Raw genomic sequence first — 57,671 nt, forward strand, 5'->3', positions numbered from 1 at the left:
ACGACGCGGCGGTAAGGGCATAACAGGTGCTCGTAGCATTATTCCCCCCCCCTTTTCACAGGCACCAACCAGTGAATCCAGCAGTTTGCGATCTTCATCGAAGTAAAAACCGCGTTGAGCGTATTTTTTCTTAACCTCTTCCGGAATATCCCAAACCGTAGGCGTCAAGCCGTACCATTGATAACCTCTGGCAGGCCGCTCCGGTGCAATTCCCGCTGCATGCAGCAACCGCAATACCGGCTGGATGCACTCCACCTTACACCCGGTACGTACACCTGTGCGCCGGGAGATCTCTTCCGGAGATTTCGCTCCCTTGAGTACCGCCGCCGCCACTTCCTCAGCCCTGGTAGCCGTGCAGTAGCAGATAATCTGTTTGGGGTGCAGGTGCGCCCTCCGGCAGAGATCAATGACAGCCGCCATATCTACCCCCGCCAGGCTCTCCTGTACTACCCGCGACTGTTCAAGGGGGACCATGGTGATGGCCATTTCCGGACAGCGTTGTTCGCAGTTGGCGCAGCCCAGGCAGTTTTCCGGGTCTACCACTGCTTTTTTGTTTTCCACTTTAATGGCCAGCACCGGACAAACCCGTTCACAGCGCGTGCAGCCCTTACATTTATCCACATCTACTACCGCGTACAAGGTTACTGCGCGCAAGGCCCATCCCTCCTTTGTTCGACATTGTCAAATATGATACGTCTTTGTAGAATAAATTCTCCCTCTACTTATAAATTCCTTCTTGAAATCATCAAAAAAATTGTATTCTAAAAGAGAACTGAAAACTCAACCTGCCCGGATCAACTCCCTGGGGTAAGCGGTAAGCAATTCTGCCCCCGACCGGTGACCAGCGAACAGTCCGTAAGCCGCGGCCCGCCAAACCCGGGGAGGTAAATTGTTGGGAGCAATAAGTACTGAAATAGACAACCTTATCGGCCCCCTCCTGGAAAGCGCAAAACCCCTCTCCAGCCCTTCGAAATCTAACTTTCAGGCCTAAATGTGAACGTAGCCATTAAGCTCGATACTTGCGCCCATCTGCCGGGAAATCTCACCGGCCACCTTTTTAAGGGACCCGGCGATACGGGACATTTTCTCCTCCGTCATTCGTGATGCCGGTCCGGAAACGCTGATTGCTCCCACCGGGTATTGACCATAACCGATAAGGGGTGCCGCCACGCAGCGCAGCCCCTCTTCAATTTCTTCCCGGTCGTAGGACACCCCTTCTTCCCGGATCCGTGCCAGCTCCACACTCAATTCTTCCCAGGTGGTGATAGTGTTGGCGGTAAATCTGGGCAGCCCCCGCTTTTTAACAATGGCCCGCACCTTTTCCTCGGGAAGATAGGCCAGAATGGCCTTCCCCACGCCGGTACAATGGGCAGGCAGCCGTCTTCCGATGCGGGAGACCATGCGGATGGATTGCGGGCTATCAATTTTATCCACGTAAACCACCTGGCCGTCGTCCATAATCACCAGGTGCACTGTTTCCCCATGTTCATCCACCAGTTGCTGTAAATAAGGAGAGGCAATTTCACGCAGGTCACAGTGCTCGAGAAAAGCCCCACCCAGGGCTAAAACTCGATAACCCAGCCGGTACCGGCCCGTTTTGATCTCCTGGTGTACATAGTTGTGTTTAACCAGAGTTTGCAGTAACCCAAAGGCAGTACTTTTATGAAGCCCCAGTTCCCGGCTGAGCTCAGAAAGGGAAACCGGTCCACGACACAGATACTCCAGGATCTTGATTGCCCTTTCTACTGATTGAATAGTGTTTATTTCCTGCGCGGTTCCACTTCTGTTCCTGGTTCTTGCCACAGATAAGTGCCTCCTTTGCTACTTCTTCTGAACTTTTTCTTAATTTTATAATGTCGAATTATGTTTATACATTAATCCCAAAATTGCCGCTCGGTTCAATCCAGGCGGCCAAAGTCCCAGATGAGGTGCTTTTTTCTGCAAGATTCAATTACTTAATGAATGATTATATCATAATCCAGCAAGCGCGAGCAACGACCAGCGTAGACCGGTTCGTGTCAATGCGGAAGCACCCGGGGCAACAATCTATACCCCTGCCATGAGTGAAACAAAAATTTGCAGGCTTTGCTTTCCGGTCTGCAACTTGTCACGGCGGATGATCTAAAGAAAAATTTAAACACCATTGTCTTCTGTATACTTTAGGGATATAATATTTAACGTTCTTAAGTAATTTATAAATACCGACAGGAAGGTGAATTTAAGGTGCTCAGAGTTTTGAAGAGCGATAAAAGGAGATTGCTCCTGGTAGCCCTCCTGATTACCATGCTGACGGCCGCCGTGAACCAGACGGTGGTAGCAACCGCCATGCCCCGGATAGTTGCCGATCTGGGTGGACTGGACTTCTATAGCTGGCTGGCCACCGCCTACATTCTTACCTCAAGCGTGGTGGTACCTCTGGCCGGAAAGTTCTCCGACCTGTGGGGGCGCAGGCCCTTTTTCCTGGCCGGAATAATGCTCTTTCTGGTGGGATCCTGGGCTTCCGGCCTGGCCCGCAGCATGGAGTGGCTGATTACCGCCAGGGCCGTACAGGGTCTGGGCGGCGGCATGCTCATGGCTATGAACACCATTACCATCGGGGACCTCTTCCCCCCGGCCAAAAGAGGGCGCTGGCAGGGGATCATGATGAGCGTATTTGCCCTGGCCACCCTCCTGGGCCCCACCATCGGCGGGTGGATTACGGACCACTGGAGCTGGCGCTGGGTTTTCTATGTCAGCACACCTTTCGGCCTTTTATCACTGATCCTGTTGTTTTACGCCCTGCCCTCCCACCGGGCAGCTGAAAAACCGCGGATAAATATCTGGAGCCCCCTGCTGCTGACCGTTTCCCTGGTCGGCCTGTTGCTGGCCCTGACCTTTGCCCAGCAGGATCTGAGCTGGACCACCCACCGGGTATTGACCGGCTTTGCCGTGGCGGTTTTATGCGGCCTCCTGTTCTCCCTGGCCGACAGCCGGTCGGATGAACCGCTGCTACCGGGGTGGCTATGGAAAAACAATATCTTTGTCGTTTCCACTGTTACCCTGTTCCTGGTTACCCTGGGTATGTTCGCCATTACCCTTTACCTGCCCATGTACCTGCAAATTGTAACGGGCGTCAGCGCAACCCATTCCGGCACCCTGCTCACACCCATGATGCTTTCGATCATGCTTGGCTCCATGGCCAGCGGGATGCTGATTTCCCGCCTGCGCCACTATAAAATTTTTGCCGTGGTGGGGCTAGCCGTTGCCTCCGCCGGCATGTTCTACCTGGGGCGCCTGCCCGTAGACGCCACCCATGCCATGGTGGTCGCCGGCATGATTATCGCGGGTACGGGCATGGGCATGGCCATGCCCACCTTTACCGTCGCCGTTCAGAATACGGTCCGCCGCACGGAACTGGGAACGGTTACGGCCGCCTCCCAGCTATTCCGCAGCATTGGCGGCGTTTTTGGCAGCGCCCTTACCGGCAATATCGTTATGACCGACCTGAGCCACCGCCTGGCAAAGCTGATGCCGCCCGGGGCACAGGCAAATATTGATCCCGGCCGGGTCATGGGCCGACTGATGCAGGTTCCCGGTGATCCCCGCCTGATGGCCTTTAAAAAAGCTTTTTCTTTGAGCATCACCCATGGCTTTTTCATCGGAGCCATCCTTCTGACGGGGGGACTGCTGGCTTCCCTGTTTCTCGAAGACCGGGAGCTAAAGGCGCGGTGGGATGACCAGCCGGTACTGGAATGAAAGTTGCCGGCAGGATTGCACTTGCTTTAGTGTAGGGAATAATCCGGCACTTTGCCGGAGCCAACAAGCCCATCGCCGCCATTTGCCACGGCATACAGGTACTGGCGGCGGCAGGTGTGCTCCGTGGGAAAACCTGCACGGCCTACCCGGCGGTAAAACCCGAGGTGGAAAATGCAGGAGGTAAATGGGTGGATGTAGAGGTAAGCGGGGCTTACGTTGAAAGCAACCTGGTTACCGCACCAGCCTGGCCCGCCCACCCCGAGTGGCTTGCGAAATTCCTCAAGCTTCTGGGAACAAAGATCGAACCGTGAGAAGCCCAAGGATGAGAGGAGCCCGGCCTGCAAAGGGACTCCTCTTTTTGTTACGGCCCGGGAAGGGTTTTTAAAACCTTTGCAGAAAATCTCCTTGTCTGGTTGCCGGACTGGAGAAGAGAGGAGTCCTGTGCGCATGAAGGTGGGTGTGGGGTACAGTTTACATCCGGACTCCCGGGAAGCCGCAAGGAAGGCGGCACGGTTCGCCGCGGCCCGATCGGGACCGCCCGCCCTCACATTTCTGTTTACCACCGAAGGGTACAATCAGGAAGAGATCCTCGAAACAGTGATGGCCGAAACGGGGACCCCAAAACTGGTCGGCGCGTCCGGAGCGGGAATCATCACGGCAGAAGGGATCAAAAAGCACGGTGTGGAAGTGGTGACGCTCGCCGGTGAAGGGATTACGGCCAGGACGGCCCTGGTGGAAATGCTGAGCGAACGGGCCGACGAAACGGGCAGGGAACTGGCCGAAAAGCTCTTAAGCGGGCAGACTCCGGGCGAAGGTACTGTATTTGTGTTTCCCGACGGCCTGGCGGGCAACATTGCACGGATGCTGCGCGGTATTTACGACGTGCTGGGCTCCCGGTTTACATATGCAGGCGGGGGAACCGGAGATAACATGCACTTTTTCAGGACATACCAGATGACCGAAACCGGCGTTGCCAGCGGCGCGGTAGCTGCGGCCCTGGTTGCCGGGTGTTCCTTTGCCACCGGGATGGGTCACGGCTGGGAACCTTTCGGCCCTCCGCTGCTCATCACCAGGACAAGGGGCAAGGTTGTCTTCGAAATTGATGAGCAACCGGCCTTTCAGGTCTATTCGCGCCGGCTCGGGGGGATAACGAGCGAAGAGTTTCCTGACTGCGCCGTCCGCTACCCGCTGGGGGTACCGGACCTCACCGGAAGATTCATTATCCGCGATCCTTTCAAACTGGGTGCAGACGATTCGATTGAATTTGTCACAGAAGTCCCTTACCGTGCCGTGGCCCACCTCATGCGCTACACCAGTCCCGAAAGCCTTACCCGGGCGGCCCTTGAGGCAACCGTGCAGGCCAGGAAGTCTGTGAACTTTCCCCGCTTCGCCCTGATCTTCGACTGCGTGTCCCGCTTTCTGTTAATGGGAGAACATGCAGACCGGGAACTGGAAGCGATCCGGAATACACTGGGCGGGGTGCCGGTGGCGGGTTTTCTGACTTTTGGGGAAGTTGGCAGTTGCGCCAGCGGCCCCCCCCTCTTTTACAACAAAACTTTTCTCATCGCCATGGGAGGGACGTCTTTGTGATGAACCCCGGCGCGCTGGAGCTGGCCTTTCTGTACGAGGTTTCCTCGCTTGCCTGGCCCGGTTCAGAAGCAGACCTTTTTGATGAAGTAGTAGAAAAAGCGGTGCGGCTTTTCGGGGTCCAGCGGGCAGCCCTCGTCCTCCACGACGACACAGGGCAGTCCACCTGCCATACCTGGGGCTTCGGGCGGAACAAAGTAAACGTTCTCAAGGAACAGCCCTGGCAGAACCGGGGTCCAGGGAGGGTCTATCTTAAGGAACTGGGGAGCCCTCCTCTCGGGAATCTTTACCTTGAAAGAAACGAAGACTTCCTGGAGAACGAACGCCGCCTGCTGGACGTGTTTTCCGGGCGGCTGGCAAATATCCTGCAGCTCCACATCTGGGAGAGGAAAACCAGAAAGCTGAGAGAGCGCTTCCGGCTGGTTTTCGAAAACATGCCCATGGTGGGTGCCCTATCCTTTGACCGGGAGGGAAGGATTTTACACTACAACCGGGAAGTGCAGAAAATCCTCGGCCAGGATGCGCTGCTAAAGGACGGGGACTGGCTCACCCGGATAAGGCCGGCGGCCGATTTTCAAAAGCTCCTGACCCGGACATGGGAAACCGGTCAGGTTGTCGAACCCGGGGAATGGCAGATTCAAACGCCGGAGGGAGACCTGCGGTGGGCGCTTTTAACCCTGGTCCCCGTGAAGCAGGACGAAAAAGTGGAAGAGGTTTTCTGCATGATCATAGACATAACCGGGCGAAAGCAAATGGAGGAAGAACTCAGGCGCCTGAGCGTTTTTGACAGCCTGACCGGCCTTTACAACCGCAATTACTTCGAGCAGAAAATCCGCCAGCTGGATGAAGAGGGCGTGCGGCCGGTAAGCGTCATTGTGTGTGACGTAGACGGGTTGAAGCCGGTCAACGACTGCCTGGGTCACAGGCAGGGGGACGAGTTGCTTCAAAAGGCTGCCGCCCTGATCCGCGAAGTGTTCCCCGGAGAAGAAGCCTTCCGGGTAGGCGGCGACGAGTTTGCCGTCATCCTGCCGGCAAGGGATAGGGAAGCTGCACAGAAAGCCTGCTCGATTTTAGTGGAAACCCGGGAGAAGTTCAACAGGGGTCACACTGTCATCCCGCTCAGCATTTCCGCCGGGGTGGGTGTCACGGAGAACCCCCGCAGGTCCGTTTACGACGCTTACAAGCAGGCAGACGATGAAATGTACCGTGACAAGTTACAGCGCTGTGCTGCAGAGAGGTACGATGTAGGCCGTTCCCTCCTGGCAGCGCTTTTCAAGAATTACCCCCACATTGATAAGCATGCCAGGCGGGTTAAGGAACTGGCGTGGCTACTGGGGAAGGCAGCAGGCCTTTCCACGGGGGAGATGGACAACCTGCTTCTGCTGGCCGAGGTGCACGACATTGGAAAGGTGGGCCTCCCGGATCACATCCTGCGTAAAAATGAACCACTCACAAAAGAAGAAGAGGAAGAAATGAAACGCCACTGCGAAGTAGGATACCGGATTGCAAGGTGCTCACCCAAACTGACCCCGGTGGCTGAGCTAATCCTGCAGCACCACGAGTGGTGGGACGGGCGGGGGTACCCGCAGGGTTTAAAAGGGGAAGAAATCCACCTCTTAAGCCGCATTCTTGCCATAGCTGACGCCTACGAGGCCATGACTGCCGGCCGGCCCGGCAAAAAAGTCATGCCCGGGGAGGAAGCCATGACAGAACTCAAGCAGCGGGCAGGAACCCGGTTCGACCCTCACCTGGTGGAAATTTTCCTTAAACTGCTGCAGGAAGAAAACGGTGAGATTCTCCCCTCAGAGGTTTTTCATCCGGAGCGCGCCGCGGCCGTCACCGCACCTGTTTGAACAAAAAGAGAATTTCTCCTAAAATAGCCAGAAGAGTTGCTACGTCAATATTTACCATTTCGTCCCCGGGGATTCGCAGGAATGCCTCCACTACCCGGGGGTCAAACTGGCTGCCCGCGCACCGCTTCAGTTCATTGAACGCCTGGTCCGGGGTAAGTGCTTTCCTGTAGGGCCTGGCGGAGGTCATGGCGTCGTATGCGTCGGCCACGCGGATTATGCGCGCCAGGAGCGGAATTTCTTCTCCTGAAAGCCCGTCCGGGTAGCCCCCGCCGCCGTAGTCTTCGTGGTGGTGCCGCACGGCTGCCGTAACTCCGCCGGGGAACCCGGCCGGTTCCAGAATCCTGGCCCCCACCTCGGGGTGACCCTGCATTTCTTTCCTTTCTTCCGGAGTGAGGGGACCCGGCTTGAGAAGAATATTCTCGCGGACGCCAATTTTGCCGATGTCGTGCAGGAGCCCGGCCATATACACCTGCTCCTGTTCTCCGGCACCGAGTCCCAGGAAGCGGGCGCACAAACGCGCCAGCTTTGCAACCCTCAAGGAGTGACCCCTGGTGTAAGCGTCCCTGGCCTCCAGGGCAGCCGCCAGTGCCTGCACGACATTCAGGTAATATTTCCGCAGCGAGGAATACAGGCGGGCATTTTCCAGCGCCAGGCCCAGTTGAGAGGCAATGATGACCAGATATTCGACTTCCTCTTCCGACCAGCGCCGCGGTACGGGAGAATAGATCTTTAAAGTGCCCAGGGTCTTTCCGCCCGCTTTCACCGGCACGACAACCAGCGCCCGCACCTCGGGCACGGAGTAGGGGAGGCGCGTACTCGTCACGGCATCGGCCAGGTCCTCCACGACCACAGGTTCCCCCTTCTGGAGCACCTCGCCCAGCAAATTGCCGTCCGGCCGGATACGGCCCGTCTCCGCCTGCAACCCCGGGCTCATGCCCACATTACCCCTGAGCACCAGATCGCCGGTACTCTCGTCAAGCAGCCGCAATACACACCACCGGGCGCCCAGCACATCCCGCACGCCACTCAGAGCGGCTTCGATGATCCGGTCTGCATCGAAACTGCCCGACACCACCTGTCCTACCTCGAGCAGCCGTTCCAGCATAGCCGCCCTTTCCTGAACCCTCCGGAAAAGCCGGGCGTTCTCCAGCGCCAGGCCCAGAGCGGTGCCCAGGGTGGTCAGGAAAACGGTTTCCTCCCCGGTGAAGTGCTGCCCTCCCGGCCTGCCCGCCAGGGTGAGCACCCCCGTCACCCTGCCTCCGACTGTAAGAGGTACCGCCACTGCCGGCCGCTTTCCTTCGGCTGCGTTTTTTTCATCGTCAAAGTGTGCGGCGGCAGCTTCCCGTCCAACTGCGGCTATTATTTCCCCTGCAGGAATAACTCCCGGCCCGTTGTCCGGCTCCAGGGCGGCCGCCACTTCGGCGGTTGCCGCCCCCGGCTCCGCCTCGTCCAGCATAAGCACCGAGCCGCCGGCGGCCCCGGTCAGCCTCAGCACCGCCTCCAGCCCCTGCCGGGCTGCTTCGGCCAACTTCAGGCTGCTGGAAACAGTTTTACTGAACTCAAAAAGGGCTGTAAGTTCGTTCACCTTCTTCTGGAGTTCCTGCTCGGTGTACAGGAGCCGGGCTACAGTCTCCGCCACTGCCTGCATCATCCCCGTGGCAGCTGAAAGCCGCTCTTCACTCCAGACGGGTACTTTAATGGCCGCCGCCAGAAGCTCTTCGTGGTCAATGCCCGTTTCCCGGGCCAGTTGCAGCACCGCTTCTTTTGCAAGCTCCTGCAGCGCCACACTGCCGCCCACCAGCACTGCCGCCAGCTCCCCCGCCACATTTAAAGGCGTTGCCAGGTGCACCAGCCCGGCATGGCAGGTGTGGGTAACCGCCTTCCCTGCGCTCGCGGCGGCTCTGACCGAGGCCGCCCGCGAAGCGGCGCACCTGGCCTTTCCTTCCGGATTGCTGTTTATTAAAGCACAGAATGAACACAGGTTGGTGATTTCGGTAAGCAGGCGCCCGTCCGGGTAAGCGATCAGGGCCGACAGTCCCAGAGCCCGGCTCATGGTTTCTTGAAGTTTTTGTAAATTTTTTAGTTCTCCGTAGAGCTGCATTAGCTTCCCCTTTCCACGAAACCGGCCAAATATCCTGCCATCACCTGCCGGAGAATGCCTGTTCGCCGTCCCCCGCTTATCTAATTGCCGGTTCTTCTACAACTTTTTAGCTAAACGGTTACGTACCATCGTCATTTTTGGATTTTCTTTCTACTTTCCGGCGTGGAATCCTTCTCTGAAACGAAAAAGTTACTTTCCTGTCGCAAATTTTTCCTGTTCCGAGGTCAGGCCCCGGGCGGCCTTCCTGAAGGCAAAAGAAAAGCCTTCCGTTCAGGAAGGCGAATGATGGGCTGACAACACCTTGATTTTCCTGGTGGGCGGGGTAGGAATTGAACCTACGACCTTCTGCGCGTCAAGCAGACGTTCTCCCACTGAACTACCCGCCCGCATATGGTTACAACACCTATATTATGACGTAAACCGGGGAGGATGTCAAGGGGTGACCCCCGGAAAGTTGTTCCCCGGCTAAGGGAACCTCCCCCAAGGATAGGATACATTACAGCTAAATAAGAGGGGCAACCTGAAGAAGGGATCACAGGTGGCATCCACCGCACCAGCACCAGATGCGTTTGCTCGGGCCATTGTTTTTCGCCACCGGGAGAAGAGGCCTTTTTTCGGAACGTCCTGGCCGGTCACCAGGCCCGCCCGGCCCAGTTCCTCATCTTTTAAACGAAAGACTGCTTCACCCACTTTTTGCCCGGCCTTAACGGGGGCAGCAAGTGACGGCACCATCCTGACTTCCCTTCGCACCTGGGAAAGCTGGTCCCGGGCCAGGTCAACCTCCACTGGAGCAGCAATAATAACGGGTACCCTACCGGTCAGGCCGTTGGCAACGGGTAGCTGGGCCACCTCTTCCCCTTCGGCACCGAGGGTCACCCGTGTCACTTCGCTAAAACCATAGTCCAGCAGGGTAACCGCGTCCCGGTAGCGGTTGGCACTGTGGAGCACCACGGCAATCAACCGGCGGCCGCCCCGGGTGGCCGAAGCAATCAGGCAGTTGCCCGCCCGGGGGGTGGAGCCGGTTTTCACCCCGTCAATGCCCGGGTAGCTGCCTTCACGCAAAAGGCGGTTGGTGTTGTAAATGGTTTCTTTCCGCTTGGAATCACAAAAGCTGATGGTTGTTTCCCGGGTGCGTACTATCTGGTTAAAAAGGGGATTTTGCAGGGCGTAACGGGCAATCACGGCCAGGTCGCGGGCGCAGGTGTAATGCCGGGGATCATGATAACCGTTGGTATTGGCAAAGCGGGTGTGCAGGGCCCCCAGGACCAGTGCCTTGGCATTCATCATCTCGATAAAGGCCTCCTCGGAGCCGCCCACATGTTCCGCAATAGCCACGGTGCTGTCGTTGGCCGACATGATCAGGGCCGCCTTGAGCAGGTCTTCCAGGGTAATTTTTTCACCGGCCCGCAGGTCCAGCACGGAACCCATGCCTATGGCGGCAGCATTGCGGCTTACGGTTACCACATCGTTTAAACGGCCGTACTCCAGCGCGATAATGGCTGTCATGATCTTGGTCAGGCTGGCCGGCTCACGCCTTTGCAGGCCATTTTTATCGTAGAAGATCTGCCCCGTGCGCGCATCCATGAGCACAGCAGCATCTGCAGTTACAGAGGGCGGAACAGCTCCTGCAGGCGCAGGGAAGCACAAAAGCAAAGCGCCAGAGAGGAACAATGTCAGGGTTAAAATATATGCAGAATACCGGATGACGGCTGGGGCTTTCAAAAGCAGCCTGTCGCCCGTTTTTTCACCTGTTTTCCGTTTCAAAGCAACCCCTTCCCTTCTCCCCCTTATTTTCCCTCGCCCGCCGGGTGCTTTATGAAAGCAAAAAAAACCAGCCGCAGGAAAAGGCTGGTTGTAAAAAAGACTCGTTCAATGCCCGTCAGCCGGGCAAAATCCGGCCTATCTTCTCCGTTTGCGCCACAGGTAAACCACCAGCGCAACCAGTGCCAGGACCACCACCAGGTCCAGGCGGTGAAACCAGTATTTCAGATCCTGCCAGTGCTGGCCCATTTTCACACCCAGATAGGTGAGGAAAAAGCACCAGGGCAGAGAACCCAAAAAGGTGTAAATGACAAAACGGGGAAAGTTCATGCCGGAAATTCCCGCCGGCAGGGAAATAAAGGTGCGCACTACCGGCATCAGCCGGGTGAAGAATACTGTTGCCTCACCATAGCGATGAAACCATCTCTCCGCCAGTTCGAAGTGCTTGTGGGAAATCCCAATGTAGCGCCCGTAACGCAGTAAAAAAGGGCGCCCACCCCAAAAACCGATCAAATAAGAAATGATCGACCCCACGGTACCGCCAATGGTACCGGCCATTGCCGCCCAGAAGAAATCCAACCGGCCTGTGGACACCAGGTAGCCGCCAAAGGGGAGAATGACCTCGCTGGGCAGGGGTATGTTGGCACTCTCAATGGCCATGCCGATGGCAATCCCCCAGTACCCCAGGTCGGAAATAAAACCAACCACCCATTCAACAACAATTTCCAGCAAAGAAGAAAGATAATCCAACTAATAATCCCTCCGCCTGAAAAAGGGCGGGTGCTTAACCCGCCCTTTTCCTTGCAATATCATTCAATATCATGTATCTCAACCGGGGTTACAGCTTCAGGTTCTCAAGTATCTGGGCCAGAAGCGGATCAGCTTCCTTCAGCCCGGCGAGCGGCGACTTCCGTGTGGAATAGCGCTTGTCGAAGGCCACCAGATCCAGCGCCCGGCACATAGCCCGGAAATTGGCTGAAATGCTCGAGGGAGCCACCCCGTATTGCCTGGCCAGCTCATGCTGGCTCACCCGGTGATCGCACTCCAGGCGGGCCATGGCATATACCACCGTAGCCACCCACAGGGCCGGCTTGCGAAAGGAGGGCCGGACCTTGGAGCAGTAGTCGTGCCACAGGTGTAAAGCTCCCTGAACTTGACCCGGCCCATAACCTCTTCCCCTGAGGTCTTCCATCACACCCCGGGCCACATCGGCATGGGTTACCGTCGGCCACTGGTAATCCTCGGGCTTTTTAAAATTCCCCTGTTCCCGTAGATCCTGATCTACATTGCCACCGGCCGGCAAAAGCCCCAACTTGCGACGCACCTTCTGAACGTCGTAATGGGGTTCCCCCTTTAATTCCCGGCTGGTTTCCATCAATTCCAGTTCGCGAAACATCTCTTCCAGCCTGGCCCTGCCTTCGGCTGTACGGCAAGCCTCCCGGGGAGTTTTCCCACCCAGGGCCGGAACGGGCTTATCGATCCAGCGGTCGTAATATTCATCTAAGATGGCCTCGGTAATTTGCTGGGCAATCCGGGCCGAAATCCTGTCAAACAAGTCATCGTTGACCGGCGGAAAATACTCGTCTCCCTCACTATCATCAACTAAATGGGGCAAGGTATAATTAAACCCCATTTCCACCACGATACCATTGATGATATGGGAACGTTCCCGCAGGTAGTCACTGAGCACCTGCTTGGTAGAAGCATTTCGTTTCCGGGCATAAAACCGCAGGTCCCGGCGCAACTTTTTCAACAGGACATCCTTGCAGAAACCCGGTAAAGCAAGACCACTGGTGGAAAACTCGTACTCGTCTCCCACCTTTAAAATCCGCATAAGCAGGATAGTCCCGGGTTGAAGTTCCACAGCTGCATTTATATCGTGCACCTTTAATTCTTTTTTCTGAAGGAGATCCCGTAATACAACCCCTTTACGAGGAAGAACCTGGAGCACTTCATAAAGGGAAATTCTCGCCGCGGCCCAGTCTGCCAGTAAGGTCTGCTCCCTTTCCGAGAGGTCAGGATTCTGCCGGAACATTTCAATGATGGTTGACCCGTTGGGGAGGACATAATCGAAGATAAACCATTCAAAGCATCTTTCCATGGTAAATTCGTCATCCCGGTCAACCAGTTCCGGATCAAGACAACTGAGATACTTCTCCTGGGCCTTAAGTGCTTCCTGAGCAAAACACTGGCTATCGGCAAATTCGCCCAGTTTACGGCGTAACTCCTGGCCGGCACGCCGCCACCTGTACTGTTCCAAAAAAATTACCTTTTCCCTGACACCACAACATTTGCGATAAGATTTCCCGCTCCCGCAAGGGCAAAGATATTCACCCATTTTAAAACACCCCCTTTGCCGGCAGAAAACCTGGCCCGCGGGTTATGCATGCATTCTTTTATTTTAGTTTATTCTAAGTGATTCAACACGGGCAGCATTATTCCTGCTTAACCGGTAATAATTCCAGTTTTAGTTGTTCCCCCTCCCGTTCGACTTTTACTCCCAACCGGGAAAAAAGGGAGACCGGCAGGTATATACTCCCTCCCCGGATCATGAGAGATCCCAATCCCACCTTTTGTCCCCCGATTATGGCCGTTTTCATGCCCACGTCCAGAATAAGCTCCCGGTCACCGGCACGGGCTAAAACCTTATGACCTTCGCGGTGCCAGTGGACGCTGAACCCCAGAGCCTCCAGGGTAAAACGCAGGGGAACATAAATTTCCCCGGCCTGAATCAGGGGTGATATAAAATCGCCTATCTTTTCCCCGCTAACTATAACACCGGTGCCCGAAAAATTAAATATTATACTGCGCGGTGAGTGGGGCTGCAATTCCTGCCGGGCAGCCACCAGCTGCAGGGATGGCGTGGAAACCCACCGGTCGGGCTCAATGCCCCGGCCGTCAATAGACCTGCCGGCCGGGGTTAGATAACGGGCAATGGTTAATTTCAGTGCGCCTCCTGTTTCCAGGGGAATGATGGCCTGGACAACCCCCTTGCCGTAGGTACGGTCACCCACCAGCACCGCCCGCCGGTAGTCCTGCAATGCTGCGGCCAGGACTTCGGCGGAACTGGCGCTTGTGTCGTTGACCAGAACCACCAGGGGCAGATCAAGGGTGGGGGTTTTACCGGCAGTATAATACACTTCTTTGTGATCATTCCTGTCCAGCGTAGTAACCACCACCTGACCGGCCGGCAAGAAATAACCGGCCAGATCAACGGCCGCCTGCAGGTAGCCCCCCGGATCATTGCGCAAATCCAGGATCATTCCCTTGATTCCCCTGGCCCGGAATTCCTGCATCAGGACACCAAATTCCTCAGCCGTCCTGGAACCAAAAACATGCACTCTCACGTAGCCGATATTCCCAGGAAGCATTTCCCCTTCAACCGGGGGACTGCTTACCTTTTCCCGTACAAGTTCCACCTCAAAATCAGGAACACCTCCGCGGCGAATGGTCAGTTGCACCCGGGATCCGGCCGGGCCGCGAATTTTTTCCACCACCTGGGAAAGGGTTAACCCGGCTGTATCTTCCCCATTCACCCGAATAATCAGGTCTTTTTCCCTGATTCCGGCCCGGTAAGCCGGTGAGTTGCGCAGTACCCTGGCCACCTGGGGGTAAGGGGGCCACCCTTCCAGTTCCACGCCAATTCCGGCGAAGTTACCTTCCAGAGAACCGGTAAAATTATCAAGATCTTCGGCTGTAAAATATTCCGTATAAGGGTCACCCACGCTGCTTAGAAGGCCGTTAATGGCCCCCTCCACAAGCTGGTCCACACCGGGACGGGCAATATGGTAATGGTAAACATAGTCCATCACTTCTGTCACCGCAGCAGCTGCCCGTTCCAGGTCGTCGCCCGCACCGGCAGGAAAAACAGGCAGAAAAAATAATAAAGCCATTACCAGAAGGATTAATCTTGTCCGCAAGCCGGCTCACCCCAAAGCTTTTAATCCATAAGCTGTAATTCGCCCTGCCAGGTTTAATCTCCTGCCGCCAAGCTCCGGAAGAAAACAGGGAGATGTTTAAATTTATCAACATTCTTATGCAGAAGGTATTGGAGATTTATATGGTGAAATAATTTAAAAAAGGCAGGTGTGTAGTTTTGCAGGAAAGCACGTTCTTAATCCTGGACGGCAACAGCCTGGCCCACCGGGCCTTTCATGCCATACCCCATCTGGCGACCAGTCAAGGGGTAACAACCAATGCCGTCTACGGTTTTACCAATATGCTCCTCAAGGTTCTCAAAGAACTCAAACCCGGCCTGGTAGCCGTTTGCTTTGATAAGGGAAAGATCACCTTTCGCCACGATCATTATGAGGATTACAAGGCCCACCGTCCGGGTACCCCCGATGAGCTGCGCCCCCAGTTCCTCCTGATCAAAGAAGTTTTAGCGGCCATGAACATCCCCGTGCTGGAACGTGAGGGATATGAGGCCGATGATCTAATCGGGACGCTGGTCAACCGGGCAGAGCAAGCGGGAATATCCAGCATTATCGTTACCGGTGACCAGGATACCCTGCAACTGGTCTCACCTCTGACCAGGGTGTTCCTCACCCGCAAGGGAATCAGTGAACTGGAGGAATACACTGAGGGCCGGGTATGGGAGCGCTTTGGCATTACCCCGGCCCAGTTTCCCGATTATAAAGGACTGGTGGGAGATCCTTCCGACAATATTCCCGGGGTACCGGGAATTGGTCCTAAAACAGCTAAAGCTTTGCTTAAAGAATATGGCTGCCTGGAAGAACTGGTGTCCCAAGTCGACACCCTGCCCGTCCGTTTCCGGGATAAAATACTCCCTTATCAGGAACAGGCCTTGTTGTCCAAACGACTGGCCACCATTGAGCGGGAGGTACCCCTGGAAATTGACGTGGACGCTTTTCGCTGGCCGGGGCCGGATTACAACCGGTTGCTGGCCCTCTTCAGCAGGCTGGAATTTAAAACTTTAATCCGGGCTATCAGGCAGGAGCTTGGGCAAAAAGAGGAAGATAAAGGCAGGCAGCCTGCCCGGGAGGTGGAAACCTACCGGGTAACCTTCCGGCACCTGGCAGATCAGGAAGAGTTATCCCGTTTGGTGGAACTGTGCCGGCGCGCGGGCCGGGTGGCTATAGCTTTGAGTGGGAGCCGCCAGGAAGGCATAGTGGCGGCGGCCCTGGGATTAAAAGCCCCCGGGGACAGTCCGGAAGCACCCTATCTATCAATCTTTTACCTGGAACCGGGGGACCCGGCCAGCAACCCGGCAGCCCTGGATGCCCTGGCCGGGATTTTCCGCGACCCCGATACAGAAAAGCTCCTCCATGACGGCAAGAGCGCCCTGTGGCTTTTACAAAAGCACGGCCTCGCCTTAAACAACCTGGCTTTTGATACCATGGTGGCTGCGTACCTGCTCAATCCCGCCTCGGCCAACCAGGAACTCGCGGACCTGGCCCTGGAACATTTAAAAGTTGTCCTGCCCGCCCGGGGTGAGGAAGCCCTGGCGGCCCGGGCCGACGTCATCTGGCGCCTGTCGGAACTGCTGGCCGAAAAGCTGCGCCTGGCGGAAATGGAAAGGTTGTATTACGAAGTAGAGCTGCCCCTGGTAGCCGTACTGGCCGACATGGAAATGACCGGGGTGGCCGTGGATAAACAATACCTGGAAGAAATGTCCCGGGAACTGGAGATAAAGCTCGCCGCTACAGCGGAGCAGATTTACCAGCTGGCCGGGGAACAATTTAACATCAACTCCACCCGCCAGCTGGGTTACATCCTTTTTGAAAAGCTGGAATTGCCCGTAATCAAAAAAACCAAAACAAGTTATTCCACCGATGCTTCCGTGCTGGAGGAACTGGCCGGCGCTCATCCCATTGTTCCTCTGGTACTGGAATACCGCCAGCTGATGAAATTAAAATCCACCTACGTTGACGGCCTGGCCGCCCTGATCAATCCCGAAACGGGCCGGTTGCATACCACCTTCCACCAGACGGTAACGGCTACCGGACGGCTATCCAGCTCCGATCCCAACTTGCAGAACATCCCCATCCGCATGGAGGAAGGACGCAAAATCAGAAGGGTTTTCATCCCCCGCCGGGAGGGAAACCTGATCCTTACCGCCGATTACTCCCAGATCGAATTGCGGATTCTGGCCCATATGGCCGGGGATCCCAACCTGCTGGAAGCCTTCCGCCAGGGCCAGGACATCCACACCCGCACGGCCGCCGAGGTTTTTGGCGTGGCCATCACCGAAGTAACGGCCGATATGCGGGGCCGGGCCAAGGCGGTCAACTTCGGTATTGTCTACGGCATCAGTGATTTTGGCCTGGCCCGGGACATTAACGTCTCCCGCCAGGAAGCCCGGCAATACATTGAAAATTACTTTGCCCGTTACGCAGGGGTAAAGGCTTTTATAGAGCGCACCATCCAGCAGGCCAGGGAGAAGGGCTACGTAACCACTCTTTTAAACCGGCGCCGCTACCTGCCGGATCTCTTTAGCGCCAACCGTAACGTGCGCATGTTTGGCGAGCGTACCGCCATCAATACACCCATTCAGGGCAGCGCCGCCGACATCATCAAGCTGGCCATGGTGCGTATCCACCGGGAATTAAAGGAGCGGGGACTGGCCACCAGGATGATCCTGCAGGTGCACGACGAATTGATTTTCGACATGCCCGCCGGGGAACTGCCGGAGGTTTCCGAACTGGTCCGGCGGCACATGGAAAACGCCCTGGTGCTGGATGTCCCGCTGGTGGTAGACATGAAGCTGGGGCCAAACTGGTACGAGGTGAAGAAAATTTAGGAGAGAAGCAGATGCCTGAATTACCGGAGGTAGAAACGGTCAAGCGCACCCTGAAGGAAAGATTACCCGGCTTCACCATCTGCGGCGTTGACATCTATCTTCCCAAAATCATCCAGACGCCTTCACCGGAGGAATTCTGCCGCCAGGTGGTGGACAAAAGGATCCTGGACGTAGGCCGCCGGGGCAAGTACCTTTTAATCTCCCTTTCCCGGGGGCTGATGCTGGTCGTCCACCTGCGCATGACGGGGCAGCTTGTTTACACCGTCACGGATGAACCCCGGTCCAAACACACCCACCTGGTTTTTCACCTGAACAACGGCCACCAGCTGCGCTTTACCGATATGCGCCAGTTCGGCCGCTTCTGGCTGGTGCCGGCAAAGGAGTTCAAGACCGTCAGCGGGTTGAAAGACCTGGGGGTGGAGCCCTTAAGCAAGGAATTTACCATAGATTTTCTCAAAAAGGAATTAAAAAAGCGGCGCACCCGTTTAAAAACCCTTTTACTGGACCAGACATTTATTTCCGGCCTGGGCAACATCTACGTAGATGAAGCCCTCCACCGGGCGGGGCTGCACCCCTCAAGACAGGCAAACACCCTCACTCCCGGGGAAGTGGAGGCCCTTTTCCAGGCCATCCGGGCGGTGCTGGAAGAGGGAATTGCCAGCCGGGGTACCAGCGTGAGGGACTATGTGGACGGCACGGGACAGGCCGGTACCTTTCAAGAAAAACTAAGGGTTTACGGCAGAAGCGGCCGGCCCTGCATGCGGTGCGGCAAAACTATCGAACGCCTGCGCCTGGGTGGCCGTAGCGCCTACTTTTGTCCCGGATGCCAGAAGTAACCGGGGCTTTTAAAATCACCATTCGGCCGTTCCTCCCATACAAATGGTTAGGAGACTTTAAAAACCACCCGGGAGGGACTGGTCAGTGGAATTATTCACCATCCTCATCTTTGCCCTCGCCCTGAATATGGACGCCTTCGCAACCGGGGTAGCCTACGGGGTAAGGGGTATCCGGCTGCCCTTTTCTTCCGTACTGATCATCAGCCTCATGTCGGTGACGGCCATCAGCCTTTCCATGATCGCCGGGAACCTGGTGGCCCAGGCCATCTCCATAAGCTTCGCCCGGCGCCTGGGCGGGATCATCTTAATACTCATCGGGCTCTGGATAATGTTCCAGGCTCTCAGGGAAGGCAAAAAAGGAGTTGGACCGTCTGCCTGTGAAGAGGAACCCCAAACGGTGGTCCAAATAAGGATCCGCACCCTGGGGGTAATGGTCCAGGTACTGCGGGAACCCCACCGGGCCGACCTGGACCGCTCGGGCGTGATCTCTGCCGGGGAGGCCATCCTGCTGGGCCTGGCCCTGGCCCTGGACGCCTTCGGCGCCGGCTTTGCCTTTTCCATGCTGGGTTTCGACCTGGTGCTCACCGCCCTTTTAGTTGGCGCCGGGCATATAATTACCACTTATGCGGGCCTGCTGGCCGGACGGGGGTTTGGTGCCACCGCTCTGGGCCGCCAGTTCTCCGCCCTGCCCGGGTACATATTAATCTTGCTGGGGCTATTCAAACTGCAGTGACAGCGTTTGGTTAGGCTTATTAGGCCCTGGGACTGCCAGCAGGCGTTGCCCAGGGCTCTATGCATTCATGGGTCACTTTAGCCCCAGCTTTTTCAGAGTGGATTCCGTCGGCACACCGGTTTCAGGGTCCCAGCCGCGGATCTGGTAATACTCGTCAAGCATGGTGTCAAGCTCCTCACGACTGACGTACATCCCTGCGCTGGGACCTCCGGGGATCCCTTCCTTCAGGAAGCGTTCGGGCAGGGTGTCGTCCTTGCGGCGGACTCCTTCCCGCACGTTAAACATCCTTTCCAGAGTGTATATCCGCTCGGCCGCCAGAGTCAGCTCCTCAAGGCTGAATTCCATGCCGGTGGCCAGGCTGGCCAGCTCAACATATCTTTCATTGAGGAACGCCCCGTGGAAACCCTCGGAGTGGCGGCGGCACACGATCAGGCAGTCGCCGATGGTGGTCATGTCCTGGTTTTTCTTGACCAGGGCGGCCTTGCCCTCGATGGTGGCCCGGTCAAACTTGCCGGACCTTTCGGGCCCCGGCCGGAAATCCTGGTGGCTGCCTCCCCTGGAAGAAGTGGCGTACCCCAGCCCCATGCCCTTCAGGCCCCGGGCGGTGTGGCCGGGCAACTCCAGACCCTTCACGTGAATGGCAAAGTACTCGGAGCCCTTGCCGATGCGCCGGCTTATTTCCCGCACGCCTTCTGCCAGCAGGTCACCGACCCCCTCCCTGGCGGCTATTTTGGGCAGCAGGTCAAGCATAGCCCGGCAGTTGCCAAATCTCACATCCATGCCGTCCAGTTCCTGCGCACTCAAAATTCCCTTTTCCACACACTCCATCACAAAGGCTATGACCACACCGGTGCTTATGGTGTCCAGCCCCAATTCGTCGCTCAGCCTGTCGGCCAGGATAATCGACTCCACATTGCCGTTGCCGATCAAGGACCCGTAAGAATACAGGGTTTCATACTCGGGTCCGCGGCTTGTGGCTCCCTTGAAGGGGCCCTCGCAGGCCCGCCAGATTATGGCGGAACGGGCGATGCAGCTGGCGCAGGCCTTGTGCCCCACCCTCAGCCCCCGGTTGACCATGTCATTGCCGCTGATCTTTTCGGCGTCGGCGAATACCTCCTGCTGCCAGTTGTAAGATCCCAGTATACCCAGGGCGTTGTTCCCGGCCACCGACACAGTACTACCAAATGTTGGTATATTCTTGGCAAAGGCTGGCTGGCGCAACATTTCGTCGTAGGTGCGCCGGGCGTACTCCAGTATTTTTTGTGTATTGGGGTGGGGAACCCCCCCGGTTCCCCGCACGGCAATTGCCTTTACCTTTTTGGATCCCAGAACCGCCCCCAGGCCGCCCCGGCCGAAGGCCCTGGTGGAATGGATAATAGTGGCGAATTTAACCAGGTTCTCCCCGGCAGGGCCGATGGCCGCCACCTGCACGCGCGGGTCACCCAGCTCTTCCTTGATAGCCCTTTCGGTTTCCGAGGTCTTCTTCCCCCACAGGTGGGCCGCCGGGCGTATTTCCACCCGGCCGTCGTCCACGAACAAGTAGACCGGATCGGCCGCCGCCCCCTGCAGGACCAGCGCCTCGCAGCCCGCCTCCTTCAGTTCCGTACCCCACTGCCCACCCATATAGCTGTCAATGAAAATTCCCGTCAAGGGCGACTTGGTGGCGGCGGCGGTAATGGCGGCGCCCGGAATAACCGTCCCGGTGGCCGGGCCTACTGCGAAAACCACGGCGTTTTCCGGCCCCAGGGGATCCACCCCCGCCCGCAAAAGGTCATATAAAATCTTAACGGCGAAGCCGTTGCCCCCGATGAATTTCCGGCGCATCTCGGGGCTGACGGCTTCCTGCCTGGTTTTCCCGGTACTCAGGTCAACGAACAGGATCATCTGCTGCGAGTTGTCTCTGGCCATTCCCTGTCCCTCCTATTCAACTCCTACGGCGTTTTCATGGACCAGGCGAAGGGCCCCGGCAACGCAGTATTTCACGCAGAGGGGATCGCCTTCGCAGAGGTCACACTTGCTTGGAAAATCAAGGTCGGGGTGAAGTATCACGGCCCCGAAGGGGCAGGCTTCAGCGCAGTTGCCGCAGCCTATGCAGCTGTTCCTGCTGATCCGTACAATCCCGTCCCCGCCCCGGGAAATACTCTCCGTGGGGCAGTTTTCGGCGCAAAGGGGCCGCCTGCACTGCCTGCACAAAACCGGCCTGATGTCCTCCTCCAGTTCGCCCCTGAAGAGCACCCTGATGGCCGCCATTTTACGGTTAAAGCCTTTATTATCCAAAATCCGGGTGGAACAAACGGCCTCGCATACGCGGCATCCCGTGCACTTTTCAGCGTCAACCAGTATCCTATACATAAAACTTGCACCCCCAAGAAGATTAGCCCCCCAGGGCGGGGGGTAAAAATAACACCTCGTCACCTGTCTTTAAGAGTAGAGAAAACTTTTCAACGCTGTTGAGTATTTTACCGTTCACGGCCAGGGCCATCAGGTTCCACACCTTCCCCGTGCCGGGATCAATCAACTGGTCCCGCAGGTCGCCGCCATAGCGGTCGGCCAGCCAGGCAATCAGGTCATTGACGCTGGATCCCTGGGGAAGTTGTATTTCCACCCTGCCCTGCCCGGTAAGCAGGCGGTAATTGCCCAGGAACACCACCGATATGGTCACCGTACCGCCTTTTCCTTCATTAAAGCCCATCCCGAACCACCCCCCGCGCGGCATTTTACAGGCCCAGCTCCCTGAGTTTCTCCTCCGTGGGAGCGCCGGTCCGCGGGTCCCAGCCCCGGGCGGTGTAGTACTCGTCCAGCATCTGGTCCAGGTCTGCCCTGAGTACGACCCGCCCCGCCGCGGGCCCCCCCCGGAATGGGTTCCTCCAGGAAGCGTTCCGGTAGCCGGTCGTCCTTGCGGGTTAACCCTTCGCGGACGTTGAAGAGCCTCTCCAGGGTGTAAACCCTTTCCCCTACCTTTCTTAAATCCTCCAGCGAGTAGCCGGCACCGGTGGTCAGGTTAGCCATTCTGACGTGATCCTCGCCCAGGAAGAAGCCGTAAATCCCCTCGGTGTAGCGGCAAATAATCAGTGAATCGCATACAGCGGTCATGTCCTGGTTGTCCTTGTTCATCCTCCCCTTGCCCTGCACCGCCAGGGGGTCGAACTGTCCCGAACGCTCCACGGTGGGCCGGGTGTCCTGGTGAGTGCCGCCCCGGGTGGAAACGGCATACCCCAGGGCCATCCCTTTTAGTCCCCGGGCCGAGTGGCCGGGCAGTTCCATGCCCTTGACATGCATGGCGTACTTTTCGCTGCCGCGCCCGATTATTTCCGCAGCCCGCTTCACACCTTCGGCCAGGGTGTCCCCCAGCCCCCTGCGGTAGGCTATATCCTGCAGGAGATCAATGGCCGCCCGGTGGTTGCCGAAATGCAGGTCAATCCCACCGGTGTCCCCGGGGGACAAAATTCCCCTTTCAAAGGCCTCCATGGCAAAAGCGATGGTCACCCCCGAGGAAATGGTGTCGATTCCCAATTCATCGCACATCCGGTCCGCATATATGATTGAATCCAGGTCGCTGTTGCCCAGCAGCGACCCAAAGGAATACAGGGTCTCGTATTCCGGCCCTTCTGTAATTACCGGCCCCCCGTCAACGCCGTAGGTGCTGGCAACTTTGCCGCAGCCGATGGGGCATCCGGGGCACGCCTTGCTGCGGATAAAGTATCCTTCATCCCTCAATCTTTCACCACTGATGTTCTCTGCGCCGGCAAAAACTTCTTCCTGCCAGTTTCTGGCGGGGAGCATGCCAAGCCTGTTAAAGGCGTTTACTCCCGCCCCCGTCCCCACCTCGGGCAATAACTTCCCGGTCCCCGGATGCTCCCTCAACCGCCTTAAGCTGTCGTGGAAAAACCGCCACATGCCCTCCTGATCGGGCACAAAAACGGGTTTCTGCCCTCGTACGGCAATGGCCTTTAATTTTTTGGCCCCCATCACTGCCCCCATGCCGCCCCTGCCGGCGGCCCGGGTGCCGGCGATAATGGAGGCGTACCGGACCAGGTTTTCTCCCGCCGGGCCGATGGCTGCCACCGCTAAACCGGGTATTTGACACTCGCCGGCAATGCGCCTCTGGGCGCCGGAGACCATGCGCCCCCACAGGTGGCCGGCGTCCCTTAACTCCACGTGGTCCCCGTCTATGAGCAGGTAAACCGGTGCCGGCGAGACCCCGGTCACAACCAGGGCGTCATAGCCGGCGCATTTTAGCTCCTCCCCCCAGCTACCGCCCGCGTAGCTGTCCACAAAAAGGCCCGTCAGGGGCGACTTTGACCCCACCACAAATCGTGAACTGCAGGGAATCAGGGTTCCCGCCGCCGGGCCCACGGCGAAGACCAGCACATTTTCCGGGCCTAACGGATCCGCACCCGGCCTTATCAAATCATAAGCCAGCTTCACGGCAAAGCCGTTCCCGCCCAGGAACTTCCTTTTCAGATCTTCCGGCGTGTTCTCCCGCCTCACCGTGCGGGAGGACAGATCAACGAAGAGAATGCTGCCGGCATAAGCGTCCTTGCCTGACAACGGAAAATATCCCTCCCCCCGGCCAAAAATTCAACGGCCGCTTTGATATCAACCTCAGGTCATTCAGGGGTAGCACTTTTTGTCAAATATCCTGGGATCGTGGCCGGGCAGCACAAAATCGGCCAGGCGCCGGATCTTTTCGAATGAGCGGTAGACCTGGCGCAGGTCCACGTATATCTGGCCAGGCACCGGCGGGTCGGCCTCCCAGTTTTCCCACAGCGCCACGGCGTCACTGGCTATAAAACAGGTGCCGGAAACCGTTTCCACGGCCACGCCCTGCATACCCGGGGTGTGTCCCGGGATATGAACGGCCCAGACTCCGGGGATGATCTCTACATCGCCCTCAATTTCCCTTATATTATCCGCGGCTTTCAGATAAGGCGGCGCCCCCAGATCGGTTTCGTAGTAGCGCCTGTCCCTGGGCAGCGGGTCGGCGGCGTATGCCAGTTCCTCCCTCTGCACGTAAATCACGGCGTTCTCGAAGAGGTGGTTGTTGAAGCAGTGATCCCAGTGCAAATGGGTGTTGATTACAATTCTGATCTCCTTCGGACTGATCCCCAGTGACTCCAGCGCTCTATCGATCCTCTGTTCCTCGGTGCGCACCATGGGATTGTGGTATTTCCTGCTCCACTCCGGGTCCCCGGCCCCGGTGTCCACCAGGACCCATTCCTTTCCGCCCTCGATAAGCCAGGCCACTACCGGGATGTCAATCTTTGTCCCGGCGTCCCTGACCGAAGTAAGCCCCGACTTGTCCACGGTCATAGACCCTAGATGCAGCGGTATAACCTTCAAAACAAGACCTCCTTTGCCGTTAAACTACATCCCTAAAGCACGCGGCACAAAAAGGGTAATCTCGGGAATGTAAGTAATCAGCAAAAGTATGGCGATTTCCACCAGAACAAAGGGCCAGATGGCCCGGCTTATCTTCTCCAGGGAAACTCCGGCCACGGGCGCTGCCACAAACAGGTTGATGCCCACCGGAGGAGTTGCCAGCCCGATGCAGAGGTTGATCACCATAATCACGGCAAAGTGGAGCGGATCAACGCCAACCTTGATGGCAATGGGCGCCAGGATGGGAGCCAGCAGCAATATGATGGCGTTGGTTTCCATCAGCATGCCCATGATCAGCAATAATACGTTGATTAAGAGCAGAATTACGTATTTGTTTTGCGTTATGCCCAGCATTAACCCGGCCACCTGCTGGGGCACCTGGTTTAAGGACAACAACCAGCCAAAGGGATTGGCCGCCGCCACAATGAGCATAATCACAGCCGCCATTACACCGCTGCTCAACAGCGACTCTACCAAATCCTTCAGCCGCAGGGAACGGTAAACGAAAATACCGATCAGCAGCGCATATACCACAGCAACGGCGCCGCCCTCGGTGGGGGTGAAAATGCCCCCCCCTGATTCCAAAAAGAATGATGAATGGCATCATCAGCGCCAGGGAAGCGTCTTTTAATCCTGAGAAGAACTGAGCCCAGGAAAATGGCTTATCACTTCTGGGATATTTATTTTTTTTGCTTATATAATAGGCGGTAACCATAAGCGACAGGCCGATCATGAGGCCGGGAACAATGCCCGCCATAAACATGGCGCCGATGGAAACATTCATCAAAGATCCATATACAATCATTACAATGCTGGGCGGGATAATGGGCCCCAATACCCCGGTGGCCGCGGCCACGGCGGCGCTGTAACTGACATCGTACCCTTCCCGCTTCATGCCGGGAACCAGAACCTTGGCCAGGGCCGCCGTGTCAGCAGCCCCGGATCCGCTGAGCCCGGCAAAAATGGTCCCCGAGAGAATCATCACCTGGGATAGGCCGCCGGTGACGCGACCCACCACAATTTTTATAAAGTTGATCAGTCTGGTGGTAATTCCGGTCCTATCCATCAGGTCACCGGCCAGGAGGAAGAGGGGTATGGCCATGAGGGGAAAGGAAGCCGATGCCTGGTACATCTGCTGCGCCATCACATCCAGGCTCACCTTGCTGGTCGCCAGCAGAAAGACCACCGTCCCCAGGGACAGGCTAAAGGCTATAGGTATTCCGCCAATTAAGGCAATGACAAAGGGAATCACCAGCCAGGCAATCATGCCGTTTCCTCCTTGGTTATAATTGCCCTCAGATCCCTCATCAACAGGAAAAGAGCCTGCACAAGCATCATCAAACCTCCCGCCACGAGGCTAAACCGCGGCCAGAACATGGAAATTCCCAGGGCGGAAGAAGAAACGCCGAGGTTCATCTGAGCCACAGTAAAGCCGTATTTAATCAGCAGGACCACGAAAAACAAAATGGCCACTTTGGTGCACAAGCCCACAACGCGGGTCAAAGGCGCGGGCAGCAGGTTAACAAACAGCTCAACGCCGATGTGGCCCATATTCCTCAGGGCGATGCTGGACCCGGTGAAAGTAATCCAGGCCATTAGGAAAACATTCAGTTCTTCAGGCCAGATAAGGGCCGCATTCAAAATATAGCGAAAAAATATCTGGGCCGCCGTGGTCAAGGTCATGGTGGCCAGAAAGGCAATGACCATGAATTGGGCCAGGGCGTTTACCGCCAGGCTGATTTTTTCCATGGCCGAATAGCAGCGGTTAAACCAAGACATCAGCATCCCCTTCCCCATTAATTCGGTGGAGGGGAGCCCCGAAGGGCCCCTCCGTTAAAGGCGACAGTAAACTGGGGAATAAAACAATACCTCTATTTCTGAGCAGCAATCACCCGGTCGATGAAATCCTTGGGAACCTTGTCGTAAAACTGGGGCCAGATGGCTACACCCGCGTCCTTCCACTGTTTCGCTTCCTCGGGGGTGGGCTTGTACAGCTTGAGACCCGCCTCCTGCAGCTTCTTCAGGGCCTCCTGGCCCTTCTCGGCGTCTACCTTGGCGCAGAATTCCTGCGTTTCCTTGCCGGCTTCCATGATTATCTTTTGCTCTTCGGGGGTCAGGCTGTCCCAGGCCTTTTTGCTCATCAGGGCTACGTGCACGTTGGACATGGCGTTAACCACAGTCATGTACTTGAGTGCCTCATAGTGCTTGGCCTGGTAAATCCACACCGGGTGCAGGTGTTCGCCTTCAACCACTTTCTGCTCGAGGGCAGTGTAAACCTCGGGCCAGGGTATGGGAGTGGGGTTGGCCCCCCCAGGCCTTCAGCAGCGCCACTTCAATGGGGGAGGCGGTGGCCCGGAGCTTCAGCCCCTTCAGGTCGGCCGGGGTTTTAACTTCCTTTTTATTGTTGGTGATTACCCTGAAGCCGCCGCCGGTGTCAAGATAAAACAGCACCTTGGCGTTGATGTCTTTTTCCACTTTCTGTTTTAGCTCTTCGCCTATCGGTCCCCACCATACTTTATGGGAGCTCTCAATGCTGTCGAATATATATGGGAGGTCGGCAAACAAAAAGGCGTTGGTGAATGGGGCCATATTGTTGCTGGCCGACGATCCGATGTCGATGGTGCCCATCTTTACCCCTTCCACCGCCGTCTGGTCGCCGGCCAGGCTGCCGCCGCCGTGGACTTCAATGATCAGCTTGCCGTTGGACTTGGCCTTGACCAATTCGGCAAATTTATCGTAGGCTATGGCCAGCGAGTTATCCGGAGTGGCGGAGTGGGCGAGCACCAGTTTTTTAACGGCGCCATTCTGGTCGGCCTGCTTGGCGGTATCCTTGCCGCCGCAGCCCACCGCAGAAAAGACAACCAATGCCAGAACCAATCCGAGGCCGGTTAATTTTTTCCAATTCATGGTTTGCCCTCCCTTTAATTTTTTAAATGGCCTCATTAAACAGCGCAACCAAGTCCTCATAAGTCGTACGCCTGGGGTTGGGTCCCGTGTTGGCGAGGGATAATTGAGCCAGGGTGGGGATAGCGTCACTGGTTACGCCAACGGCGGACAGTTTTTTCGGAATGCCGAGATCGGCCACCAGTTTTTCCACCGCATCCACCGCCCTGGCGGCGGCCTCCAGCACCGGCAGCCCCTCAACCTTTTCACCCAGGGCCGCGGCCACTTTGGCCATTTTTTCCGGGCTGCTGATCAGGTTAAAGCGCATCACCGGCGCGAACATAATGGCACAGGCCACACCGTGGGGAACGTCAAACTGCCCGCCTACCGGCCTGGCCATACCGTGCACGTTGCCGGTGCCGGTGTTGGTAATCACCATGCCGGCCAGGGCGCTGGCCAGGAGCATATTGGCGGCCGCTTCCTCGTTTTCCGGATTGGCCACGAACTTCCGTATGTTGCTTCCGATCATGCGGATGGCTTCCAGGGCCAGCACATCACTCATAGGCGAGGCCTTTTTGGACAGGTATCCCTCCACCGCGTGGGTGAGAGCGTCCATACCGGTGGCCGCCGCGATGGAAGCTGGAAGCGAGGCCAACAGGGTATGGTCCAGAATGGCCACCCTGGGGAAATTCAGGGGGCTGCGGCAGGACATCTTGTCCTTCTTGGTGAGGTCGGTGAAGGCTATGTTCCCGGTGACCTCGCTACCAGTGCCGGCAGTGGTGGGAACGGCGATGACCGGAGCCGGCCGGTTCTGCACCTTGTTTTGCCCCGCGTATTGGGCCATGGATCCGCCGTTGGTGGCCAGGACGGCAATCCCCTTGGCCGTGTCCATAGAGCTTCCCCCGCCGAAACCAACAATCACGTCAGCCCCGACCTGGCGGTAAAACTCATAGCCGCGGTCGATGGTTTCCACCCGCGGGTTCGCTTCCACCCGGTCATAAACCTCGAAAGCGAGGCCTTCCTTTTCCAGAGCCGCAGTCACCCTCTCCAGCAGTCCTGCCTTCACTATGCCCTGGTCGGTCACCACCACCACCTTCTTGCCGCCCAGGGCCAGGACTTCCTTCCCCAGCCCGTCCACCAGGTTGGCGCCGCACTTCACCCGGGTGGTTACCTGGAACTCGAATGCTTTAAACACTGTATGTACCTCCCCTTGCTTCCTCTTTTTCGTGATGTCAAATCCCCGCGGCGCTTATTCCACCGCGTACCTTTTGACCACATCCTCGTTGATTTCGATGCCCAGGCCCGGCTTGTCGTCGATTTCAATGTAACCGTCCTTAAAGGACTTGATGGGCAACTGAACCAGGTCCCAGCGCAGGGGGTTTTTCTGATCCTTGTTCCAGTCGCTTTGCATGTATTCGTAAATGAGGAAATTGGGCAGCGCAGCAGCAAGGTGCAGGGTAGCGGCCATGCAAACTGCCGACGAACTCCCGGTGTGGGGAGCGTACGGGATGTGGAAGGTGCTGCTCAGCGCGGCTATCTTGCGGCACTCGGTAAACCCGCCGGTGCGGCAGACGTTGGGCTGAATGATGTCAATGGCCTGGCGGGTGAAAAACTGGCGGTAGCCAAACCTGGTGAAGTCCGCCTCACCCAGGGCGATGCGCATATCCAAAGCCTTGCATATCTGCTCGTAACCCTCGATGTTGTCCGGCGAGATGGGCTCTTCAAACCAGAAGATGTCCAGCTCTTCCAGAGCCCGGCCCACCTGGATGGCCGTCTTGACATCATAAGCGCAGTTGGCGTCGACCATCAGGGTGATCTTGTCGCCTACAGCCCTGCGGACCTCCCGCACCACCTCGATATCCTTCTTGTAATTCCGGGGATCCTGCCCGATTTTTATCTTCATGGCGTTAAATCCCATGTCGATAAACCTCTGGGCGTCGGCAAGGATGGTTTCCATGTCCCTGAAGCGCAGGGATGAGGCGTAGGACCACATTTTTTTGTTGGTGTGACCCCCGAAAAGCTTGTAAACCGGCATGTTAAGCGCCTTGCCCATAATGTCCCACAGGGCCACGTCAATCCCGCTGATAGCCTCGATATAAAAGCCCTTGTAATGGCCCCGGTTCATCATGGCACCGTAAAGCTTGTCCCAGATCAGTTCAATGTCGAAAGGATCCGCCCCGATCAGAATGGGCTTCACATACTCTACAATTTTCTTGGTGGCCACGGGAGCAAGCCTGACCATGCACTCCCCTACGCCGGTTATGCCTTCGTCGGTGTATACCTTGACCAGTGTGGTCCTGTACTCACTGAAGACGACTTTGGCCAAATCGTCTGCATACGGGAGGCTGATGGGTGCTTTAATGGCTTTTTCCATGGGTACAACCAGCGAAACGGCTTCAACATTGGTTATTTTCAAGTTTCAGACCCCCATCTTCATCTGCTAGTTTTCGGTAATACCTGAAAATTGGATCCGATTCGTTTAGTTCCCTGGCATGAAGCCTCATCAGTAAACGCCTTCCGGCCATGGTCACATGATGCCGGACCAGTTGCTCGGCCCTGGAGCTATCACCCTCCACCAGGCATTTGATAATCTCGTCATGTTCCTGGAGAGATACATGAACACTGGCCTGGTTGCGCATAGAAGACAGGCGGCAGATAAAAGCTCTGTTCCTTATGGGCTCCAGCAAGGATACCAGGCTATCGCACCCACTGGCCGCAATCAGAAGATCATGAAACTCGGTGTTTTTTCTTGCCACCATGCCGGCGTCCTGATTTCGAGCGTATTGCTTGGCCTCCTCGCTTATTTGGGCCATTTTGTCGGTAAAGGACGACCGGTCCGGGCGAAGCGCCGCAAGCCCTGCGGCCAGTCCCTCCAGGCACGACCTGACCGCGTAAACTTCCGCGATATCCCTGGCATTAGGGGAAAACACGGTTACGCTGCGGTTAGGGGCGCCCACCAGGAGGCCTTCTTTGACCAACTGCCTGACCGCTTCCCTTACCGGAGTGCGGCTAATGCCCAGCAATTCAGCCAATCCCTGGTCGGTAAGCTTTTCACCGGCTTGCAGCCTGCCGCTCATGATATCTTCCTTCAGGGCCACGTAAGCCTGCATATACAAGGGAGACTTGTTCAACCTTTTTTGAACTTCCATCGCTATCCCCCCTTTCCCTAAAATCAGCCCCTTAAAACACAGGCCACAATGTGGGAGCGAATCAAAATGCATGCTACATGTTGTATGTTGCATTTTATTTAACACTTTCGACAATGCGGTTAAAACTCCTGCAAAAAAAATTAAAAAAACAAAAAAATTTTACCCGGAGCCTTCCGGGCAAAACTGACCGCGGCCAACTGTACTTTGCTAAAAAATAAGACCGGCTAACCCGGTCCAGCACCTTCTTCCCCGCCCGGCCCCAGCAACCTGCCTTTAAGTTTATACTTTTCATTCGTACGTTTTGGGGATATTTCTCCAGGGAAAAAATGAAAGAGGGCTGCGTGCAGGAACCCGGCCCTGCGGGAGCGAATTGCTTGTACATAATAAGGGAAGTCAGCGGATTATTTTTAATTTTTTACTTGCAGGAGTGATGACTGCTTGTCTTTACACCTGAAGAGGAGTAAAGGCTTCAAGGTACGGTTGTTTTTCTTCATCTTATCGTTGCTGGCCATCCTGAACATCGATCACCTGGGCCGGCTCATCTACCCCTTCCCTTACCGGGAAACGGTAATGGAGTATGCCGCCGGCCGCGGGCTGGATCCTTACCTGGTAGCGGCGGTAATTAAAACCGAGAGCAACTTTAATCCCCGGGCCACATCCCGCCGGGGTGCCCGGGGATTGATGCAGGTAATGCCGGAAACGGGAACCTGGGCGGCTAAAAAAATGGGCCTGTCCTGCTACCACCCGGACCTGCTGTATGATCCGGAATTCAATATTCGCATTGGCACCTGGTATTTAGCCGACCTGTACCGGACTTTTGACCGGGACACCATCCTGGTTCTGGCTGCCTATAACGGCGGGCAGGGAAACGTGCTAAAATGGCTGGAACAGCAGCACTGGACAGGCGAAAAAAGCAAACTGGACCAGATCCCTTTTGCCGAAACCAGGGAGTTTGTCCGTAAAGTGCTCTGGAACTACCAGGTTTACCGCTATCTTTACGGGAGGTGACCGCGGTGAAACACATAATTAAGGGAGCCTTTTACGGTGCCGCAGTGGGGGATGCCCTGGGCGGCCCCGTGGAACTTATGAGTGCCGGCGAAATCCGCGAAATGTACGGCGTCCTGAAGGATATGGTGGGCGGCGGTTGGCTGAATTTAGAACCCGGGGAATACACCGATGATACCCAGATGACCCTGGCGGTGGCCCGGGGCATCCTGGCCAACCCCGTCTCCCCCATTGAAGAAATCGGCCGCGGCTTCATCCGCTGGTACCAGTCCAGGCCCAAGGATATCGGCAACACCACTTTAATGTCTTTCCGCAATTTCCTGCGCACGGGCAACTGGCAGGAAGCCTCCCGCCTTACCGCCCAGACCCTGAACAAGCTGGACTCAAACGGCGGGCTTATGCGCACCCTGCCGGTGAGCTTTGGTTACTGGCACAACCTTCCGGCCATGGCCAAGTGGTCGGTGGAAATAGCTTACATGACCCATTACAGCCAGGAGGGCGCCGCCTGCTGCCTCTTTTACAACCTGCTGATCTACCTGCTGGGGTCCCAGCGGCATTTAAACCGGCGGGAAGCGGTAACCCGGGCCCTGCAGCTAACGGATCAACACTGCAAGCAGGTAGGCATCCAGCCGAGCAAATTTTTCTGGTATATTATCCGCCACATCCAGAAGGGTGCGCCGGAGGTTGTTCCCCAAGGCAGTGCCCTGGATACCCTGGCCGCAGCGCTGCAGTGCTTTTTGCATACCGAAAGTTTTGAAGATGCCCTTATTGCAGTAGTCAACCGGGGGGATGATACAGACACCGCCGGTACGGTAACCGGCGGCCTGGCCGGGACTTATTACGGCTTTGAGGCCATCCCCCAGAGGTGGCTAAAGTCGCTCAAAAATACCGAACCGCTGGATGAAGTGATAGAAGGATTTTATCAGCTGTTCAAAAGCCGTGAGCATAACCCGGACCCCGCCGCCCCGGCAGATCATTCCCGTGCCTGGCCCACCTGCTGGAGCTGAGTGGTGGCCCTTTGAAAAACTAACGATGTGACCGGATTAAAGTCAGCTCCACAGGCTCAAAGTCTCATTCATGCTCCCACTCCGGAAACCCTGTATATCCAGCGTTACATAGGTATATCCCAGTTGCTTTAATCTTTCACTAATTTCTTTGGATCGCTGGATAATGAAAGCAAGATAATCCTTTGGCACCTCTAGCCGGGCCAGGTTGCCGTGGTCCCTGACTCTCAGCTCCGAAATGCCCAGCTGCCGTAAAAACCTCTCCCCTTCTGCCACCCGTACCAGTCCTTCCCGGGTAACGGGGGTGCCGTAGGGAAACCTGGTGGCCAGGCAGGGAGAAGCCGGCTTGCCGGCAGTGGGCAGCCCCAGCTGGCGGGACAGGGCGCGGATCTCCCCTTTAGTCAAACCTGCTTCCTGCAGAGGGCTGCGAACCCCCATTTCCTTTGCGGCTTTTATGCCCGGCCGGTAATCGCCCGTGTCATCGGCATTCAGGCCGTCGAGCACGCAATTTAAGCCGTGGATGCGGGCCTCCTCCCATAGCCTGGCGTATATTTCTTTCTTGCAGTGGTAACACCGGTCCGGAGGGTTGGTGGCAAATACCGGGTTACCTGAACCCGCTGTTTCCATAACCAGGTGCCTGGCTCCAATTAAACGGGCCAGCGCTGTTGCCTCCTCAACCTCTTCCGGGGGATAAATATCGGAAGTGGCCGTAACCGCCAAAACTCTTTTCTCCCCCAGAACCATACGGGCTACTTTAAGCAGTAAGGTGCTATCCACCCCCCCGGAAAAGGCCACCAGACAACCATCCAGATTCTCCAGAATTTTCTTCAAATGATCAAATTTATTTAAGAGGCTCATGGTTGTCACCTGCCTTTATAGTCTTTCGCCGTAAAATGCGAACCTCCTCCAGATAAGGTAGGATCTATATTTTCTAATGCAGGAATTTTTTGTTTTGATGTAGAAAAAAGGCCCTACTATCTAATCTGGACTTACAGGAGTGAGACGGGGTGGGGTTTTTAAGCCGCAGCAAAGGATCGATACTTCTGGTGGAAGACTCTACATTAACCAGGTTTTATTCCAGAAGACTTCTAGAAAACAACGGTTATGAAGTAGCAGAGGCGGCCAGCGGGGAAGAAGCCCTGGTCAAAATAAGGGAAAGGCTTGATCCATTTGATCTTGTTATTGTAGACATTAACCTGCCCGGTATCGACGGCCTGACCACTATAGAAAAAATAAAGGCCATCCCGCATTACCGCTACGTTCCGGTGATGATCTTGACTGTTGAAGCAAAGATATCCACGGTTAAGCAGGCCATCCAGGTGGGCGCCATCGAATACCTTTGCAAGCCTTTCAGCTCCGAACAATTACTGCAGCGGGTTGAAAGGCTTATTGGACGCAGCGAAGACCCCCGCGAAATTTTAGAAAGGATGCTTAGGTTAGAAATTAACCGCGCCAAGAGAGGAAATTCAAAATTTTCCCTGGTGCTGGCGCAGAGAACAGCAGCCGGCAGGTTCAACACAGCAAGTATAAAGAGGCTTCTGCAGAAAAAGCTGCGTGAAATTGACGAGGTACTGATGCTTGATGATAACCTCCTGGCGCTGGTACTTCCCTTAACAGATAAGGAAGGAGCAGCCACAGTAATAAAAAAGCTGCAGGAGTGGGTGGCTGAAAAAGGGTGGCGCTTTGGCCTGGCGGTTTACCCGGAACACGGCGGGAATGGCAAAGAATTGTTGGGGTACGCCCAAAGCGCGATTTCAAGAAGCTAACAATTAAAACTTTTCCCTTCGCCATAAAAAGCAAACCTCCTTCGCTACCCAGGTTTTTACGTAACGGGTAACCGAAGGAGGCTGAATCCGGTGTGGTTTGCGTACCTTTTTAATACCACCGGACTAGACTTTTCCCGTAGCCGGTGGTATTTGATCCCAGGAACGCAGGCCCTTGATTTTTCTGTTTTTGGTGCGGGCGGGGAGACTTGAACTCCCACGGGTTGCCCCACCGGATCCTAAGTCCGGCGCGTCTGCCATTCCGCCACGCCCGCATAAAAACTGGTGAGCCATGGAGGACTCGAACCTCCGACTCCCTGATTAAAAGTCAGGTGCTCTACCAGCTGAGCTAATGGCCCACTTAATTCCATAAATATAAAATTATAGTTGGCCGCTGGCAGAAATAATTGCCTGATGCGACCAACTACTACTGTCTTGTTTGGCTGGGGCGGCTGGATTCGAACCAACGAATGGCGGGTCCAAAGCCCGCTGCCTTACCGCTTGGCTACGCCCCAGCGTGGGGTGGAAGATGGGACTCGAACCCACGACCCCCAGGGCCACAACCTGGTGCTCTAACCAACTGAGCTACATCCACCACATGCTGCTGCGCACAGGAACGACACCTCTTCCCGGTGTGCCCCTGCTCCGTCAGCATTTGTTATTATAACAATCCCGTTCCCAAAAGTCAAGGAGATTTTGGTGTAAATTTATGGTAGCGACGGATACTGACCAATTATACGCAGGCATAAACGGCCGGCGTATAGCAGGTTTTTTCTTTGAGCAAACGATTATTGTGATTTAATACTTTAAATAGTTGTACATCTCGAGCAAAGCCACAACGGGTGAAAAATTTCCTGCCTGTGTTAGTTACCTGTCTGACATACAGAATAGTGCCCTGTTCCAACGCCTGCTCCAGGTAACCCAGCAGTAACCTGCCCAATCCCCTTTCCCGCAATTCTTTTTTGATCAGTATAATATCAATCTGAACCAAGTCCAATCGTTCCGGGATAAATACGCAGAACCCCACCGGCTGGCCATCGCTGCCGAACATGGAGAGGACAAAATGCTCTGACATCTTCTTAAAACCGGGATAGTCGGGATTAATCTCTCCCAGGTCATCAAACAAACAGGAAAGAGTTTCACAAATAAACCACGGTACCTTTCCTACCCCCGGCAGGCGGCTGGCAAAATAGGCCCCCACTTGCTCTGCCCCTTCCGGAAAGTAAAGATAAAAATGATACTCCCCCCGCGATATCAAGGAACCCCCACCACCTCATAATCGCTCCGTGCAGGTTGCCGGCGCAACCGGGTGTTCTCCGGAGCTTTTCATCTCTTTTTAATTATACCACGGTACTGAGCTTTTGGAATCCCCACCCTATCCATTAAACAAGTTGGAACCAGTCTCCAACTTTATCTTAAGCCCTGCACCTTTTTCAGGCTTCGTTCATACCCTATTATTGAAACCAACAATATACAAAAAATAGAAAGGAGGCAACTATATGGCTCCTGATCCCGGCTACTACTACTACGGCCAATTCTCCTTCATTCTCTTCTTGATTCTGATCCTGCTGTTCTTCGGCAAGGGCTTCTTCCCCTATCAGGCCCAGTAAAAACAACCTTCAGGCCGGGCGCAAAAAAATGGCGCCCGGCTTTCTACTAATGGAGTCCATCAGAATCAGCGACGGTTTTGCGGCAGATCTGCAATTTCCCAAGCTGGAATTCCTCTGGACCTGAGGTTCCCTTCTTTATCCAACCAGAGGCGGATGCCTTTTTCCTCCCTATCAAAACGATAAACCAGGCCGCCCACCACTATAGAAGTGTTCTCAAAGGCATATCCTACGGTAACCACGGCTGCCGGGCCAGTCACCACCCTCGTGGTGGCCCCACCTCTGGACCCCAGCTCTCCCACATGCACATCCCCGCCAGCCTGTATCTCGCCACCGCGAAATACCCCGGATACAGTCACTCTCTTGCCAGCCTGGATCCGGGAATTATAACAACCACTCCCCACCACCCGGACATCGCCGGTAGCTACTACGGTGGAATTGTGGACACTTGACGCCACCACATCACTTTCTGCAGACGGCGGGGACGCAAAGGCCTGTTCCCATTCCCCGGCTCGCCGGGCCAATATTTCGAGTTCCCGGAGGTCACGCACGGCCAGAGGGGAACGAACCAGCGCCCGTTCGACTTCCCGGACAAACTCTTCCAGGCCTTCAGCGACCATTCCCGGAGGCATGTTTTTAACCTGTTTCTTGAAGGTATTGGCGGCAGCGGGAAGGTGGCTAAACTTCCCCTCCAGCAGTAGCTTTACCAGGGGGCCGATGCCGCGTTTAAGATCGCCCTGCTTGAACGCCGGGTGACCCAGTAACTGCCGGATAGCCATGGTCATCTCCTGCAAACCGGTCGCCAGGGTATGAACCTGTGGCAACATTCCTTGCAGGAAAGCAGGAACTCCTCCTGCGATTACCACCGATGACAGGATATTCATCCTGATCACGACGGACCCCGTGGCTTGAACCCTCGCGCCGGAGACCAACCCTCCCACCCTGACATTCCCGCCCGCTTCTACCACCATCCCTTCTGCCACATTTCCAGCAATCAGGATATCTCCTTTGAAGACAATGTTACCTGAAGCAAGGTCTACGTCACCAGCATGCACCAGTTCAGGCAATACGCTTACTCTCACCAGGTCGCGCCAGCGGGAAGCCACAGGACGTCCAGCCCGGGCCGCTACGGCCCGTTCACCATCCCTGGTAAGCACCGCTCCTTCGCCTACCGAAAGGATGAAGTCCCGGGGCGACGGCGGCACAATTACCTCACCCTTGACGCTGGTGCCGGGACGACCCGGCTCAGGCGGGTGTTTGACAGCCAGGACGTCTCCCGCCTCCACCGAAGTAAAAACATAGCGTTCCCGGAAATCCACCGCTTCGTCTTCCCCCGCCAGTACCGGCACCTTGGAAATAGAGGAAAAAAGCAATTCTACCCGGCCGTCTTTTCCCGATTCTGCAGGAATACCCCGGGCGATAACCACCTCCTCTTCAACACAGGATGCAACACCGCGAGAACATGCTTCCCAGTCTACGCCATAGTTAATCCCCAACCGGGACAACTCCCGCAATAGTTCGTCCTTAGTGAGTGGTGGAAAACGTTCTTCCCGTTCCACTACCTTCAGTTGCAGTACCCTGGCAGGCGGGAGATCCGGCAGTTCCCGATGAACTACCACCGCAGGGCGCGTTCGCAATATCGCTTGTAGACCATCGGAAGAAACGGATACAGACCAGCTCCCTTCTCTACGCTCTTCCACCGTTTCCACCCGCACCGTATCCTTCATGGATACGGGGGTGGGTTGAGTGCACTCCCGGCCGTTAACAATCAGCCTTACCCCCGGACAAGGTACCACCACCGGGTAAGGTCCCTCCGGCCGGTGCCGGACAACAAGGCGCCCCTGTTTCACAAAAGCATATGGACCCACCGATTCTCCATCCGGAAAAGCATTGTCCACTTTACTCGCTGTTGCTGCGGGGGAGCCCCGGATAGTCTCTTCTTTATATTTCATAAGGAACCCACCTCCTGCTAAGCGTTGGGATTTGTCTTAAGAGCTTCCAGTACTTGAAAAAAACCTATTACTTCCAGGTCTTCTCGAATAAAATCGGGGATACGAACAATTCTCAAGGTACGCCCCTGCTTGTACAGGTGTCTGACCTGACTCAGGAGCATTCCCACCCCGGAAGAGTCTATGAACCGAAGTCCCTGCAGATCTATCTCCACCACTTCTTCCGTCCGTCGCTGAATTTCCTGTTGCAACTGCTCCACGTTGCTGAAATCCAGTTCGCCTTCCACCTCCAGGATTACCATCTCTTTCTTTTGCCGGACTCTAATCTCCACCCCTTTCACCTCCCTTTCCCGTCACCTTCATAACAACCAGTGTCACGTCATCCTTTTGGGAAAAACCGCGGGTAAATGTCTCCAGGTCAGATAAAATGTTTTGTTTCATCCTGTCTGCATCAGCACCATTCTGAAGGCGAACTATCTCCTTCAATCGTTCCTGCCCGTACCTTTGCTCGCCCGGGCCACAGGCCTCCACAAGTCCATCGGTATACAGCACCACCGCATCTCCGTCGGCAAGAAAAAATTCCTCCACCCCTGACCCGAGGTAATCTTCCAGCAGGCCCAGGGCGACTCCCCGGCACCGGGCCACTTTCACCTTGCCGTCAGATAGAAGGAGGGGAGGGTGGTGCCCTGCATTGACACAGGAGAGGCGTCCAGCTATCCCGTCGTAACACAGCAGGCATAGGGTGGCAAAAGCCCCGCATTTCCGCAGTTCATCCCCTCCCACCCTGTTTAACCGGCGCACCACCTCCAGAGGATGGGGATTAATCCTGATACACTCCCGGAGCATATGGCGGATTGTTTCCATCAGCCGGGCCGCATGGAATCCTTTACCCATTACGTCTCCGATGACGGCAAACACGGTTCTCTCGTCGCAGGAAATAAACTCAAAAAAATCCCCCCCGACCTGTTCGGCAGGCAGGCTACACCCACTAACTTCCAACCCGTAAGCCCTTAGTATTTTTCCATTCCCTGTAATCACTTCTCCCATCCTGCTCCTACCTCTCTTCTCCGCCCGGAGCGGTGTTTTGCGCCAGGAGCCTGTCCAACCCTACCAGCCGCATCACCTCCGCCACATCAGGTTGCGGCCTCAAAATCAGCATCTGGCCCCCTTTTTGCCGCCAGTCGTTGCTAATGTCCAGCAAACTTTTCAAACCGGTGGAATCAACGAAAGAAACGCCCGACAGGTCAACTTCCAGCGTGTGTTCTCCCACTTTCCCAACAACTTCTTGCAACTGCGCTACTGTTTCCACGTCCAATTCACCGTTCAGCACCAGCCGGCACACCCCCCTGTCAACGTAAACATCTACTTTCAGCAACAAAATCACCCCCTCTTTCATTGGTCTTGTCCGGTTTTAATGCCGAAGTCCAGGGCCAGGGCGGTACCTGACGGTCCTGTATTAAGGTAGAGGTGGTCCGCATAGTAGAGCATCAGGGTAAATCCACACCCCAGGGAATTCTTGGTTGAATAATGTTGCATCAGCGTTGCCCGGGCCAATTCGCTGGTTTTGATTCCCGGACCCCGGTCCTGAACGATAATCCTGACGGTGTCCCCTGACTGCCTGGCTTGCCAGCAACCGCCCCCTGCATGTTTGAGAGCATTGGCCAGCGCCTCTGTCAAGCACAAGGCAATCGCGTGCTGCCTGCGGCTGTCGAGAACAGGCAAGGCTTCCCGCATTGCCCGGCGGGCTTCCGGAATGTCATGGGTCTGCCGGACCTCACCCCTGGCCAGTTCCGTCCCTTCTGAGATCACTTTTTCCATTTCTCCACTATTCACCAGGTATAACCGGCCCCCCGTTACCGCCGCTATGGCCTCCCGGTAAGCCTGCATCTCCTGCTGGTGCATCTTTCTCTCCTTTTCAATCACCTCGGTGATGTCAAAGGCCAGCAGTCCACCGCTCCTGTGGTCGAAAGGCACGCCGTGAAGGTCAAACACCTTTTGCCCGTCAGCGCTAATGATCACCTCGCGGCGGTGTTCGGCCTTGCGGATAGCCTGGCGCATCAGTTTTTCCGCTTCTTCCATAGGCAGGTCCAGGTCAGCCTGGCCCGAAAGGTAGCAGAAGCGCCCTCCTTCATATTTCATCACCTTCCCCACCCTGAGAGCGTTAATTAGTTCGGATTTCTCCACCTCAGCCAGCAGTTTCTCCCTGACCAGGTCCTGAAGGTGCTCCGGCAAGTGCCGGGAAATCTCCTGTATTAGCTCGCCGGCGCTTCCGGCCAGCAACTGATACTCCTCCCTGCTAAGACGACGGGCAGTCCCCTGCTTCCGGTGGACACACAGGATATCAAAAACGTGGACGTTATTTTTCCCTTTGAACGGTACCCCGGCCACCTCGACCCACAAGTTTTCCTGCAGCCTGATTACATACCGGCCCGGAACAGGAGCTTCCGTTTCCAGCCCAAACTCCGTGGTATTTAACACCAGGATGCGGGCCGGATAATGCCTGCCATGCTCATCTTCCAGTAACACCCGGACAGGCGGCGAAGGCACCCGGCGAAGGGGGCTTAGCTGGACAAAATACTGGCACTCCACACAAGGACGGTCCGGTTCTTTCTTTGCGCACTCAAGACACCGTTGCATTTTTTCACCACCCTTCTGCCTTTCAGCCCCTCCCGGCCCCATGCCCTTTCAATTGCCACAATACTGCCAGCAAACGTCCCAGCCATTGGCTCTGTTAGAGTCGACCTCTATACCCCAAATGGGTAAACATACTTTTATAAGCAGGAACGGCAGCCTGACCAGGCTGCCGCAACAAAAACATCATTAAAAAGAAAACAGAAAACAATCAATACCTTTATCGCGGCAGCCTGGCAGTCATACCCTTTAGGGCTGCAGACCCATGGCTTTGCGCCCCACCCTTTCGAGTGGTTTGCCTTTAACACAATAAAGACAATAAAGTTTTTAATTTAACAGTGAAAAGGCTGATTCAACACCGCCAGAACACAGAAAATTTTCGACCAGCGAAAAATTCAGCCCCTGAAGATCCTGTTAGGTATGGGAAATATGATGAGAGAAAATACAAAACAGGCCCGTGTGGATAAGAACGGACATGACGTGCTCCGCCAGCAACCAGAAGGAGCAGAGAGGAATTATCTCGGTAGGCGATTTGGAGGGTAAGTAAGCAGGAAGTGGAAGCTTTTCTATACAAGCCCCGCCAAGAAAATGAGAGGTTTTGGTATTTATTGCATTTAATACCGAAGAGAACATGTGTTCTATCACAATGGTCCAACATTTTTATCTTCCCGATCATTCCTTTCGACTCCCTTTTTAACAAAAATTAGACATGAAATTCCGTTTAAATGCCATCATTCACCAGTTTTCGATGTAAACAAAATTCATAACCACCGGTACCAAAGCATGTCTGCGGACAAGATACCTGCACCCAAAAGTTAATATACGATATCCATTTTTATTTTCCCTTCTGAATGAAGCAAGACAATGTAATATAATAAACAATAAACGCCGCAAACCCTTGCGGCGTCTAGCTTTTTTGGAGCTGGTGGTCGGATTCGAACCGACGACCTGCGCATTACGAGTGCGCTGCTCTACCCCTGAGCCACACCAGCACTTTTCTGTTGTCTCATTCGACTAACCCGGCGCCTTACTTATATTAACGCAAACAGAGTCATTTGTCAATTGGTATCGCCCGGTGGGACCGGGTCGTACGCCTTCGAGCTGCAACAGCTGCAGTTTTAAGGGCAAACCGCCGCCAAAACCGCCGGGTGATCCATCCTGGCGGATTACCCGGTGGCAGGGGATGACCAGTGGAACCCGGTTGGCCCCCAAAGCCCCGCCCACGGCCCGGGCGGCCCGGGGATTCCCGACGGCTGCCGCCACCTGCTGGTACGACCATAATTCACCGTACCCGATGTGCCGTACGAAACCCAGCACCCGGGCCACAAAGGGGGGGCACCAGGAAAGATCCACGGGAATATCCGTAAAGGAAACCGGCCGGCCCTGGAAATATTGATCCAACTTTTCTTCCAGGAGCGGAGGCCACCTTTTTAGCGCAGGCTCGCTGGTTTCATTAATTCTTACAGGCATTGGTTCATCCTGCAGGGCAGTCAGGGCTTCCTCCCGGCTTGGACGGGGAAATGTCAGGACCAGCAGCCCCTGCTTACCCCAGGCAGTACCAACCCAGCCCGCTTTGGTGGATAATAAATGAAGCCCATTCACAGAACGCCCCCCACAGCCGCAAAATAGAATAATCTATTTTTCTGCTGCCGCCCGGATAAAAATGGCCAGACCCGTGATAATAATCGCCCCGCCCACAAGCTGTAAGGGTGAAGGTACCTGGTGAAAAATGATATAAGCCAGAATGGTTGCCCCCACCGGCTCGCCAAGTATACTCACTGAGACCACGGCAGCCTTGACATAACGCAGGGCCCAGTTAAAAATGGTATGCCCGAAAATGGTGGGAACCAGGGCCAGGAGGAAAAACCACAGCCATGTGGAGGGCGGGTAAGGAAAAAAGGACAAACCGGTGAGCAGCGCACCCAGGAACAAAGTCACGGTACTGGCCCCGTAAACAACAAAAATGTACGGGAATAATGACAGGCGGTGCCGTAAACCGCGCCCGATCAATACATAGCCGGCAATAAAAATGGCCCCGGCAAAAGCCAGGATATCTCCCCAGAAAGCCTGCCCGCCGATCTGAAAATCACCCACACCCACAATAGTGCTGCCGGTTAAAGCCAGGGCTGCCCCCACAAGCCCCGTGCGGGCGATTTTTTCTTTAAAGATAAGGTAGCCACCTAAAACCACAAATAAGGGTTGCATGGTGACCAGCACGGTGGAGCTGGCAATGGATGTGTACTCAAGGGAAGTAATCCAGGCAGTGAAATGCAATGCCAGCAGCACGCCGGAAAGGCAGGCCAGCATTATGTCACGCCGGCCCATGGAGCGCAGTTCTTCCCGTCCCCTGGTCAGGGCAATGGGAGCAATCATGAGCACGGTAAACCCCAACCGGTAGAAGGCAATGACCAGAGGTGGAGCCATGGCGAGTTTGGTAAAGATGGAAGAAAAGGCGGCTCCCACCACCCCCACCAGGATGGCCAGGTAGGGATTGACAAAGGGGCGCTCCAGGCCGGTGGTTAATAAGCCTGAATCTTGTTGCAGCGGGCATTCAGATACCTTTGTGGGCATGTTCATTTGTCTCCTACTTTGAACGACCGGGCTGCCGTTTATATTCTATCGGTGAACGAGGAATTCCTGCAGGTTAAGTTAACTTCATCCGGCAAATCCGAAACTTATCCCCAGGATTATCTTTAAGTCAAATTTTGGGGGAAATCTGCTTAAAGCGGTACCCAATACGATTTTGTGCCTTATCCAAACAATTCAGTGGACAGGTAACGCTCCCCGGTGTCCGGGAGCAAAACCACCACGATCTTACCCCGGTTTTCCGGCCTGCCGGCCACCTGTAAAGCCGCCCAGACAGCCGCCCCCGCAGAAATACCCACCAGCAGGCCCTCCTCCCGGGCCAGGCGACGGGCGGTGTCCAGCGCATCTTCATCGGCCACCTTTATGATCTCGTCCAGCAAAGCCATATCTATTACTTCCGGTACAAAGCCCGCGCCGATGCCCTGAATTTTATGCGGGCCGGGCTTCCCGCCGGAAAGCACCGGTGAGGCGGCCGGTTCCACCGCCACCGCCCTCAGGGAGGGGCGGCGGGCTTTCAGAACGGAGGCCACCCCGGTAATGGTACCTCCAGTACCAACACCGGCCACAAAGAAATCCACTTCCCCTCCGGTATCCCGCCAGATTTCTTCGGCGGTTGTGGCCCGGTGGGCGGCCGGGTTGGCCGGGTTGGCAAATTGTTGTGGCATAAAGGCATTTGGATGGGAGGCCGCCAGTTCCCGGGCTTTGCGTACGGCCCCGGCCATACCCTCGTTCCCGGGGGTAAGGACCACTTCGGCCCCGTAAGCGGCGAGAAGCCTGCGCCGCTCCACACTCATAGTTTCAGGCATGGTCAGCACCAGCCGGTAACCCCGGGCCGCGCAAACCATGGCCAGGCCAATGCCGGTATTTCCGCTGGTAGGCTCGATGATCAGGGTGTCCTTAGTTATCAACCCTTTTTCCTCCGCCTCACGGATCATGTTGTAAGCTATTCGGTCTTTAACACTTCCGCCGGGATTAAAGTACTCCAGCTTGGCCAAAACAACGGCAGGTAGACCGAAAGCCATCTTTCGTAAACGAACCAGGGGCGTGGAACCAATCAATTCCGTCACGTCATTAAATATGCGCATGCAACCAACCTCCAGAGGTGAAAAGAAAATCCGTTAATAACATATCCCAGGAAACTGTGGGAATATATTTAAGGAAGATATCTTTTTGCACAATCTCATAAAGCGTGGTCCCGGAAACGGGTTACCAACCCGCTACTGTTAGCAATTTCACCCTCCACCCCCGGCCAGCAAAAAAGTGGCCAGACCGACACCCACCAGCCCAATGGTCCAGCCCGCGGGCAAATTGGCCAGCAGCCCCACCATGGCCACCCCGAGGCCGGCCAGGCGAATCAGCAAGCGCACGTTACGGTTCATCTAGTACTCACCTCCTGTGAAACCACCAAGAGGGTCCTTCCACATGATCACGGCGTCCTCGTTGGTGTCGGTGTAGTATCCCCGGCGCCGGCCCCGTTCCACAAAACCCAGGGATGCATAAAGGTGCCGGGCCACGTAGTTGGAGGTGCGCACCTCAAGGGTCATACGGCTGGCTCCCAGCGTAACCGCCCGGCGCATGAGTTCCTGCATCAGTTTCCGCCCTATATGGCGCCGGCGATACTGGGGATGAACGGCCACATTGGTCACGTGGGCCTCATCCAGAACCAGCCACATCCCGGCATAGCCGACCACCTTTTGACCCGCCAGAACGACGATGTATACGGCAAACTCGTTTTGCAACAATTCATATGTAAAGGCATGGCGGGACCACGGAGTGGTAAAAGAGACCTGCTCAATGGCCAGTACCTCATCCAGATGATCGCAGGACATTTCGGTAAAAGTCAGTTCCATAGGCATACACCGGCTTACCCTTTTTGTTTTTGAAGCCATTTCACTTCAGCTTCGGATAACCGGATGTAGTTGGGCAATAGCTCCAGGGGATCCCTACCTTCCCCGGCCATCAGCAGCCGGTAACCCAGCTCGGCCACCGGGGCACCCCGGGGCCAGCGGGCACTACCCGGGGCCAGAAAAACCCGGCTACCTAGTTGTTTTTTAAAGAATTCGCCATAAATGGGAACCCCGTCGCCCAGCACGGTAACGGGAAGCTCCAGGGGTTCAAAGCGTCGAACAAGTTCCTCAGGCCGGACCGCCATGGGACCTTCCAGGCGTTCCAGTTTCCCCTCGACCGTTCGATATATCGCCGCATAGACCTCGTCTTTCCGGGCGTTAAGAATGGGGCAAATTAACCCCCTTTGGCCTGTTAAAGGGTACGCCAGGGCATCCAGGGTGCTGATGCCCACAATGGGCAATCCCCAGACCTGGGCCAGGGTTTTGGCCGTGGCCATGCCTATGCGCAGGCCGGTAAAGGAACCGGGGCCCGAGGAAACGGCGATGCCCCCCAGATCCTCACGGGTAACTTGGGCATCTTCCAGTACCGCTTTGATCATGGGCAGGAGGTTCACCGAGTGGGTGCGCTGGTTATTAACCATCCGCTCGGCCAGCACCCTTTCCCCGTGGACCACCGCCACTGCAGCCACCGGGGTGGCGGCTTCAATGCCCAGCACAAACAAGGGCGCTCAGCTCCTTCACCAGTTCTTCATAACGCTTTCCCCGGGGAATGAGAAGAATTTCCCGTAATTCCGGTTCCCCGGGGAATCCTTTGAGGTAAATGTCCAGCCGTTTGGAAGGCAAAACTTCTTCGATCCGCCCCGCCCACTCCACCAGGGTCACTCCATCACCATAGAAGTATTCTTCATAGCCCAGGTCGGCCATGTCCCCGGGCCCGTCCAAACGGTAGGCATCCATATGGTAAAGGGGCAACCGGCCGGAGTATTCGTTAATTAAAGTAAAAGTGGGGCTGGTCACCGGCCCCGTGATCCCCAGGCCACGGGCGATACCCCGGGCCAGTACCGTCTTCCCTGCACCCAGATCACCGTGCAGGCACAGGACATCCCCCGGAAGTAAGACGGAGGCCAAAAGGCGGCCGAATTCTTCAGTTTCCCCGGCAGAACGGGTTCGCCATACCAAAGCCATGAGACCACCTGATTCGTATTCTACCACGCAAAAAAGAAGCCTGCCAGTATTATAACCGATGGGCGGGCCGGGACAAAACTCTTTGTGAGCGCAAATATTCAGTTAAACCGCGATAACTAGAAAGGCACGGCGTTGTCCAGAGCGAACGATTTTGCGGAGCGCCGGTAACAGCACCCGGTGAAGCGAGGCTGCCGGCTCGGCTCTCGAGGACGCAAGATTAACTAACCGAAAAAAGTTTGAGACACATTGGTGTCAAAGCCTACAACGAAGCAAAACTAGTAACGGGCAATCCGCAGAGAGCCAGAGCCGGCCCGAAGCGAACCGTGGTGCGCATCTTACGCGGAGCACATGAGTGAGCGGGACAACGCCGTGCCTAAAGCGGCTGACTAAACATTTACTTGCGAACCTGTCCTGGGATAAATATTCAGTAAAACCGTCACTTTGGATTCTTAGCCTAAGGGGCAAAGTGATCGTAGCCGCGGGCCTCCAGGGGGACGCAGCGGCCGCCGGCCAGTTCCAAAACCATTCCCTTTTCCGCCGGGATGACCTCACCAATGCACCGGCATTCTTCGCCGGCCGCCGCAAGCTTTTCCTCCACACCCCGGGCTAAATCCGGTGGAACGGTAAAGACAAGCTCAAAATCCTCCCCCCCGGAAAAGGCCCAATCCAGGGGATCGTGATTGGCCAGGGCGGCCACCCTTCTCACCCGGAAATCCACGGGAATACCCTCCGCCCGCACCCGGCAACCCACACCGCTGGCCCGGCAGATTTCCCGCAGTTCGGCGGCCAGGCCATCGCTGACGTCATCCATGGCCGTAACCCCGGCACGGGACAGAATCCGCCCGGCCCGCAATCTCGCCCGGGGCTCCAGGTGAGCCCGCTTTAGGAAAGCTGCCATCCCGGGGTCAATAGTTAAATCCGGATGCCGGCACAGGTACAGCCCGGCTGCGGATTTGCCCAGACCGCCGGTGACGTAGATCAAATCCCCCACCCTGGCCCCGCTGCGGTAGACCGCCCGGCCTTTTTCCACGAACCCCAGCAGGGCCACGTTGATCACCAGCCGCTCCGGACTTAACACTGTATCCCCGCCCACGATGTTGAGGTTATATTCCCCCGCTGCCTGCCTGATACCCTGGTAAAGTTCCTCCACCTCCTCCACGGACAGGCGGGCGGGCAGGCCCAGGGAAACCACGCCATGGGCGGGCCAACCACCCATGGCCGCAATATCGCTCACATTAACCGCCACAGTCTTGATGCCTACCTGGGCGGGGGTGGCATAATCCAGCGAAAAGTGGACCCCTTCCACCAGCATGTCGGTGGTGAACAGCAGCCACCAGGGGCCTTCCAGGTTTAAAACCGCTGCGTCATCCCCTATGCCCTGCACCACTTCACCCGGCCGGTTGATCAAATCCCGGGACAAACGGTCTATGAGGCCAAACTCGCCCAGATCGCCGAGCTTCAAAGCTCTACCACCCCCTTAATGCCATGTAGACACCCATCACGCTTTCAGAGCCACCAACAGAGGATGAAAATGGCCGCCGCTTTGTACGAAGCGAGCGACATTGCATTCCTTTAGCACTCTTCCACCCTTTCCGCGCCCAGGTACCTGGCCACAATCTCCATGGCACAGAAGTCGCCGCACATGGTGCAGGCCTTAGTCCCGGCGGGATTGCGCTTCTCACGATATGCCCGGGCTTTTTCCGGGTCAATGGCCAGATTAATCTGGGCCTCCCAGTCCAGGGCCTTGCGGGCCCGGGCCATAGCCAGATCCCATTCCCGGGCTCCCGGCACACCCTTGACCAGGTCCGCCGCGTGGGCGGCAATGCGGGACGCCACCACCCCTTCCTTTACATCATCTATAGTAGGCAGCCCCAGGTGTTCGGAAGGGGTTACGTAACATAAGAAGTCCGCCCCGGCCATGGCGGCCAGCGCCCCCCCAATGGCGGCGGTAATGTGATCGTAGCCGGGGGCCACGTCGGTAACCAGAGGGCCCAGGACGTAAAAAGGAGCCCCGTTGCACAACGTCTTTTGCACCTGTACATTGGCGGCCACCTGGTCCAGGGGAACATGCCCCGGCCCTTCCACCATGGCCTGCACACCCGCCGCCCGTGCCCGGTCCACCAGTTCGCCCAGTACAATTAACTCCTGGATCTGGGCCCGGTCGGTGGCATCGGCCAGGCATCCCGGCCGCAGGCCGTCCCCCAGGCTCAAGGTGACATCGTAACGCAGGCATATTTCCAGCAAGCGGTCAAACTGTTCGTAAAGGGGGTTCTCCCGTTCGTTGTGTAGCATCCACCCGGCCAGAAAGGAGCCTCCCCGGCTGACAATATCGGTAACGCGCCCCTGCCTTTGCAGGCGCCCAATGGTCTCCAGGGTGATCCCGCAGTGCACGGTAATGAAGTCCACCCCATCGGCAGCCTGCTTTTCAATGACGGCAAAAAGGTCGTCGGCCGTCATCTTCACAATACCACCCCGTTTTTCCCGGGCTTCCACAGCCGCCTGGTAAATGGGCACGGTACCCACCGGTACGGAACTCCTGGCAAGAATCGCCCGGCGGCAGCCGTCCAGGTCGCCTCCGGTGGACAGGTCCATCACCGCATCGGCTCCAGCCTTTAAAGCAGCTTCCAGTTTGGTTAATTCGTCCTCAATGCCGGGAAAGGCGGTGGATGTGCCCAGGTTGGCATTGATTTTCGTCCGCAACCCCTCTCCAATGCCGCAGGGATCAAGACTGACGTGGTTTTTATTGGCCGGAATAACCACCGTTCCGGCAGCTACCTTCTTTAAAATTTCCTCCACCGGCACTTTTTCTCTCTCAGACACCCGGCGCATGGCCGCCGTTATTTCCCCTGCCCGGGCTGCTAAAAGTTGAGTCATGGCAAATACCTCCTTGCATTATCGATCCGGGAACGCAGTTCGCGGGCAGCGCCGGATACATCTTCTGCCGCCACCACTGCCGTGATCACCGCCACCCCGTCAGCCCCGGCGGCAATCACCTCTTCTACATTATGTGCCTTGATGCCCCCGATGGCCACTTTGGGTATGCTTACCACCGACGCCACCTGGCGCACCAGGTCCACACCCACCGGAGCCTGCACATCATCCTTGGTGCGGGTTTCATAGACGGGACCTACGCCGATATAGTCCGCTCCCTGCCGCTGGGCCTCCAGAGCCTGTTCCACACTGTGGGTGGAGATGCCGATAATTTTGCCGGGGCCGAGAATGCGCCGGGCCATGCCGATGGGCAGATCATCCTGGCCCAAATGTACACCGTCGGCCCCCACCGCCAGGGCTACATCCACCCGGTCGTTGACAATAAAGGTTACTCCTTTCTCCCGGGTCAGGCGGCGCAGCTGGTATCCGGCGTCAATTAGCTGGCGGGCGGTAAAATCTTTTTCCCGCAGCTGTAAAACTGTTGCCCCGCCCTCAATAGCCGCCCGGGCCACTTCTACCACCGGCCGGCCCCGGCTAAACTTATCACCCGTAATCACGTAGAGGCTGTAATCAACTTTGCGGGCCCCCGGTTTACAATAGGGAGCTTCACTCACGTCCAACTGCACCAGGCGGCTCACCATTTCCTTTTCCACCAAATAAGCTGCATAGCGGATCTCCTTGAAGGGAGCGGTTAACGGCAAAAGGCGGGCATACTCCTCCAGCACCCGGGTAGCTTCCTGCACCCGCTTAAAGTTGGCCATCACCAGCTGTATAAGATTGGTCTTTTCCTCTCCCGTGGCCGGGGGAGCGGGGGCGGCCACGTCACCCTCCACATCCCGGGCCTGCACCAGAACCGCCCCCCGTCCGGGAAAACTTTCCTGCAATATACCCAGGCGGTGCCGCATATCCCTTATGCGTATGGTCATCCCGGCATCGTCAAGAACAAAACGGGCTACTTCTTCCACCACCCGCAACCCTTCCCGGGCGCGGTTAAAATTGGCATCCAGGACCCGGTAAAGATCTCCCATGGAACCACCCCCATAAAAAATACCCATCCACCTGATAAGGAGATGGGTATAGTACGCTACCGGTCACCCATTTCCCTACGCTGGTATGATCCAGATCAGGTTCAAAGGGTAAAGCGAGAAACGCTTTTCTCAGCCCGGCACCTCCCACGAACACGAGAAAACCCTGGCCCCTCATGCTAGCTTAAAATTAGCTGAGATTTGCCGGTACCGGGCACCCCCATGGGTATAAAACCTTTTCACTTGTATATTGTATAATTGTTCGTCAACAAAAAAATTTTTCCTGCTTTAAATTTTAAATTACGTAACTTTCGCTCCAAAAATAGTTCTGTTTTTGATTCCAGGTCAAATCCTGGATCAATGCCTTAACCTTTTCAATATCAAAGGGTTTGGCCATGCAGCAAAGAGCCCCGTTTTTCAGTGCCTGCTCTTTGGTCTGTTCGGAAATATAGGCGGTCATGATGATAACAATGGTGTCCGGGGCAATCCTTCTAATGCGCCGCAGGGCCTCCAGGCCGTCCATTAAAGGCATCCTTACATCCATAAAAATAACATCCGGGTGAATCTGGCGCACCTTCTCAATGGCCACCAGTCCGTTCTCCGCGGTATGTACCCGGTGACCAAATTCCCTGATAAGTATGTCCAATAAGTAACGCACCCCGGGTTGGTCATCAACTATTAGAACATCAAGAGTCTCTTTTCTCACGCACTGCACCTCCGACATAATATGACATGAATTTACATTGAAGTTTAATCCTTCCGTTTCTGAATTTTACATGTTCGACACAGAGTCATTTAATCCTGCCATGTTACCCTAAATTCTTAATAAAACAATGATTTCACTCATATGGATATATTTTTAAATAATTCAAACAATATTCCTTTAAAAAATCACTACCTGGTTTTATTGTTTCCATGATATTACTCATTCCCATTTCATTAATGATAACATTTTTGTTTTTAATATTATTTTATCTGGGCAGAACATTACCGAATTAACTACGTTAGATCCTTGTAAACCAGGCGTCCATCAATATAGGTTTTAATTACCCGGGTGCGGGGATCAAAGGGATGGCCGTTTAGCACGACTACATCGGCATCCTTACCCGGCTCCAGGCTGCCCAACCGGTTTTCCAGGCCCAGTATCCTGGCCGCATCCAGGGTAATGGCCCGCAGGGCCCTTTCCTCCGGCAGCCCGCCCCGGACGGCCAGGGCGGCGGATAGGGCCAGATACTGAATGGGCACCACCGGGTGGTCGGTCATGATGGCAAAAGTGACACCAGCCCCGGCCAGGGCCCGGGGAGTCTGCAGGGAAATCCCTTTCAGCTCTACCTTGGCCCGGTTGGTAATCATCGGCCCCACCACGGCCATCACCCCATGGGCCGCCAGCTCCTGCGCCACCAGGTAGCCTTCGGTGCAATGCTCCACTACCAGCAAAAGATTGAATTCCCGGGCAATGCGCAGGGCGGTCATAATGTCATCGGCCCGGTGGGCATGCACCCTTAATGGAATTTCCCGCCGCAGCACCCGTACCAGCGACTCCATTTTTAGATCCCGGTCGGGACGTTCACCCCGCCCGGCCGCCGCCGCTTCCAGCTTGCGCTGGTAATCCTGGGCTTTAGCCAGCGCCTCCCTTAAGAGGGCCGCCGAAGCCATACGGGTGGCGGGCATTTTTTTCTCGCGCCCGTAAGTGCGCTTGGGATTCTCACCAAGGGCAGCCTTTAAGCCCACCGGGGACCGGAGCACCATCCGGTCGACCACCTGGCCGGCGGTTTTGAGGGCCACCATCTCCCCACCGATGATATTGGCGCTGCCGGGACCGGTGGCCACGGTGGTCACTCCCCCGGCCCGGGCATCTTCAAAGCCCAAATCTGCAGGGTAGACGGCATCGATGGCCCGCAGGTGAGGGGTAACCGGATCGGTATATTCATTGGTATCATCCCCCTCCTCCCGGTAAATCTCCTCGGCCACGCCCACATGGCAGTGGGCATCTATAAACCCGGGCATTACCACACAGCCGGTGGCATCGTCCACCTCAACACCTGCTGGAACCTCGTTTAAAGGGCCTACGGCGACAATTTTGCCCCGCTCTACAAGCACCATGCCCGGTTCATATACTTGTCCGGTCATGGTAATCACTTTTCCACCGGTTATGGCCAGCATACTTGCTCATCTCCCCTTTTGCCTTTTTTGTACTCCCGGCCGGCGTCCACCAGGGCCGCAAAGATACCTAAAAAGCGCCCGTCCCGCTCCCACATGGTTTCGGGATGCCACTGCACCCCCAGGGCAAAACCCCGGGCGGTGCTTTCTATGGCTTCGATAATACCATCCACGGACCGGGCAGAAACAATAAACCCCGGAGCAGGCCGCCGTACCGCCTGGTGGTGAAAGCTGTTCACCCGCATAACCCCTGCACCAAATATAGCGGCCAGGCAGGTGTTTTCCTCCACCATAATTCCGTGGGTGGCGCACCAGCGGGGAGCCCGCTGGTGGTGCTTTAAACAACCCGGAACCTGAGCAGCAATATCCTGATAAATATTCCCCCCGGCGGCAATATTCAATACCTGGGCCCCCCTGCAAATACCCAGGACGGGCAGGCCCAAAGATAACGCCCGGCGGGCCAGGCCCAGCTCAAAGTCGTCCCGCTCCGGGCTTATCTCTCCACAACCCGGCAGGGGTTCTTCCCCGAAATGGACGGGATCCACATCGCCGCCCCCGGAGAGAATTAACCCGTCTAAAAGCTCCGGCCATGTATTCAAACCGGCCTCCCTTCCGGTGTACGGCAGCAATAACGGTAACCCGCCGGCGGCTTCCACAGCCCTGGTATAAAAGCGACTTAAAAAAAAGTGCATTTTTTCCTCATCCCAGGCGCAGGTAATGCCAATTAACGGCAGCATTAAAGCACCCCCGCTCAAAAAGAAAAAGCACCTGCTGCAGGCGCTCTATATGTCCACCAGGCCCAGGCTGATTTCTACGGCATGGTTCACTTTGAGCATGGTTTCGCGGCTTAAGGAGGTGACTTTTTCCATCAGGCGGCTCTTGTCAATGGTGCGAATCTGTTCCAGCAGGATGACCGAATCCTTCTCCAGTCCGCCCGGACTTGCGGGCATTTCCACGTGGGTGGGAAGCTTGGCCTTGGCAATTTGAGAAGTAATGGCCGCCACAATGGTGGTGGGGCTGTACTGGTTGCCAATATCATTTTGAAGGATTAATACGGGTCGGGTACCACCCTGCTCCGAACCCACCACCGGGCTGAGGTCGGCATAAAAGATGTCGCCACGGCGGACCTGCATTGATTTATTTTACCTCCGCCTTCTCATATTGTCCTACCGCTTCCGCCTCCAGCCGGTAGTGTTCAGCAGCTAATTCCCGGTTGATTTTGGCCATTTCCTGATACCCCTTTTTCATCTGCTCCCGTAGCTGCCGGCGCTTGCGTTCGGCAATGTAGAAGCGCATGGCCTCCCGGATCAGTTCGCTCCTGTTTAGTCTTTCTGCAGCCACAATCCCGTCTACCTCGGCCAGGAGATTGTCGGGAAGGCTAACCATAATTCTCTTCACCTGAGCCACCAGCCATACCCTCCTTAAATTCGAGGCAAAACTACCAGTATAACATATTATATACACCTGGGCGCGGGTTATGTCAATACCTGGTTAAAAAAGGGTATTATTTACTGTTCCTGATAATACTTGGCTGCTCCCGGGCCGCGGCACAAGGCAATTTTACCGGTACGCACCATTTCGACAATGCCGTGATCCTCCAGCACCGCGCACAGAGCGTTGATCTTTTCTTCATCGCCCGTCAGTTCAATAACCATTGTTTCCCGGTTGACGTCCACAATGTTCGCCCGGAAGATCTCGACAATATCGACAATATCGGAGCGGCGGGCTGCATCAGCCTTCACCTTGATCAGGGCCAGCTCCCGCTCAATGGATTCACTGCTGTGCAGTTCCTGAATCTTGATCACGTCCACCAGCTTGGATAGTTGTTTAACCACTTGATCCAGTTCCCGGTCGTCGCCGTTAACCACAATGGTAATGCGGGTGATGTCCGGCTCCTCGGTGTAACCGGCGGCAATACTTTCTATATTGAATACCCTCCTGCTCAACAGGCCGGAAATCCGGGCCAGCACCCCCGGCTTGTTCAGCACCAGCACCGCCAAGGTATGTTTCACGCCTATCCCCCCGTTCTTTCTGTGATACGTTTATTTTAACATAAAACCCGCACATTGAATATCGGATTAACGCAAGAGTCCGTGGTCAAGATCCAGTAGGTATCTCTACCCTGAAAATAGTAATTGCCGCCGTTTGCACGCGCTCGCTCCGTTCGCCTCGCAGGCCAAACTAGTGCTCGACCTCGGGCTCCGGCGGGGTTCCCGGCCCATTCGGCATCCATGCCTCAGGGGCCGGCCTCGGGCATCCATGCCCTCGGCCCCGCCTCCGCCCTCGGTCTCGCCAAGTTTGGCACCTGGCTCGGCTCAAGGTCGCTCGCTTCGTGCAAAACGGCGGCCATTTATCTTCTGTGGTCTAATAGGCGTAAATCCTGCCGTAAGGTCTTTTGGATACCGGCATCAGTTTGACAAAACGGTCATCCAGGATGCTTTCCGCATTGAGGTTAAAGTGCCGGGCAAATTCACCAACGTACTGGTGTAAAAGCCGACGGTCCTTGTCATCCAGCTCCAGCACGCCCACTTCCTTGCCCAGCTGGTGGGGGGCAACTTCTCCCCGCAGGTAAATTACCCCGCCGTGCATGCCCGTACCGATGTAGTGGGCGTGGTGGCGCTCGCCCGGCTTGAGGTTTAGGCCCAGCAGGATCACAATACCCCCGGCCATGTACTCGCCAAAGAAGTCCTGGGCCGTCCCGCCGATTACCAGTACCGGCACCTTGCCGGTATACTCCTTCATATGAATGGCCGCCCGGTAACCGACGCTGTCCCGGATAAAAATCCTGCCGCCGCGCATGGCCATGGCCACGATATCCCCTGCCCGCCCGTGAACCACGATCTCGCCGTCATCCATGGTATTGCCCACCCCGTCCTGGGCATTGCCGTGCACCACGATGCGGTGCCCGGCCAGGAAAGCTCCCAGGTCGTTGCCCGGCGTGGAATAAACATGAATTTCTATTTTGCCTTCCTGCTGTGGGAGGAAGAGCCGCGTCCCGATGTAACGCTGCCCGCAAACGTTCAGCAGGGTGATCTTGCGGGCACCGGAAAGGGCCGCTTCCCGGATCAGATCATTTACTTCCTTGTGCACAAGATCCCGGGCGTCTATTTCCGCCTCCTGTCCATCTATTGAAAGGCGGCTCCTCAGTTCATCAAGGGATCTAACACCACCTAAAAACATTTCCCGCAGCCCATATCGGGCACAGCTTACCGCCATGTTCTCACTCCCCCGCTCCTTTTACTCCCAGCACGTCCAGTTCCCAGCCCTCCAGGCCCACCCCGCGCAGGTGTTCCCGGTTGCCCCGCAGGCTTTCAATGGCGTTAATGCCCATGCCGCCCAGCATTTCCTTGATCTCATGGCTCCAGCCCCGCAGCAGGTTGACCAGCCGCTGGCTGGCGATTTCCGGGTTCAGGCGGCGGGTGAGGTAGGGATCCTGGGTGCAGATACCCCAGGCACATTTGCCGGTATAGCATTTCTGGCACAGGGTGCAGCCCATGGCCACCAGTGCCGCCGAACCGATGTACACCGCGTCCGCCCCCAGGGCAATGGCTTTGACCACGTCCGCACTGCAGCGGATACCGCTGGCCGCAATGATGGAGCACTTGTGCCTGATGCCCTCTTCCCGCAGCCGCCGGTCCACTGCCGCTAAAGCCAGCTCGATGGGAATACCCACGTTATCCCGGATGGCTTTGGGCGCGGCACCGGTACCGCCCCGCAGGCCGTCAATGGCCACGATATCTGCTCCGGCCCTGACTATGCCGGAGGCAATAGCCGCCACGTTGTGCACCGCCGCAATCTTGACGGATACCGGCTTTTCGTAGTTGGTGGCCTCCTTCAAGGCATAGATGAGCATGGACAGGTCTTCAATGGAATAAATGTCATGCTGCGGCGCCGGGGAGAGAGCATCGGTACCTTCAGGGATCATCCGGGTCAGGGCAATGTTGGCCGCCACCTTTTCTCCCGGCAGGTGACCGCCAATACCCGGTTTGGCCCCCTGGCCGATCTTGATTTCCACCACCGCCGCCGAGTTTAAATACTCCGGGTCCACCCCAAAGCGCCCGCTGGCACACTGCACGACGGCATTTTGGCCGAACTTTTCCCGCATTTCCCGGGGCAGACCGCCTTCACCGGTATTGAAGAGGGTACCGAACTCTTTAGCGGCCATGGCCAGGGACACAAAGGCCTGGTAGCTGATGGCACCGTAGGACATGGCCGAGAAAAGAATGGGCGTTTCCACGGGCACATTGGGTGAAAGCCGGGATGTAATGGACACTTTGTCTCCACATACTTCCACTTCCAGGGTATCCGGCTTGCGCCCCAGGTAAGTACGCAGTTCCATGGGCTCCCGCAGCGGGTCAATGGAAGGGTTGGTTACCTGGGAGGCATTCAGGACCAGGTGGTCCCAGTAAATCCGGTAGGGCTTGTCATTGCCGCTGCCGGTCAGAATAACCCCTCCGGTCTCGGCCTGTTTCTTTAAATCCTGCAGCTTCTCCCTGGTCCAGCTGGCATTGGGACGATAGGTCGTCGGGTGCGGGTATACAGAAAGGGCGTTGGTGGGGCAGAACACCACACAACGCTGGCACCCCACACACGGGCTTTCATCGCTGAACATGAGGTCCAGTTCTGTATCGTAATGGTGAACCCCGTTGGGACACTGCCGCTCACAGACCCGGCATTTTATACACCGGTCACTGCGGCGTTCAACCAGAAACTCGGGTAACAGATGGGAAAACATGCTATCTCACCCTCATTATGTGTGATCTTGTTAAATACCGGTCAGCACATAAGTTAATAAGGTGCCTGGCACCATATTAACTTATTACACGGCACGGGCCAGGCTGGCCAGATGGTCCTTAGTGTGCAGCCGGGCCACTACCGGCTCGCCCCCCGGCGGCGTCCAGGCCAGGTCAAGCCGGGGAGCCACGGCCCGGATGGACGCCTCTTCGGAAGAAAGAAAGACAAAATCCCCCGCCGCAGCAGCTGTAATTGGCCGCAGCCTGATGCGGTCGGTCAGGCCGAACATTTCGTTATGATGGGCGACGATAACCGTAAAGGGGCCGTTCATCAGCAGAGGGGCGTAGGCCATGCGCAGGGTCTTATAAAGCTCCCGGCGTTCCGGTTCCATATGTTCAATGATGTCCCACATGGGGGCGGCGAAGATCCTGGACACCACTTCTATGGGCAGGCCCTGCCGG

General features: G+C 56.1%; 56 protein-coding genes, 6 tRNA genes, 3 pseudogenes and 2 riboswitches (2 of these 67 only partly in view). Of the genes and pseudogenes, 10 read left to right on the forward strand and 55 right to left on the reverse strand.

Annotated features, from left to right (window positions below; genetic code table 11):
- From G7K71_RS03655 to G7K71_RS20005, 4 genes and pseudogenes are all read right to left on the reverse strand, one after another.
- Window positions 1-39 carry the start of a hypothetical protein gene (locus G7K71_RS03655; protein WP_166345065.1) on the reverse strand. It extends 1,404 nt beyond the left edge of the window, so the window shows 39 of its 1,443 coding nt (coding positions 1-39); it begins with the start codon at window positions 37-39; its stop codon lies beyond the left edge, outside the window.
- Between the two features lie 192 nt (window positions 40-231).
- A pseudogene (locus G7K71_RS20000) lies at window positions 232-654 on the reverse strand (4Fe-4S binding protein); the annotation flags it as partial.
- Window positions 655-780: 126 nt separating this feature from the next.
- Window positions 781-921 (reverse strand): hypothetical protein, encoded by a 141-nt coding sequence (locus G7K71_RS03665; RefSeq protein WP_207712623.1) that lies wholly within the window; start codon window positions 919-921, stop codon window positions 781-783.
- Between the two features lie 66 nt (window positions 922-987).
- Window positions 988-1,803, reverse strand: a complete 816-nt coding sequence (locus G7K71_RS20005) for an IclR family transcriptional regulator (RefSeq protein ID WP_166343587.1) — start codon at window positions 1,801-1,803, stop codon at window positions 988-990.
- A 420-nt stretch (window positions 1,804-2,223) separates the two neighbouring features.
- On the opposite strand from G7K71_RS20005, the gene G7K71_RS03675 reads away from it, so the two are divergent.
- The 4 genes from G7K71_RS03675 to G7K71_RS03690 all read left to right on the forward strand — a co-directional run bounded on the left by G7K71_RS03675 (window position 2,224) and on the right by G7K71_RS03690 (window position 7,175).
- Entirely contained in the window at window positions 2,224-3,735 is a 1,512-nt protein-coding gene (locus G7K71_RS03675; protein WP_166343589.1) for an MDR family MFS transporter, read from the forward strand.
- A gap of 41 nt (window positions 3,736-3,776) precedes the next feature.
- Window positions 3,777-4,046, forward strand: a complete 270-nt coding sequence (locus G7K71_RS03680) for a DJ-1/PfpI family protein (protein ID WP_313884923.1) — start codon at window positions 3,777-3,779, stop codon at window positions 4,044-4,046.
- A 136-nt stretch (window positions 4,047-4,182) separates the two neighbouring features.
- Window positions 4,183-5,325: an FIST signal transduction protein gene (locus G7K71_RS03685; RefSeq protein WP_166343591.1), complete on the forward strand. Its 1,143-nt coding sequence runs from the start codon at window positions 4,183-4,185 to the stop codon at window positions 5,323-5,325.
- Window positions 5,325-7,175, forward strand: a complete 1,851-nt coding sequence (locus G7K71_RS03690; RefSeq protein WP_243174671.1) for an HD domain-containing phosphohydrolase — start codon at window positions 5,325-5,327, stop codon at window positions 7,173-7,175. Before G7K71_RS03685 ends, G7K71_RS03690 begins: the two co-directional genes overlap by 1 nt.
- Here the strand turns inward: G7K71_RS03690 and G7K71_RS03695 are convergent.
- The 6 genes from G7K71_RS03695 to G7K71_RS03720 all read right to left on the reverse strand — a co-directional run bounded on the left by G7K71_RS03695 (window position 7,159) and on the right by G7K71_RS03720 (window position 14,957).
- Entirely contained in the window at window positions 7,159-9,276 is a 2,118-nt protein-coding gene (locus G7K71_RS03695; RefSeq protein ID WP_166343595.1) for an HD domain-containing phosphohydrolase, read from the reverse strand. The genes G7K71_RS03690 and G7K71_RS03695 overlap by 17 nt on opposite strands.
- 311 nt (window positions 9,277-9,587) lie before the next feature.
- Window positions 9,588-9,662 (reverse strand) — tRNA-Val (locus G7K71_RS03700).
- A gap of 79 nt (window positions 9,663-9,741) precedes the next feature.
- Window positions 9,742-11,040, reverse strand: a complete 1,299-nt coding sequence (locus G7K71_RS03705) for a D-alanyl-D-alanine carboxypeptidase family protein (protein ID WP_166343597.1) — start codon at window positions 11,038-11,040, stop codon at window positions 9,742-9,744.
- A 135-nt stretch (window positions 11,041-11,175) separates the two neighbouring features.
- Window positions 11,176-11,787 carry a DedA family protein gene (locus G7K71_RS03710; protein ID WP_166343599.1) on the reverse strand — a complete coding sequence of 204 codons (612 nt, stop codon included), beginning with the start codon at window positions 11,785-11,787 and terminating at the stop codon, window positions 11,176-11,178.
- Window positions 11,788-11,875: 88 nt separating this feature from the next.
- Window positions 11,876-13,375, reverse strand: coding sequence for an antitoxin Xre/MbcA/ParS toxin-binding domain-containing protein (locus tag G7K71_RS03715; protein WP_166343601.1), 1,500 nt, complete (start codon window positions 13,373-13,375; stop codon window positions 11,876-11,878).
- Window positions 13,376-13,472: 97 nt separating this feature from the next.
- Entirely contained in the window at window positions 13,473-14,957 is a 1,485-nt protein-coding gene (locus tag G7K71_RS03720) for a S41 family peptidase (protein WP_166343603.1), read from the reverse strand.
- 176 nt (window positions 14,958-15,133) lie between these two features.
- Between G7K71_RS03720 and polA the strand changes: the two genes are divergently transcribed.
- From polA to ytaF, 3 genes are all read left to right on the forward strand, one after another.
- The gene (polA, locus tag G7K71_RS03725; protein ID WP_166343605.1) at window positions 15,134-17,800 is read left to right on the forward strand and encodes a DNA polymerase I; all 2,667 of its coding nucleotides are present in this window, start codon (window positions 15,134-15,136) and stop codon (window positions 17,798-17,800) included.
- Between the two features lie 11 nt (window positions 17,801-17,811).
- Window positions 17,812-18,636, forward strand: a complete 825-nt coding sequence (gene mutM, locus G7K71_RS03730) for a DNA-formamidopyrimidine glycosylase (protein WP_166343607.1) — start codon at window positions 17,812-17,814, stop codon at window positions 18,634-18,636.
- A gap of 85 nt (window positions 18,637-18,721) precedes the next feature.
- A complete protein-coding gene (gene ytaF / locus G7K71_RS03735; RefSeq protein ID WP_166343609.1) occupies window positions 18,722-19,369 on the forward strand; it encodes a sporulation membrane protein YtaF in 648 nt (215 codons plus the stop codon).
- Between the two features lie 72 nt (window positions 19,370-19,441).
- Here ytaF and G7K71_RS03740 read toward each other — a convergent pair whose 3' ends face one another.
- From G7K71_RS03740 to G7K71_RS03795, 14 genes and pseudogenes are all read right to left on the reverse strand, one after another.
- On the reverse strand, window positions 19,442-21,277 hold the full coding sequence (locus tag G7K71_RS03740; protein WP_166343611.1) for an aldehyde ferredoxin oxidoreductase family protein: 1,836 nt from the start codon (window positions 21,275-21,277) through the stop codon (window positions 19,442-19,444).
- Window positions 21,278-21,289: 12 nt separating this feature from the next.
- Window positions 21,290-21,721 carry a 4Fe-4S dicluster domain-containing protein gene (locus G7K71_RS03745; protein ID WP_013821718.1) on the reverse strand — a complete coding sequence of 144 codons (432 nt, stop codon included), beginning with the start codon at window positions 21,719-21,721 and terminating at the stop codon, window positions 21,290-21,292.
- A 22-nt stretch (window positions 21,722-21,743) separates the two neighbouring features.
- The gene (locus tag G7K71_RS03750; protein WP_166343613.1) at window positions 21,744-22,061 is read right to left on the reverse strand and encodes a MoaD/ThiS family protein; all 318 of its coding nucleotides are present in this window, start codon (window positions 22,059-22,061) and stop codon (window positions 21,744-21,746) included.
- Window positions 22,062-22,086: 25 nt separating this feature from the next.
- Window positions 22,087-22,173, reverse strand: coding sequence for an aldehyde ferredoxin oxidoreductase C-terminal domain-containing protein (locus G7K71_RS19230; protein ID WP_243174674.1), 87 nt, complete (start codon window positions 22,171-22,173; stop codon window positions 22,087-22,089).
- 91 nt (window positions 22,174-22,264) lie between these two features.
- Window positions 22,265-23,860: pseudogene (locus G7K71_RS03755) on the reverse strand (aldehyde ferredoxin oxidoreductase family protein); the annotation flags it as partial.
- A gap of 123 nt (window positions 23,861-23,983) precedes the next feature.
- Window positions 23,984-24,712, reverse strand: coding sequence for an N-acyl homoserine lactonase family protein (locus G7K71_RS03760; RefSeq protein ID WP_166343615.1), 729 nt, complete (start codon window positions 24,710-24,712; stop codon window positions 23,984-23,986).
- Window positions 24,713-24,736: 24 nt separating this feature from the next.
- Window positions 24,737-25,285, reverse strand: coding sequence for a TRAP transporter large permease subunit (locus G7K71_RS19235; RefSeq protein ID WP_313884879.1), 549 nt, complete (start codon window positions 25,283-25,285; stop codon window positions 24,737-24,739).
- 79 nt (window positions 25,286-25,364) lie between these two features.
- Window positions 25,365-26,018 (reverse strand): annotated as a pseudogene (locus G7K71_RS19240) (TRAP transporter large permease); the annotation flags it as partial.
- The gene (locus G7K71_RS03770) at window positions 26,015-26,530 is read right to left on the reverse strand and encodes a TRAP transporter small permease (RefSeq protein WP_166343617.1); all 516 of its coding nucleotides are present in this window, start codon (window positions 26,528-26,530) and stop codon (window positions 26,015-26,017) included. The gene G7K71_RS03770 and the pseudogene G7K71_RS19240, both read right to left, overlap by 4 nt.
- A gap of 92 nt (window positions 26,531-26,622) precedes the next feature.
- Window positions 26,623-27,003: a TRAP transporter substrate-binding protein DctP gene (locus G7K71_RS03775; protein ID WP_313884880.1), complete on the reverse strand. Its 381-nt coding sequence runs from the start codon at window positions 27,001-27,003 to the stop codon at window positions 26,623-26,625.
- Window positions 26,996-27,658 carry a TRAP transporter substrate-binding protein gene (locus G7K71_RS03780; RefSeq protein ID WP_166343619.1) on the reverse strand — a complete coding sequence of 221 codons (663 nt, stop codon included), beginning with the start codon at window positions 27,656-27,658 and terminating at the stop codon, window positions 26,996-26,998. Before G7K71_RS03780 ends, G7K71_RS03775 begins: the two co-directional genes overlap by 8 nt.
- Before the next feature lie 22 nt (window positions 27,659-27,680).
- A complete protein-coding gene (locus tag G7K71_RS03785) occupies window positions 27,681-28,829 on the reverse strand; it encodes an iron-containing alcohol dehydrogenase (RefSeq protein WP_166343621.1) in 1,149 nt (382 codons plus the stop codon).
- A 54-nt stretch (window positions 28,830-28,883) separates the two neighbouring features.
- Window positions 28,884-30,050 (reverse strand): mandelate racemase/muconate lactonizing enzyme family protein, encoded by a 1,167-nt coding sequence (locus G7K71_RS03790; protein WP_166343623.1) that lies wholly within the window; start codon window positions 30,048-30,050, stop codon window positions 28,884-28,886.
- Window positions 30,031-30,783: a GntR family transcriptional regulator gene (locus G7K71_RS03795; RefSeq protein WP_166343625.1), complete on the reverse strand. Its 753-nt coding sequence runs from the start codon at window positions 30,781-30,783 to the stop codon at window positions 30,031-30,033. Before G7K71_RS03795 ends, G7K71_RS03790 begins: the two co-directional genes overlap by 20 nt.
- Window positions 30,784-31,221: 438 nt before the next feature.
- Here G7K71_RS03795 and G7K71_RS03800 point away from each other — a divergent pair, with 438 nt between their 5' ends.
- Together G7K71_RS03800 and G7K71_RS03805 are read left to right on the forward strand one after the other, a co-directional pair.
- Window positions 31,222-31,791: a lytic transglycosylase domain-containing protein gene (locus tag G7K71_RS03800; RefSeq protein WP_166343627.1), complete on the forward strand. Its 570-nt coding sequence runs from the start codon at window positions 31,222-31,224 to the stop codon at window positions 31,789-31,791.
- A 5-nt stretch (window positions 31,792-31,796) separates the two neighbouring features.
- Complete coding sequence (locus tag G7K71_RS03805; RefSeq protein WP_166343629.1) at window positions 31,797-32,795, forward strand: ADP-ribosylglycohydrolase family protein; 999 nt, start codon at window positions 31,797-31,799, stop codon at window positions 32,793-32,795.
- A gap of 42 nt (window positions 32,796-32,837) precedes the next feature.
- Here the strand turns inward: G7K71_RS03805 and larE are convergent, their stop codons facing one another.
- Window positions 32,838-33,650 carry an ATP-dependent sacrificial sulfur transferase LarE gene (larE, locus tag G7K71_RS03810; protein ID WP_166343631.1) on the reverse strand — a complete coding sequence of 271 codons (813 nt, stop codon included), beginning with the start codon at window positions 33,648-33,650 and terminating at the stop codon, window positions 32,838-32,840.
- A 149-nt stretch (window positions 33,651-33,799) separates the two neighbouring features.
- On the opposite strand from larE, the gene G7K71_RS03815 reads away from it, so the two are divergent.
- On the forward strand, window positions 33,800-34,558 hold the full coding sequence (locus G7K71_RS03815; RefSeq protein WP_166343633.1) for a response regulator: 759 nt from the start codon (window positions 33,800-33,802) through the stop codon (window positions 34,556-34,558).
- A gap of 188 nt (window positions 34,559-34,746) precedes the next feature.
- Here G7K71_RS03815 and G7K71_RS03820 read toward each other — a convergent pair.
- The 30 genes from G7K71_RS03820 to G7K71_RS03965 form a co-directional block, all read right to left on the reverse strand.
- Window positions 34,747-34,830: transfer RNA gene (locus G7K71_RS03820), tRNA-Leu, on the reverse strand.
- Between the two features lie 8 nt (window positions 34,831-34,838).
- Window positions 34,839-34,914 (reverse strand) — tRNA-Lys (locus G7K71_RS03825).
- 81 nt (window positions 34,915-34,995) lie between these two features.
- A tRNA-Gln gene (locus G7K71_RS03830) sits at window positions 34,996-35,070 on the reverse strand.
- Between the two features lie 3 nt (window positions 35,071-35,073).
- Window positions 35,074-35,150, reverse strand: a tRNA-His gene (locus G7K71_RS03835).
- Between the two features lie 138 nt (window positions 35,151-35,288).
- A complete protein-coding gene (locus tag G7K71_RS03840; protein ID WP_166343634.1) occupies window positions 35,289-35,813 on the reverse strand; it encodes a GNAT family N-acetyltransferase in 525 nt (174 codons plus the stop codon).
- 417 nt (window positions 35,814-36,230) lie between these two features.
- A complete protein-coding gene (locus G7K71_RS03845) occupies window positions 36,231-38,114 on the reverse strand; it encodes a DUF342 domain-containing protein (RefSeq protein WP_166343636.1) in 1,884 nt (627 codons plus the stop codon).
- Window positions 38,115-38,131: 17 nt separating this feature from the next.
- A complete protein-coding gene (locus G7K71_RS03850) occupies window positions 38,132-38,443 on the reverse strand; it encodes an STAS domain-containing protein (RefSeq protein WP_313884881.1) in 312 nt (103 codons plus the stop codon).
- Window positions 38,433-39,158 carry a PP2C family protein-serine/threonine phosphatase gene (locus tag G7K71_RS03855; RefSeq protein ID WP_166343640.1) on the reverse strand — a complete coding sequence of 242 codons (726 nt, stop codon included), beginning with the start codon at window positions 39,156-39,158 and terminating at the stop codon, window positions 38,433-38,435. Before G7K71_RS03855 ends, G7K71_RS03850 begins: the two co-directional genes overlap by 11 nt.
- A 7-nt stretch (window positions 39,159-39,165) precedes the next feature.
- Window positions 39,166-39,486: an STAS domain-containing protein gene (locus G7K71_RS03860; RefSeq protein WP_013821686.1), complete on the reverse strand. Its 321-nt coding sequence runs from the start codon at window positions 39,484-39,486 to the stop codon at window positions 39,166-39,168.
- Between the two features lie 17 nt (window positions 39,487-39,503).
- Window positions 39,504-40,748: an ATP-binding protein gene (locus G7K71_RS03865; RefSeq protein WP_166343642.1), complete on the reverse strand. Its 1,245-nt coding sequence runs from the start codon at window positions 40,746-40,748 to the stop codon at window positions 39,504-39,506.
- Window positions 40,749-40,966: 218 nt separating this feature from the next.
- A riboswitch (cyclic di-GMP riboswitch) is annotated at window positions 40,967-41,052 on the reverse strand.
- A gap of 607 nt (window positions 41,053-41,659) precedes the next feature.
- A tRNA-Thr gene (locus tag G7K71_RS03870) sits at window positions 41,660-41,734 on the reverse strand.
- A gap of 22 nt (window positions 41,735-41,756) precedes the next feature.
- Window positions 41,757-42,344 (reverse strand): methylated-DNA--[protein]-cysteine S-methyltransferase, encoded by a 588-nt coding sequence (locus G7K71_RS03875; RefSeq protein WP_166343644.1) that lies wholly within the window; start codon window positions 42,342-42,344, stop codon window positions 41,757-41,759.
- A 33-nt stretch (window positions 42,345-42,377) separates the two neighbouring features.
- Entirely contained in the window at window positions 42,378-43,313 is a 936-nt protein-coding gene (locus tag G7K71_RS03880; RefSeq protein ID WP_243174551.1) for a DMT family transporter, read from the reverse strand.
- A 179-nt stretch (window positions 43,314-43,492) separates the two neighbouring features.
- Window positions 43,493-44,413 (reverse strand): cysteine synthase A, encoded by a 921-nt coding sequence (gene cysK / locus G7K71_RS03885; RefSeq protein WP_166343646.1) that lies wholly within the window; start codon window positions 44,411-44,413, stop codon window positions 43,493-43,495.
- Window positions 44,414-44,560: 147 nt separating this feature from the next.
- Window positions 44,561-44,707, reverse strand: coding sequence for a hypothetical protein (locus G7K71_RS03890; RefSeq protein ID WP_013821681.1), 147 nt, complete (start codon window positions 44,705-44,707; stop codon window positions 44,561-44,563).
- The gene (gene rimI / locus G7K71_RS03895) at window positions 44,708-45,184 is read right to left on the reverse strand and encodes a ribosomal protein S18-alanine N-acetyltransferase (protein ID WP_207712625.1); all 477 of its coding nucleotides are present in this window, start codon (window positions 45,182-45,184) and stop codon (window positions 44,708-44,710) included.
- Window positions 45,185-45,192: 8 nt separating this feature from the next.
- Window positions 45,193-45,897 (reverse strand): tRNA (adenosine(37)-N6)-threonylcarbamoyltransferase complex dimerization subunit type 1 TsaB, encoded by a 705-nt coding sequence (gene tsaB, locus G7K71_RS03900; RefSeq protein WP_166343648.1) that lies wholly within the window; start codon window positions 45,895-45,897, stop codon window positions 45,193-45,195.
- Window positions 45,878-46,360: a tRNA (adenosine(37)-N6)-threonylcarbamoyltransferase complex ATPase subunit type 1 TsaE gene (gene tsaE / locus G7K71_RS03905; protein ID WP_166343650.1), complete on the reverse strand. Its 483-nt coding sequence runs from the start codon at window positions 46,358-46,360 to the stop codon at window positions 45,878-45,880. Before tsaE ends, tsaB begins: the two co-directional genes overlap by 20 nt.
- Before the next feature lie 454 nt (window positions 46,361-46,814).
- Complete coding sequence (gene thiL / locus G7K71_RS03910; protein WP_166343652.1) at window positions 46,815-47,822, reverse strand: thiamine-phosphate kinase; 1,008 nt, start codon at window positions 47,820-47,822, stop codon at window positions 46,815-46,817.
- Window positions 47,823-47,932: 110 nt separating this feature from the next.
- A complete protein-coding gene (gene thiC / locus G7K71_RS03915) occupies window positions 47,933-49,234 on the reverse strand; it encodes a phosphomethylpyrimidine synthase ThiC (protein ID WP_166343654.1) in 1,302 nt (433 codons plus the stop codon).
- Window positions 49,231-50,319: a thiamine phosphate synthase gene (locus G7K71_RS03920; protein ID WP_166343656.1), complete on the reverse strand. Its 1,089-nt coding sequence runs from the start codon at window positions 50,317-50,319 to the stop codon at window positions 49,231-49,233. Before G7K71_RS03920 ends, thiC begins: the two co-directional genes overlap by 4 nt.
- A 54-nt stretch (window positions 50,320-50,373) precedes the next feature.
- A riboswitch (TPP riboswitch) is annotated at window positions 50,374-50,548 on the reverse strand.
- Between the two features lie 63 nt (window positions 50,549-50,611).
- The gene (locus tag G7K71_RS03925) at window positions 50,612-51,022 is read right to left on the reverse strand and encodes a response regulator (protein ID WP_313884882.1); all 411 of its coding nucleotides are present in this window, start codon (window positions 51,020-51,022) and stop codon (window positions 50,612-50,614) included.
- Between the two features lie 293 nt (window positions 51,023-51,315).
- Entirely contained in the window at window positions 51,316-52,479 is a 1,164-nt protein-coding gene (locus tag G7K71_RS03930) for an amidohydrolase (RefSeq protein ID WP_166343660.1), read from the reverse strand.
- The gene (locus G7K71_RS03935) at window positions 52,467-53,213 is read right to left on the reverse strand and encodes a gamma-glutamyl-gamma-aminobutyrate hydrolase family protein (RefSeq protein ID WP_166343662.1); all 747 of its coding nucleotides are present in this window, start codon (window positions 53,211-53,213) and stop codon (window positions 52,467-52,469) included. The genes G7K71_RS03930 and G7K71_RS03935 overlap by 13 nt, the downstream gene beginning before the upstream one ends.
- 45 nt (window positions 53,214-53,258) lie before the next feature.
- Window positions 53,259-53,609: a type II toxin-antitoxin system PemK/MazF family toxin gene (locus G7K71_RS03940; protein WP_013821671.1), complete on the reverse strand. Its 351-nt coding sequence runs from the start codon at window positions 53,607-53,609 to the stop codon at window positions 53,259-53,261.
- A 4-nt stretch (window positions 53,610-53,613) separates the two neighbouring features.
- Window positions 53,614-53,883 (reverse strand): ribbon-helix-helix protein, CopG family, encoded by a 270-nt coding sequence (locus tag G7K71_RS03945; RefSeq protein WP_313884883.1) that lies wholly within the window; start codon window positions 53,881-53,883, stop codon window positions 53,614-53,616.
- A 101-nt stretch (window positions 53,884-53,984) separates the two neighbouring features.
- The gene (gene ilvN / locus G7K71_RS03950; protein ID WP_121450485.1) at window positions 53,985-54,488 is read right to left on the reverse strand and encodes an acetolactate synthase small subunit; all 504 of its coding nucleotides are present in this window, start codon (window positions 54,486-54,488) and stop codon (window positions 53,985-53,987) included.
- A gap of 352 nt (window positions 54,489-54,840) precedes the next feature.
- A complete protein-coding gene (locus tag G7K71_RS03955) occupies window positions 54,841-55,692 on the reverse strand; it encodes a hypothetical protein (protein WP_166343664.1) in 852 nt (283 codons plus the stop codon).
- A 4-nt stretch (window positions 55,693-55,696) separates the two neighbouring features.
- Window positions 55,697-57,211: a glutamate synthase-related protein gene (locus G7K71_RS03960; RefSeq protein ID WP_166343666.1), complete on the reverse strand. Its 1,515-nt coding sequence runs from the start codon at window positions 57,209-57,211 to the stop codon at window positions 55,697-55,699.
- A gap of 84 nt (window positions 57,212-57,295) precedes the next feature.
- Window positions 57,296-57,671: the end of a glutamine amidotransferase family protein gene (locus G7K71_RS03965; RefSeq protein ID WP_166343668.1), read on the reverse strand. The gene runs 764 nt beyond the window's last position; only the last 376 of its 1,140 coding nucleotides appear in the window; its start codon lies beyond the right edge, outside the window — the gene reads right to left on this strand; its stop codon occupies window positions 57,296-57,298.

Source organism: Desulfofundulus sp. TPOSR, assembly GCF_011393055.1.
GTDB lineage: Bacteria > Bacillota > Desulfotomaculia > Desulfotomaculales > Desulfovirgulaceae > Desulfofundulus > Desulfofundulus kuznetsovii.

What these genes read in the sequence shown, in the direction of transcription:
- rimI (WP_207712625.1), bottom strand. Translation starts at nt 45,184, where the DNA reads ATGCCTATGGAACTGACTTTTACCGAAATGTCCTGCGATCATCTGGAT.
- larE (WP_166343631.1), bottom strand. Translation starts at nt 33,650, where the DNA reads ATGAGCCTCTTAAATAAATTTGATCATTTGAAGAAAATTCTGGAGAAT.
- G7K71_RS03960 (WP_166343666.1), bottom strand. Translation starts at nt 57,211, where the DNA reads ATGTTTTCCCATCTGTTACCCGAGTTTCTGGTTGAACGCCGCAGTGAC.
- G7K71_RS03740 (WP_166343611.1), bottom strand. Translation starts at nt 21,277, where the DNA reads ATGGCCAGAGACAACTCGCAGCAGATGATCCTGTTCGTTGACCTGAGT.
- G7K71_RS03890 (WP_013821681.1), bottom strand. Translation starts at nt 44,707, where the DNA reads ATGAACCGTAACGTGCGCTTGCTGATTCGCCTGGCCGGCCTCGGGGTG.
- thiC (WP_166343654.1), bottom strand. Translation starts at nt 49,234, where the DNA reads ATGACTCAACTTTTAGCAGCCCGGGCAGGGGAAATAACGGCGGCCATG.
- G7K71_RS03690 (WP_243174671.1), top strand. Translation starts at nt 5,325, where the DNA reads ATGAACCCCGGCGCGCTGGAGCTGGCCTTTCTGTACGAGGTTTCCTCG.
- G7K71_RS03880 (WP_243174551.1), bottom strand. Translation starts at nt 43,313, where the DNA reads ATGCCCACAAAGGTATCTGAATGCCCGCTGCAACAAGATTCAGGCTTA.
- G7K71_RS03745 (WP_013821718.1), bottom strand. Translation starts at nt 21,721, where the DNA reads ATGTATAGGATACTGGTTGACGCTGAAAAGTGCACGGGATGCCGCGTA.
- G7K71_RS03930 (WP_166343660.1), bottom strand. Translation starts at nt 52,479, where the DNA reads ATGCTGGCCATAACCGGTGGAAAAGTGATTACCATGACCGGACAAGTA.
- G7K71_RS03770 (WP_166343617.1), bottom strand. Translation starts at nt 26,530, where the DNA reads ATGTCTTGGTTTAACCGCTGCTATTCGGCCATGGAAAAAATCAGCCTG.
- tsaE (WP_166343650.1), bottom strand. Translation starts at nt 46,360, where the DNA reads ATGGCTTTGGTATGGCGAACCCGTTCTGCCGGGGAAACTGAAGAATTC.
- G7K71_RS19230 (WP_243174674.1), bottom strand. Translation starts at nt 22,173, where the DNA reads ATGCTGGACGAGTACTACACCGCCCGGGGCTGGGACCCGCGGACCGGC.
- G7K71_RS03780 (WP_166343619.1), bottom strand. Translation starts at nt 27,658, where the DNA reads ATGAATTGGAAAAAATTAACCGGCCTCGGATTGGTTCTGGCATTGGTT.
- G7K71_RS03685 (WP_166343591.1), top strand. Translation starts at nt 4,183, where the DNA reads ATGAAGGTGGGTGTGGGGTACAGTTTACATCCGGACTCCCGGGAAGCC.
- G7K71_RS03940 (WP_013821671.1), bottom strand. Translation starts at nt 53,609, where the DNA reads ATGCAGGTCCGCCGTGGCGACATCTTTTATGCCGACCTCAGCCCGGTG.
- mutM (WP_166343607.1), top strand. Translation starts at nt 17,812, where the DNA reads ATGCCTGAATTACCGGAGGTAGAAACGGTCAAGCGCACCCTGAAGGAA.
- cysK (WP_166343646.1), bottom strand. Translation starts at nt 44,413, where the DNA reads ATGCGCATATTTAATGACGTGACGGAATTGATTGGTTCCACGCCCCTG.
- G7K71_RS03855 (WP_166343640.1), bottom strand. Translation starts at nt 39,158, where the DNA reads ATGGGAGAAGTGATTACAGGGAATGGAAAAATACTAAGGGCTTACGGG.
- G7K71_RS03750 (WP_166343613.1), bottom strand. Translation starts at nt 22,061, where the DNA reads ATGGGCTTTAATGAAGGAAAAGGCGGTACGGTGACCATATCGGTGGTG.
- G7K71_RS03795 (WP_166343625.1), bottom strand. Translation starts at nt 30,783, where the DNA reads ATGGAAGTTCAAAAAAGGTTGAACAAGTCTCCCTTGTATATGCAGGCT.
- G7K71_RS03845 (WP_166343636.1), bottom strand. Translation starts at nt 38,114, where the DNA reads ATGAAATATAAAGAAGAGACTATCCGGGGCTCCCCCGCAGCAACAGCG.
- G7K71_RS03695 (WP_166343595.1), bottom strand. Translation starts at nt 9,276, where the DNA reads ATGCAGCTCTACGGAGAACTAAAAAATTTACAAAAACTTCAAGAAACC.
- G7K71_RS03865 (WP_166343642.1), bottom strand. Translation starts at nt 40,748, where the DNA reads ATGCAACGGTGTCTTGAGTGCGCAAAGAAAGAACCGGACCGTCCTTGT.
- G7K71_RS03715 (WP_166343601.1), bottom strand. Translation starts at nt 13,375, where the DNA reads ATGGGTGAATATCTTTGCCCTTGCGGGAGCGGGAAATCTTATCGCAAA.
- G7K71_RS03955 (WP_166343664.1), bottom strand. Translation starts at nt 55,692, where the DNA reads ATGGCGGTAAGCTGTGCCCGATATGGGCTGCGGGAAATGTTTTTAGGT.
- G7K71_RS03935 (WP_166343662.1), bottom strand. Translation starts at nt 53,213, where the DNA reads ATGCTGCCGTTAATTGGCATTACCTGCGCCTGGGATGAGGAAAAAATG.
- G7K71_RS03920 (WP_166343656.1), bottom strand. Translation starts at nt 50,319, where the DNA reads ATGGGAGATCTTTACCGGGTCCTGGATGCCAATTTTAACCGCGCCCGG.